29 protein-coding genes and 2 pseudogenes (1 of these 31 running past the window's edge) are annotated in these 57,671 nt (G+C 70.1%); 14 read left to right on the forward strand and 17 right to left on the reverse strand.

The window, feature by feature from the left end; all coding sequences use genetic code 11:
• A pseudogene (locus ACFYNU_RS29785) lies at positions 1–10,023 on the reverse strand (SDR family NAD(P)-dependent oxidoreductase); the annotation flags it as partial.
• Between the two features lie 247 nt (positions 10,024–10,270).
• Between ACFYNU_RS29785 and ACFYNU_RS29790 the strand changes: the two are divergent.
• From ACFYNU_RS29790 to ACFYNU_RS29810, 5 genes are all read left to right on the forward strand, one after another.
• Entirely contained in the window at positions 10,271–11,818 is a 1,548-nt protein-coding gene (locus tag ACFYNU_RS29790; protein WP_356597037.1) for an aldehyde dehydrogenase family protein, read from the forward strand.
• A 184-nt stretch (positions 11,819–12,002) separates the two neighbouring features.
• Positions 12,003–13,034, forward strand: a complete 1,032-nt coding sequence (locus ACFYNU_RS29795) for a 3-oxoacyl-ACP synthase III family protein (protein ID WP_356597039.1) — start codon at positions 12,003–12,005, stop codon at positions 13,032–13,034.
• A 6-nt stretch (positions 13,035–13,040) separates the two neighbouring features.
• Positions 13,041–14,966: an HAD-IIIC family phosphatase gene (locus tag ACFYNU_RS29800; protein WP_356597041.1), complete on the forward strand. Its 1,926-nt coding sequence runs from the start codon at positions 13,041–13,043 to the stop codon at positions 14,964–14,966.
• Positions 14,950–15,177 (forward strand): acyl carrier protein, encoded by a 228-nt coding sequence (locus ACFYNU_RS29805; RefSeq protein WP_356597043.1) that lies wholly within the window; start codon positions 14,950–14,952, stop codon positions 15,175–15,177. The genes ACFYNU_RS29800 and ACFYNU_RS29805 overlap by 17 nt, the downstream gene beginning before the upstream one ends.
• Complete coding sequence (locus ACFYNU_RS29810) at positions 15,174–15,962, forward strand: alpha/beta fold hydrolase (RefSeq protein ID WP_356597045.1); 789 nt, start codon at positions 15,174–15,176, stop codon at positions 15,960–15,962. Before ACFYNU_RS29805 ends, ACFYNU_RS29810 begins: the two co-directional genes overlap by 4 nt.
• 69 nt (positions 15,963–16,031) lie before the next feature.
• Here the strand turns inward: ACFYNU_RS29810 and ACFYNU_RS29815 are convergent, their stop codons facing one another.
• The 5 genes and pseudogenes from ACFYNU_RS29815 to ACFYNU_RS29835 all read right to left on the reverse strand — a co-directional run bounded on the left by ACFYNU_RS29815 (position 16,032) and on the right by ACFYNU_RS29835 (position 21,970).
• A complete protein-coding gene (locus tag ACFYNU_RS29815; protein WP_356597047.1) occupies positions 16,032–16,781 on the reverse strand; it encodes an AfsR/SARP family transcriptional regulator in 750 nt (249 codons plus the stop codon).
• 214 nt (positions 16,782–16,995) lie between these two features.
• A complete protein-coding gene (locus ACFYNU_RS29820; protein ID WP_356597055.1) occupies positions 16,996–19,260 on the reverse strand; it encodes a LuxR C-terminal-related transcriptional regulator in 2,265 nt (754 codons plus the stop codon).
• 123 nt (positions 19,261–19,383) lie between these two features.
• Positions 19,384–19,764: pseudogene (locus ACFYNU_RS29825) on the reverse strand (ATP-binding protein); the annotation flags it as partial.
• Between the two features lie 306 nt (positions 19,765–20,070).
• Positions 20,071–21,150 carry an ABC transporter permease gene (locus ACFYNU_RS29830; protein ID WP_356597049.1) on the reverse strand — a complete coding sequence of 360 codons (1,080 nt, stop codon included), beginning with the start codon at positions 21,148–21,150 and terminating at the stop codon, positions 20,071–20,073.
• Positions 21,151–21,310: 160 nt separating this feature from the next.
• On the reverse strand, positions 21,311–21,970 hold the full coding sequence (locus tag ACFYNU_RS29835) for a TetR family transcriptional regulator (protein WP_356597051.1): 660 nt from the start codon (positions 21,968–21,970) through the stop codon (positions 21,311–21,313).
• A gap of 353 nt (positions 21,971–22,323) precedes the next feature.
• On the opposite strand from ACFYNU_RS29835, the gene ACFYNU_RS29840 reads away from it, so the two are divergent.
• From ACFYNU_RS29840 to ACFYNU_RS29855, 4 genes are all read left to right on the forward strand, one after another.
• Positions 22,324–36,030: an SDR family NAD(P)-dependent oxidoreductase gene (locus ACFYNU_RS29840; protein ID WP_388767691.1), complete on the forward strand. Its 13,707-nt coding sequence runs from the start codon at positions 22,324–22,326 to the stop codon at positions 36,028–36,030.
• Between the two features lie 49 nt (positions 36,031–36,079).
• Positions 36,080–36,994: an NmrA/HSCARG family protein gene (locus tag ACFYNU_RS29845; protein WP_356594407.1), complete on the forward strand. Its 915-nt coding sequence runs from the start codon at positions 36,080–36,082 to the stop codon at positions 36,992–36,994.
• A 127-nt stretch (positions 36,995–37,121) separates the two neighbouring features.
• A complete protein-coding gene (locus tag ACFYNU_RS29850; protein WP_356594405.1) occupies positions 37,122–38,348 on the forward strand; it encodes a cytochrome P450 in 1,227 nt (408 codons plus the stop codon).
• A gap of 77 nt (positions 38,349–38,425) precedes the next feature.
• On the forward strand, positions 38,426–38,644 hold the full coding sequence (locus ACFYNU_RS29855; RefSeq protein WP_356594422.1) for a ferredoxin: 219 nt from the start codon (positions 38,426–38,428) through the stop codon (positions 38,642–38,644).
• A 128-nt stretch (positions 38,645–38,772) separates the two neighbouring features.
• On the opposite strand, the gene ACFYNU_RS29860 is transcribed toward ACFYNU_RS29855, so the two are convergent.
• The 5 genes from ACFYNU_RS29860 to ACFYNU_RS29880 all read right to left on the reverse strand — a co-directional run bounded on the left by ACFYNU_RS29860 (position 38,773) and on the right by ACFYNU_RS29880 (position 43,104).
• Positions 38,773–39,855, reverse strand: a complete 1,083-nt coding sequence (locus tag ACFYNU_RS29860) for an NADP-dependent oxidoreductase (protein WP_388767742.1) — start codon at positions 39,853–39,855, stop codon at positions 38,773–38,775.
• A gap of 196 nt (positions 39,856–40,051) precedes the next feature.
• Complete coding sequence (locus ACFYNU_RS29865; RefSeq protein ID WP_388767745.1) at positions 40,052–40,990, reverse strand: NADP-dependent oxidoreductase; 939 nt, start codon at positions 40,988–40,990, stop codon at positions 40,052–40,054.
• 36 nt (positions 40,991–41,026) lie between these two features.
• Positions 41,027–41,587: a TetR family transcriptional regulator gene (locus tag ACFYNU_RS29870; protein WP_356594401.1), complete on the reverse strand. Its 561-nt coding sequence runs from the start codon at positions 41,585–41,587 to the stop codon at positions 41,027–41,029.
• A 156-nt stretch (positions 41,588–41,743) separates the two neighbouring features.
• Positions 41,744–42,757 carry a hypothetical protein gene (locus ACFYNU_RS29875; RefSeq protein ID WP_356594399.1) on the reverse strand — a complete coding sequence of 338 codons (1,014 nt, stop codon included), beginning with the start codon at positions 42,755–42,757 and terminating at the stop codon, positions 41,744–41,746.
• The gene (locus tag ACFYNU_RS29880; RefSeq protein WP_356594397.1) at positions 42,754–43,104 is read right to left on the reverse strand and encodes a hypothetical protein; all 351 of its coding nucleotides are present in this window, start codon (positions 43,102–43,104) and stop codon (positions 42,754–42,756) included. Before ACFYNU_RS29880 ends, ACFYNU_RS29875 begins: the two co-directional genes overlap by 4 nt.
• 158 nt (positions 43,105–43,262) lie before the next feature.
• Between ACFYNU_RS29880 and ACFYNU_RS29885 the strand changes: the two genes are divergently transcribed.
• Together ACFYNU_RS29885 and ACFYNU_RS29890 are read left to right on the forward strand one after the other, a co-directional pair.
• Positions 43,263–46,214, forward strand: a complete 2,952-nt coding sequence (locus ACFYNU_RS29885; protein ID WP_356594395.1) for a CHAT domain-containing protein — start codon at positions 43,263–43,265, stop codon at positions 46,212–46,214.
• A 45-nt stretch (positions 46,215–46,259) separates the two neighbouring features.
• Entirely contained in the window at positions 46,260–47,789 is a 1,530-nt protein-coding gene (locus ACFYNU_RS29890; RefSeq protein WP_356594393.1) for a tetratricopeptide repeat protein, read from the forward strand.
• 45 nt (positions 47,790–47,834) lie between these two features.
• Here the strand turns inward: ACFYNU_RS29890 and ACFYNU_RS29895 are convergent, their stop codons facing one another.
• From ACFYNU_RS29895 to ACFYNU_RS29910, 4 genes are all read right to left on the reverse strand, one after another.
• The gene (locus tag ACFYNU_RS29895) at positions 47,835–48,638 is read right to left on the reverse strand and encodes a MerR family transcriptional regulator (protein WP_356594391.1); all 804 of its coding nucleotides are present in this window, start codon (positions 48,636–48,638) and stop codon (positions 47,835–47,837) included.
• Positions 48,639–48,650: 12 nt separating this feature from the next.
• On the reverse strand, positions 48,651–49,457 hold the full coding sequence (locus tag ACFYNU_RS29900) for an ABC transporter permease (protein WP_356594389.1): 807 nt from the start codon (positions 49,455–49,457) through the stop codon (positions 48,651–48,653).
• Positions 49,454–50,413 carry an ATP-binding cassette domain-containing protein gene (locus tag ACFYNU_RS29905; RefSeq protein ID WP_356594387.1) on the reverse strand — a complete coding sequence of 320 codons (960 nt, stop codon included), beginning with the start codon at positions 50,411–50,413 and terminating at the stop codon, positions 49,454–49,456. Before ACFYNU_RS29905 ends, ACFYNU_RS29900 begins: the two co-directional genes overlap by 4 nt.
• Before the next feature lie 78 nt (positions 50,414–50,491).
• The gene (locus tag ACFYNU_RS29910) at positions 50,492–50,962 is read right to left on the reverse strand and encodes a hypothetical protein (protein ID WP_356594385.1); all 471 of its coding nucleotides are present in this window, start codon (positions 50,960–50,962) and stop codon (positions 50,492–50,494) included.
• A gap of 254 nt (positions 50,963–51,216) precedes the next feature.
• On the opposite strand from ACFYNU_RS29910, the gene ACFYNU_RS29915 reads away from it, so the two are divergent.
• Positions 51,217–52,914: a translation initiation factor 2 gene (locus ACFYNU_RS29915; protein WP_356594383.1), complete on the forward strand. Its 1,698-nt coding sequence runs from the start codon at positions 51,217–51,219 to the stop codon at positions 52,912–52,914.
• A 96-nt stretch (positions 52,915–53,010) separates the two neighbouring features.
• Here the strand turns inward: ACFYNU_RS29915 and ACFYNU_RS29920 are convergent, their stop codons facing one another.
• Together ACFYNU_RS29920 and ACFYNU_RS29925 are read right to left on the reverse strand one after the other, a co-directional pair.
• Positions 53,011–55,023, reverse strand: a complete 2,013-nt coding sequence (locus ACFYNU_RS29920) for a hypothetical protein (protein WP_356594381.1) — start codon at positions 55,021–55,023, stop codon at positions 53,011–53,013.
• Between the two features lie 85 nt (positions 55,024–55,108).
• Positions 55,109–55,885, reverse strand: a complete 777-nt coding sequence (locus tag ACFYNU_RS29925) for an SDR family oxidoreductase (RefSeq protein ID WP_356594379.1) — start codon at positions 55,883–55,885, stop codon at positions 55,109–55,111.
• A gap of 60 nt (positions 55,886–55,945) precedes the next feature.
• Here ACFYNU_RS29925 and ACFYNU_RS29930 point away from each other — a divergent pair, with 60 nt between their 5' ends.
• Positions 55,946–56,845, forward strand: a complete 900-nt coding sequence (locus ACFYNU_RS29930) for a LysR family transcriptional regulator (protein ID WP_356594377.1) — start codon at positions 55,946–55,948, stop codon at positions 56,843–56,845.
• Between the two features lie 333 nt (positions 56,846–57,178).
• Positions 57,179–57,671, forward strand: partial view of a hypothetical protein gene (locus tag ACFYNU_RS29935; protein WP_356594375.1) — the 5' portion only. 476 nt of this gene lie beyond the right edge of the window; 493 of the gene's 969 nt are visible here — the first part of the coding sequence; it begins with the start codon at positions 57,179–57,181; the stop codon falls past the right edge of the window.

Raw genomic sequence — 57,671 nt, forward strand, 5'->3', positions numbered from 1 at the left:
GAGTTCGGTGGTGTCGGTGGTGGTGAGGAGTGCGGTGTGGAGGGCTGCGTCGAGGAGGGCGGGGTGGATGGTGTGGCCGGTGGTGTCGGTGTTCTCGGGGAGCACGATCTCGGCGTAGAGGTCGTTGCCGTGTTTCCAGGCGGTGGTCAGGCCCTGGAAGAGGGGGCCGTAGTGGTAGCCGCGGGCGTGCAGGTCCTCGTAGAGAGAGGTGACGTCGATGGGGTCGGCCCCCGGGGGCGGCCAGGTCGTGGACGGCTGGGCCGGGACCGGTTGAGTCTGCGTCAGGAGGCCGTCGGCGTGCTGAACCCACTCGGCACCGGTGTCGTCGTCGGGGCGGGAGTGGATGATGAGAGCGCGTGTTCCGTCGCGGGCGGGTTCAAGGTTGACATGCAGTTGGCGCGGCGTGGCGGGGTCGAGGATGAGGGGTGCGTGGAGGGTGAGTTCGGCGAGGTGGGGGTGGCCGGTGTGGAGTCCGGCGTGGAGGGCGAGGTCGACCAGGGCTGCCCCGGGCAGGAGGACGGTGCCGGCCACCGCGTGGTCGGCGAGCCAGGGATGGGTGTTGAGGGAGAGCCGGCCGGTGAAGAGGGTGGTGGTGTCGGCGAGGTCGATCCGCGCCCCGAGCAGGGCGTGCTCACTGCCCGACAGGCCCAGCGACGTCGCGTCCTGCGGACGGGAGGAGGACTTCAGCCAGTACGACTCACGCTGGAACGGATAGGTCGGCAGGTCGACCGTCTCGGATGTTTCAGGCAGGAGACGGGTCCAGTTGATGGGGGTGCCGGTGGTGTGGGCCTGGGCGGCGGAGGTCAGGAGCTGCGCGAGCGTGCCCTGCTGTCGCCGCAGAGTGCCGAGAACCGTGACGCCAGGGTCGCTGTCGGTGGTGTCCTGGATGCCGATGGTGAGGACGGGGTGGGGGCTCGCCTCGATGAACAGGTGGTAGCCGTCGGCCAGGAGAGTGCGGGTGGTGGTCTCGAACCGGACGGTCTGTCGCAGGTTCTGGTACCAGTACCCGGCATCCAGGGTGGTGGTGTCGGTGACGCGTTCGCCGGTGACGGTGGAGTAGAACGCAATGTCCGTCACCGCCCGGGGGGTGACCGGGGCCAGCAGGCCGTTGAGGGTGTTCTGGAGTTGGTCGATGTGGGGGGTGTGGGAGGCGTAGTCGACATCGATACGCCGTGCCCTGACGTCCTGGGACTCGTACCAGTCCAGGATGGTTTCCAACGCGGTGACGTCACCGGCGATCACCGTGGACGCCGGACCGTTGATCGTGGCAATCGTCAGCGTGGGTGCGTGGGCGTCGAGATGGGCCTGGACCTCATCTGCCGGTAGCGGGACGGAGACCATGCCGCCGGTGCCGGCGAGCGCGGTGAGGGCCTGGGACCGCAGGGCGGTGATGCGGGCGCCGTCCTGGAGCGTCAGAATCCCCGCGACCGTCGCCGCCGCGATCTCACCCTGCGAATGACCCACCACCGCATCCGGCACCACCCCCAGGTCGGCCCACGCGGCGGCCAGTGACACCATCACCGCCCACAACACCGGCTGGACCACATCCACCCGCTCCAGTGAGGAGGCACCCTCAGCTTCGTTCAGGACGTCCCACAAGTTCCAGTCGGTGAACTCCGCCAGCGCCGCCGCGCATTCGTCCAGGCGGTCCCGGAACGCAGGCAGCGCCTCGGCCAGCTCCACGGCCATACCCGCCCACTGCGAGCCCTGCCCGGGGAACACCAGCACCGTCCGCCCAGCACCCGACCCGACCTGACCCGTCACCACATACGGCGACGGCTCACCCGAGGCCAACGCCCCGGCTGCGGCCAGCAACTCCTCCACCGACTCACCGAGCAGCACCGCCCGATGATCAAACCCGGCCCGCGAGGTGACCAACGCCCGTGCCACCGCCACCGGATCAGCACCCGCAACCGCCGACAGACGACCCGCCTGCTCCCGCAACGCCACCGCCGACCTCGCCGACAACACCCACGGCACCGGCCCCAACTCCCCTGGCTCCGCCACATCCACTACCGTCGTCGGCGCCTCCTCCACAATCACATGCGCATTCGTGCCGCTCATGCCGAAGGAGGAGACGCCGGCCCGGCGCGGGCGTTCCACGTCAGGCCAGGGGCGTGCCTCCGCGAGCAGTTCAACCGCCCCCGCTGTCCAGTCGACATGCTCCGACGGCTTGTCGACGTGCAGTGACTGCGGCAGTACGCCCGCCCGCATCGCCATGACCATCTTGATCACACCCGCCACACCCGCGGCAGCCTGGGTATGACCGATGTTCGACTTCACCGACCCCAGATACAGCGGCCGGTCCTCCGGACGCCCCTGCCCGTACGTCGCGAGCAGCGCCTGCGCCTCGATCGGGTCACCCAGCCGCGTACCCGTACCATGCGCCTCCACCGCGTCCACCTCGGCCGCAGCCAGCCCCGCACCCGCCAGCGCCTGCCGGATCACCCGCTCCTGCGACGGACCGTTCGGCGCCGTCAGACCATTGCTCGCACCATCCTGATTCACCGCCGAACCCCGCAACACCGCCAGCACCCGATGCCCATGACGCTCCGCATCCGACAACCGCTCCAACACCAGCAGACCGACACCCTCACCCCACCCCGTACCATCCGCCGCATCCGCAAACGGCTTGCAACGACCGTCGACGGAGAGGCCCCGCTGGCGGCTGAACGCGATGAAGGGTGCTGGTGCGGCCATGACGGTCACTCCGCCCGCCAGCGCCAGCGTGCTCTCGCCCTGGCGCAACGACTGCGCCGCCATGTGCAGCGCCACCAACGACGACGAACACGCCGTATCCACCGACACCGCCGGACCCTCGAGACCCAGCGAGTACGAAATACGGCCCGACGCGATGCTGACCGAGGTGCTGGTCGCGAAGTAGCCCTCAAGTTCTGGTGCCGCCTGTGATCCGGGCTCGGCCAGGCCCGCTCCGTAGTCCTCGTGCATGACTCCGGCGAAGACGCCGGTCCGGCTGCCGCGCAGCGAGTCGGGCGCGATGCCGGAGCGCTCAAGCGCCTCCCAGGCCGTCTCCAGCAGCAACCGCTGCTGCGGATCCATCGCCATGGCCTCACGCGGACTGATCCCGAAGAAGGCGGCGTCGAACTCCCCCGCGTCGTGGAGGAATCCGCCGTCTCGTACGTAGGACGTGCCGGAGTTCTCCGGGTCGGGGTGGAAGAGGCCGTCCAGGTCCCAGCCTCGGTCGGTGGGGAAGCCGGACATCGCGTCCGTGCCTTCCGCGACCAGCCGCCACAGGTCCTCCGGCGACGACACACCGCCCGGGAAGCGGCACGCCATGCCCACGATCGCCACCGGCTCATCGGCGACGAAGGCGGTCTGCGCGGCTGATGTGGCTGCGGTGTCCGGTGTGTCGGCGCCCAGTACGCCGAGGCCGGACGCGATGTGGTCGGTCAGTGCCCGCGGTGTGGGGTGGTCGAAGATGAGGGTGCTGGACAGGGTGAGGCCGGTGGCGGCGTTGAGGCGGTTACGGAGTTCGACTGCGGTCAGGGAGTCGAAGCCCAGCTCCTTGAAGGCCCGTCCGGTGTCCACCGTGTCCGGCGACGCGTGGCCGAGGACCGCCGCGATCTCGCCGCGTACGACGTCGAGCAGGAACCGTTCCCGCTCCGTGGCCGGCATCACGGCCAGCCGTCCCGCCAGGCCCTTCGCACCGGTCGACCCGGTGCCGGCGCGTGCCATTGTCCGACCGGTCGACGGCGCCAGGGCTCGCAGTGCCGCCGGCACCGCATCGCCGCGCTGGAGCCGCGCCCGTAGCGCGGGGACATCGAACCCGGCCGGTACGAGTACCGCCGCCTCGGCGCTCAACGCCGTGTCGAACAAGGCGAGTCCCTGTTCCCGGGACAGTGCCCGGATGCCGCCTCGGGCCAGCCGCTCGTGGTCCGCAGCGCCGAGTGCGCCCGTCATACCTCCTGCGTCGGCCCACATGCCCCATGCCAGGGACTGACCGGTCATCCCCAGCGAGCGGCGGTGGCTCGCCAGCCCGTCCAAATACGCGTTCGCCGCGCCGTAGTTCGCCTGTCCGGGATTGCCCAGTACGCCTGCCACCGACGAGAAGAGGACGAACGCCGACAGAGCCGAGTCCCGCGTGAGTTCGTGCAGATTCCAGGCGGCGTCGGCCTTCGCCCTCAGGACGGCGTCGAGGCGTTCGGGGGTCTGCGCTTCCAGCAGCCCGTCGTCGAGGATGCCCGCGGCGTGGATCACGGCGGTCAGGGGGTGCTCGTCGGGGATGGTGTCCAGCAGCTGGGTCAGGGCCTGGCGGTCGGCGACGTCGCAGGCCGCGACCGTGACAGTCGCGCCCAATTCGCCTAGTTCGGCGGCCAGTTCGCGGGCTCCGGCCGTGTCCGGGCCGCGCCGGCTGACCAGCAGCAGGTGCCGCGCGCCGTGTTCCGTCACCAGGTGCCGCGCCACCACCGCGCCCAGCCCTCCGGTGCCACCGGTGATGAGAGTGGTCCCCTCGGTGATCCCGTCCGTGCTCCCCTCGACGGTCCCTTCGATGCCGGGGGCGGGGGCGAGGGCGGGGGGCAGCGTCAGCACGATCTTGCCGGTGTGGCGTGCCTGGCTCATGAAGCGGAATGCCTCGGGTGCGCGGCGTACGTCCCAGGTGGCGACCGGCAGGCCGTTGATGAGCCCGGCGTCCAGGAGCGTGACGACGTCCGTGAGCATGGAGTGGATGCGCTGGGGGTCGTCGTTCGCCAGGTCCAGTAGGTCGAATGCCTGATAGAGCGTCAATTGTGGGTGTTCGGCGAGGACTTCACCGGCATCACGGATGTCGGTCTTGCCCATCTCGGCGAAGCGGCCACCTTCCGCGAGCAGGCGCAGCGAGGCGTCGACGAACTCTCCGGCCAGCGAGTCCAGTACGACGTCCATTCCGCGTCCGTCCGTGGCGGCGCGGAAGCGCTCCTCGAAGTCGAGGGTGCGGGACGACGCGATGTGGTCGTCGTCGAGGCCGAGGGCGCGCAGGGTGTCCCACTTGCCCTCGGACGCGGTGGCGAAGACCTCGGCGCCCCAGTGCTTGGCCAGTTGGATGGCGGCCATGCCGACGCCGCCGGCGCCCGCGTGCACCAGGACCCGTTCGCCGGGGGCGAGTCGGGCGATGTCCGCGAGACCGAGGTAGGCGGTGAGGAAGGCGATCGGTACGGACGCGGCGTCCTCGAAGCTCCAGCCGTGGGGCAGCTGGGTGATCATGCGCTGGTCGGTCACGGCGTACGGTCCGAACGAGCCGGGGAACATGCCCACGACGTGGTCGCCGGTCTCGATCCCGGTGACTCCCTCGCCGGTCTCGATGACGATTCCGGCGCCTTCACCGCCCATGGCGGCGTCACCGGGGTAGACGCCCAACGCGATCAGTACGTCACGGAAGTTGAGGCCCGCGGCACGCATGGCAACCCTCACCTGCCCGGGGCCGGCGGGGGATCCGGCTTCCGGGGCGGGGATGAGGGCGAGGTTCTCAAGCGTGCCGCGGGAGCTGGTGTCGAGCCGCCAGGCGGCGGCGCCGGCCGGTGGGACCATGGCGGCCTGCTCGCCGCTGATCCGGGTCAGTCTGAGGATCCGCGCGGTGTCGCCCCGAAGGGCGAACTGGGGCTCGTCGGCGGCGAGGACGGCCGCGACGGCGGCGGTGAACGTCGTGCGGAAGTCTTCGGGCAGGTCGCTCTCGGATGCCGACAGGTCGGCGAGCAGCAGTCGGCCGGGGTGCTCCAGCTCCGCCGTACGGACCAGGCCCCATACCGCGGCGTGCACCGGGTCGGCGTGCTCCCGCCCGTCGGTGGCCACGGCGCCCCGGGTGATGACGGCCAGCCGGGCGCCGGTGAGCCGCTCGTCGGACAGGTAGCGCTGGAGGGTGCCGAGAAGGTGCGTGGTGATGTCCCGTACGGCGTCGGGGTCGGCGGCGCCGGTGGTCGCCGCGTACGGCAGCAGCACCAGTTCCGGTGCCCGCTCACCGTCCTCGACGGCAGAGGCGAGTGCGTCCACGTCGGCGTACGTACGGGCGCGGGCGCCCAGGTCAGGCAATGACGAAGCGTCGCCGAGAACCGCCCAACTCCCCCTGTCGGCACCGGTGTCGGCGCTTCCGGCGGTCGGCAGGACGGCGAGCGGGGTCCACGTCGGGTGGTACAGGTCCTCGAAGCGGCGCGGCCCGGTTGCGGCGCCGGTCAGCTGCTCCATGGTGACGGGGCGCAGGGCAAGGGTGTCGACGGTGGCCACGGGGGCTCCGGCCGGGTCGGCGACCCGTACGGTGATCTTCTCGGGGCTCTGGCGGGTGAGCCGTACCCGCAGCGCGGTCGCGCCCGCCGCGTGCAGGGTCACTCCGCTCCAGGCGAATGGCAGCACCTGCGGATCGTCGTCGCCCTCACGCCACAGTCCGATGCCGTGCAGCGAGGCGTCGAGCAGGGCGGGGTGCAGACCGAAGCGGGCCGCGTCGTCACCGCCGGACGGGGACCGGCCGTCGTCCCCGGGGCCGGTCGGCAGCTCGACCTCGGTATAGATGTCCTCGCCGGCGCGCCATGCGGCGCGTACGCCGCGGAACGCCGGGCCGTAGTGGTAGCCGGCAGCCGCGAGGTCGTCGTAGAAGTCCTCGACGGCGAGGGCTTCGGCGGCGGGCGGCGGCCATGCGGTCAGGTCCCATCCGGCGCCGGCGCCGGGACCGGCCGCGGGAGTGAGCAGGCTGTTGGCGAGCAGGCCGGTGGCGTGCTGGACCCAGGTGTCGTCGGCCGCCGTATCGTCGTCGCGGGAGTGCACGGTTACGCCGCGCCGGCCGGTCTCGTCGGCGGCGCCGATCAGGACCTGTATCTGGACGCCGCCGCGTTCGGGCAGCAACAGGGGTGCTTCCAGGGCCAGTTCGGCGACCTGGTCGCAGCCCACCTCGTGGCCCGCCCGTATCGCGAGTTCCACGAACGCGGCGCCGGGCAGGATGACGGTGCCGCCGACCGCGTGGTCCGTGAGCCAGGGGTGGGTGTCGCGGGCGAGCCTGCCGGTGAGGACGACCCCGTCGCTGTCGGCGAGGGAGATCGCCGAGCCGAGCAGCGGATGGTCGGCGGCCGTCAGACCGAGGCTGGTGGCGTCGGACGCTCCCGGGGGGACGTTCAGCCAGTAGCGGTTGCGTTCGAAGGCGTAGGTGGGGAGTGCGACGCGGCGGGGGTGGGCGGACGCGAAGACGGCGTCCCAGTCGGCGGTGGCGCCGTTGATGTGGATCCGGCCGAGTGCGGTGAGGAGGGAGCGGACTTCGCCGGTGTCCTTGCGCAGGGCGGGCGCGAGTGCCGTCACCGGCCCGTCGTCGCGCCGGGCGCCCACACTGTCGGCGTCGGCGTCGGCGTCGAGGCAGTCCTGTGCCGCCGCTGTCAGGACGCCGCCGGGACCGAGTTCGAGGTAGCGGGTGACGCCGTCGTCCGCGAGATGGCGGATGCCGTCGTGGAAGCGCACCGCTCCCCTCACGTGGCGTACCCAGTGCTCGGGTGAGGTCAGTTCGTCGGCGGTGGCCCGCCGTCCGGTCACATTGGTGACGAGGGGGATCTCGGGGCGGTGGTAGGTCAGTCCTTCGGCGACGCGGCGGAATTCGTCCAGCATCGGGTCCATGAGCGGTGAGTGGAAGGCGTGGCTGACCCGCAGGTGCTTGGTCTTGCGGCCGAGTGCGGTGAAGTGTGCGGCGATCTCCGTCACCGCCTCCTCGTCGCCGGAGACGACGACGGCGCGCGGGCCGTTGAGCGCGGCGACGGACACCTTGTCGCGCCGCGCCGCGTCGTCGACGAGCGGAAGCACCTCGTCCTCGGTGGCCTGGAGCGAGACCATGGCGCCGCCCTTGGGCAGGGCCTGCATGAGCCGGCCGCGGGCTGCCACGAGGGCGCAGGCGTCGGCCAGTGACAGCACACCGGAGACATGGGCGGCGGCCAGCTCGCCGATGGAGTGGCCGATCAGGACGTCGGGGCGCACGCCGAGGGACGTGACGAGCCGGAAGAGGGACGTCTCCACGGCGAAGAGCGCTGCCTGGGTGCACACGGTCTCGTCGAGCAGGGCGGACTCGGGCGTTCCGGCGGCGGCGAAGACGATGTCGCGCAGCGAGTGGCGGAGTTGCGGCGCCAGGTGGACATCGAGTTGTGCGCACGCGGCGTCGAAGGCTTCCGCGTACACGGGGAAGGCGGCGTGGAGTTCGCCGCCCATGCCGGGCCGCTGACTGCCCTGTCCGGTGAACAGGAAGGCGGTACGGGCGAGTCCGCCCGCGGCGGTGCCGGTCAGCAGGTGCGGGGCGGACATACCGGCGGCCAGGGCGGTGAGGCCGCGTACGAACTCCGCACGGTCCTCGCCGACGATGACAGCGCGGTGGCTGAGGCGGGCGCGGGTGGTGGCGAGCGCCTGGCCGATGTCGGCGGGGCGCGCGGTGGGCTCGTCGTCCAGGTGCTTCAGCAGCCGTTCGGCCTGGCCGGCGAGGGCCTTGGCGCTGCGAGCGGAGAGCACCCAGGGCAGGGGGCCGGGACCGGCCGCCGGGGAAACGCTGCCGTCGGTGCTACCGGAAACGCTGTCGGAAGCCTCGGCGGTCTCCGCCCCGTCACCGGAGCCGCCAACCCTCGCACCGCCAGCCCTCGCACCGCCGACCGGCACACCGCCTGCCGCAGCCGCGTCGGCGTCATCGGCGGCCGGTTCCTCCAGGAGCACGTGGGCGTTCGTACCGCTGATGCCGAAGGAGGAGACGCCGGCCCGAAGTGGTCCCGTCTCCTTCTCCCACGGGCGTGCCTCGGCGAGCACGGACACCGCGCCCTCGGTCCAGTCCACATGGGACGTGGGCGCGCCCACGTTGAGCGTGGCGGGCAGGACGCGATGGCGCATCGCCATCACCATCTTGATCACACCCGCGACTCCGGCAGCGGACTGCGCGTGCCCGATGTTGGACTTGACCGAGCCGAGCCACAGGGGCTGGTCGTCGCGGCGCCCCTGTCCGTAGGTGGCGAGCAGGGCGCGGGCCTCGATGGGGTCGCCGAGGGAGGTGCCGGTGCCGTGGGCCTCGACCGCGTCGATGTCGGCGGGGGTGAGCCGGGCGTCGGCGAGTGCCTGGCGGATCACCCGCTCCTGGGAGGGGCCGTTGGGGGCGGTCAGCTGGCTGCTGCGGCCGTCCTGGTTGACGGCGGAGCCGCGTACCACGGCGAGCACGGTGTGTCCGAGCCGGCGGGCGTCGGAGAGCCGTTCCACCAGGAGCAGCCCGGCGCCTTCTCCCAGGCTGGTGCCGTCGGCGCCGTCCGCGAAGGCCTTGACGCGGCCGTCCTCGGCCAGTCCGCGCTGGCGGCTGAAGTCGATGAGCGACGCGGGGGTCGACATGACGCAGACGCCGCCCGCGAGGGCCTGGTCGCACTCGCCGCGGCGCAGTGCCTGTACGGCCAGGTGCAGGGCGACGAGGGAGGAGGAGCACGCCGTGTCGACGGAGACGGCCGGGCCTTCGAAGCCGAAGGTGTACGAGATACGGCCGGAGGCGACGCTGCCCGCGCTGCCGTTGACGATGTATCCGTCGAGGCCCTCGGGGATTCGGCCGGCGTCGCCGAAGCGGGAGCCATAGTCGTTGTACATGACGCCGGTGAACACCCCGGTCCGGCTGCCGCGTTGGGCGAGCGGGTCGATGCCCGCCCGTTCGAAGACCTCCCAGCTGGTCTCCAGCAGCAGCCGCTGCTGGGGGTCCATGGCGAGGGCTTCGCGCGGGTTGATGCCGAAGAACTCCGGGTCGTGCTCGTCCGCGTCGTGGAGGAATCCGCCGTGCCGCGTGTAGCAGGTGCCGGAGCGCCGCGGGTCCGGGTCGTACAGCGCGTCGAGGTCCCAGCCCCGGCCGGCGGGGAGTTCGGTGATGGCGTCGGTGCCGTCGGCGACGAGCCGCCACAGGTCCTCGGGGGACCGGGCGCCGCCGGGGTAGCGGCATGCCATGCCGACGATGGCGATCGGCTCGTGATTCCGGGACTCGGCCTGGTGCAGACGGTCGCGCGTCTGCTGGAGGTCTGTGGTGACCCGCTTCAGATAAGCGCGGAGCTTGTCTTCATTCGCCATGTGCAGCAGTCCCCTTGGCGGCCGGAGTAACCAGGAAGTGTGTGGCCGTACGGGCGGAGCCGAGCGGGTACGGCCGGTCGCCAGAAAGGTCGCCGAAGGGACTTGCGCATCCCTAACCGCGCTCTAAAGAGCACCCGGGCGGGTCACGGCGGCCTTGGCCTTTAGGAGCGCTGAAGGCGTCTCCTTACCGTCAGCCGGACCGCGACGCACGAGGCACACACCGACGAGAGGACCCCCAACGATGCAGCCTCCCCAGCTGACCCTGAAGGCCGGCACCTCCTGGGCCGCGACGTACGAGCGCTGTGTGCAGGTGGCGCCCGAGGCGTTCGGCCCCGACCACGTACGCAACCGCTGGGCGGACGCCTGGCAGCACGACGGAGAGGCCGCCCCGGCCCTCTCCCCCGTCGACGGCACACCGATTCCCGGTCCGCCCCTGCTGAGTGGCGCGGAGGCCGCCGAGGCGGTGCGCGCGGCGCACCAGTTGCATCAGCAGTGGCGGCGGACTCCGCTGCGGGAGCGTCAGGCGCGGGTATCGGCGGCGCTGGACGCGCTGGAGTCGCACCGTGAGCTGCTGGCGCGGCTGCTGGTGTGGGAGATCGGCAAGCCGTGGAAGCAGGCGTGTGCCGATGTGGACCGGTGTGTCGACGGGGTGCGGTGGTACGTGGTGCAGAGCGAGCGGCAGCTCGCGGGCCGTGCCCCGCTGGACGGCCCGGTGAGCAACATCGCCAGTTGGAACTACCCGATGAGCGTGCTCATGCACGCGATGCTGGTCCAGACGCTGGCGGGCAACGCGGTCATCGCGAAGGTGCCCACCAACGGCGGGTTGTCCTGTCTGACGCTGGCCGGTGCGCTGGCCGTACGGGAGGGGCTGCCGCTCTCCCTCATCAGCGGGCGCGGCTCGGCGCTGTCGCCGGCGCTCGTGCGGTCGCCGGAGATCGGATGTGTGGCGTTCGTCGGCGGGCGGGCCGCCGGGGCGCGGGTGGCGGCCGGTCTCGCGGGCCTGGGCCGCCGGCACTTCCTGGAGCAGGAGGGCCTCAACTCCTGGGGTGTGTGGGAGTACAGCGACTGGGGGCTGCTGTCCGAGCAGATCCGGAAGAGCTTCGACTACGCGAAGCAGCGGTGCACGGCGTATCCCCGTTTCGTGGTGCAGCGTTCGCTGCTCGACCGGTTCCTCGCGGCGTATCTGCCGGCGGTCCGGGGCGTACGGTTCGGGCATCCGCTGGCCGTGGAGCTGCCCGATGACCCGTATCCGGAGCTGGACTTCGGTCCGCTCATCAACGACGCCAAGGCGAAGGAGCTGGCGGATCTGACGGACGGTGCGGTCGCGGGCGGTGGTCTGCCGCTGTATCGCGGGTCGATGGCCGACGGGCTGTTCCTGCCGGGGCAGCAGACGTCCGCGTATCTGCCGCCGGCGGCGATCCTGTCACCGCCGAACTCGTCGCCGCTGTTCCACGCGGAGCCGTTCGGTCCGGTGGACACGATCGTCGTCGTGGACACGGAGGCGGAGCTGCTGTCGGCGATGAACGTCTCGAACGGTTCGCTGGTGGCGACGGTCTCCTGCGACGACGAGACGACGGCGCTGCGTATCGGCGCGGAGGTCAGGTCGTTCAAGCTGGGCGTCAACAGGCCTCGTTCGCGTGGTGACCGTGAGGAGCACTTCGGCGGTCAGGGCAATTCCTGGCGTGGCGCCTTCGTCGGCGGTGACCTGCTGATGCACGCGGTGTCCCGCGGCCCGGCGGGTGAGCGTCTGCCGGGCAACTACCCCGACTACACGCTGCTGCCCGGCTGACCGCGCCCGGCCGGCGCACGCGCGACCGGTGTCCGGCCCTCGCGACAAGCACTCGCGACACGCCCTTGCGACACGCCCTCGCGACACGCCCTTGCCAGGGACAGGGAAAGGCCCGGGCAAGGGCGGCTTTAGCACGCACGACCAGCATGTCAAGCCGTACGGCACCTGTGAGAAAGGACCGCCAATGGACGCCTCAGACATCCGAATCCTGTCGGCCGCCTCCGCACTTCCCGGGCCGCCGGTGGACAATGCCGCGCTGGCCAGGAGGTTCGGCCTGGACAGGCTCTGGGAGCAGTGGGTGGACACGTTCATCGGTACGGGCACCCGGCATCTGGCGGTCGACCTGGACAGCGGTGAGATCACGTCCTCGCTGGTCGATCTGGGTGCGGAAGCGGGCCGGCTGGCCCTGGAGCGGGCCGATCTGCGGCCGTCCGACATCGATGTGATCGTGTTCGCCTCCGCCACGCCCGACGCGCTGCTGCCCACCACCGTCAATCTGGTCGCCGAGCGGCTGGGTATCAATGACATACCGAGCTATCAGCTCCAGTCGGGGTGTTCGGGGGCGTATCAGGCACTGGCGCTGGCCCGGCAGCTGCTTCTCGCCCGCGACTGCCGCAACGCGCTCGTGCTGGGCGGCGATGTGCTGGTGAAGCACTTCGATCTGACGATCGACATGCGCAAGCTGGCCCCGGCGGAGCTGGTCAACATGCTGCTGTTCGGGGACGGGGCGGGTGCCGCGGTCCTGACCCGGGACAAGCTGCCCGGCACGACCGCGCTGCGCCGTGTCGTGCACCGGGTGACCGGTGAGGGGCGGGCGCCGGGGCAGTCCGTGGAGTGGTTCGGTCTGGCGGACCGGCATCTCGACAAGCCGGCCGCCAAGGAGGACTACAAGGCGATCGAGGAGTCGGTGCCGCTGATGTCGGCGGAGATCGTCAAAGAGATCCTGGACGATCTCCACTGGACCGAGCACGAGGTCGACTATCTGCTGCCGCCCCAGCTGTCGGGGAAGATGGCCGAGCGTGTGACGGAGACGCTGAAGATGAACGGCGCGGAGGAGATCACTTGTGTGCGGGAGACCGCGAACACCGGGAACGCCGTGCCGTTCATCCAGTTGGAGCGGGTGCTGCCGCAGATGGTCGGCGGTGACCGGGCGCTGGGCATCACGGTGGAGTCCAGTAAGTGGATCAAGGCGGGCTTCGCCCTGGAGAGGGTCTGATCGCCGATGTCCTCCTCCGGTTCTTACACCGCCACGGCTGACGACGCCCTCGACGAACTGCGCGCCCTGCACAAGGACGGACGTCTCGCGGAGCAATATCCGCGGGTGCGCGGGCTGCTGACCAACCTGACGGAGAATCAGCTCGGCGCCGCGGGACGGCTGCTGGCACGGGTCGACATCGACGAGGTACGGCGCCTGCACCCGTCGGTGCCGGTGGTCAAGGCCGCGGTCACGGGGCACGGGACGATCGGTGACCTGGTGCCTGCCCTCACCGCTCAACTGGCCCGGGCGGGACTGCTGTTGCGGGTCCGGGTCAGTGAGTTCGACTCCTACGTCTTCGATCTGTCCGATCCGGACAGCGGACTGTACGCCTACGCACCCGATCTGACGCTGTGTCTGCTCGATCAGCGCGTCGTGCTGGACGAGCTGCCCGTACCGTGGCGCCCGGCGGATCTGGAGCGGGTGCTGGCCGAGAAGGTCGCGCTGCTGGAGCGGCTGGTGGTGCGGTACGGCGCCGTCGCGTCGGGCCCGCTGGTGCTGAACACGCTGCCGCTGCTGGGTTCGGTGACCGCGCAGTTGGTGGATCACACGTCGCGGGCCGAGGTGTCCGCGCTGTGGCACGAGGCGAACGCGCGGCTGCTGCGGCTCACCGCGGAGCATCCGCATCTGACGGTCCTCGACGTGGCACCGTGGCTGGCCGCCGGGGTGCCCGCCGCCGACGCGCGCCTCAGTGTGTACGCGAAGGCGCATCTGTCGTCCGGTCTGCTCGCGGCGTACGCGAAGGAGGCCGGGCATCTCGTACGGCATCTCACCGGCCGGGCCAAGAAGGTGCTGGCGGTCGATCTCGACGAGACGGTGTGGGGCGGCATCCTGGGTGACGCCAGCATCGACGGCATCGAGGTCGCCGACACCTACCGGGGTGAGGCGTTCAACGGTTTCCAGCGGGTGCTGAAGCAACTCTCCTCCCAGGGCGTGCTGCTGACCGCGGTGAGCAAGAACGACCAGGACGCGGTGCGCGAGGTGCTGTCGACGCATCCCCGGATGGCGCTGCGCGAGGACGACTTCGTGCGGGTGGTGGCCAACTGGGATCCCAAGCACGGGAACATCGAGCAGCTGGCGGCCGATCTCAATCTGGGTGTCGACTCGTTCGTGTTCGTCGACGACAGTCCTTTCGAGTGCGGTCTGGTGCGGCACGAGCTGCCCGAGGTGGCGGTGGTGCAGCTGGACTCCGAACCGGCCCTGCATGTCGAGAAGTTGCTGCGGGACGGCTGGTTCGACGTACGGAATCTGACCGCCGAGGACCGGGTACGTCCCAGCCGCTACCGAGACGAGCTGGTCCGCAACGACTTCCTGGGCAGCTTCGACTCGCTCGACGAGTATCTGGCCAACCTCGGTGTCACCGTCCAACTGCGCGAGACCGAACCGCGCGACGTGCCACGTGTCTCGCAGATGACGTTGCGTACCAATCAGTTCAACCTCACCACGGTACGGCTCCAGGAGCAGCAGGTCCGCGAGCTGGCCGCCGATCCGGCGTCACGCGTGCTGGCCATCGCCTCGGCGGACCGGTTCGGCGACAACGGGCTGGTGGGCGCGGTCTTCACCCGCCAGGAGGGCACGACCACGTACATCGACAACTTCCTCCTCAGCTGCCGGGTGTTCTCCCGGGGTATCGAGCGGAGCTGTCTGGCCGTCGTGCTCGAACAGGCGAAGGCGGACGGCGCGACCGAGGTGATCGCGTCGTACCGGCGGTCCGCCAAGAACGGCAAGGTCGCGGCCTTCTACCCGCAGGCGGGATTCGCCGAAGTGGCCGACGACGGCGAGACGGTGACGTTCCGTCACACTCTCGACGCACTGCCCGGCCCGGCGCCCCATGTGCGGCTCAGTTTCCACTTCAACGGCTCGAAGGGAATCCCGAGTGAACAGCCTGGCTGAATTCGTCACTCTGATCCATGAGGAACTGGGCATCGAGGTGACCGTGGAGACGGTCGGCAAGAGCTGGGACAGCGTGCCCGGCTGGGACTCGGTGCATCTGATCACCCTCCTCTCCCTGCTGGAGCGGGAGACGCGGCGCCCCGTCTCGCTGCCCGACATGCTGGAGGCCGGGAGCCTCAAGGAGGTCTACGACCTGGCGGGCGGCCGATGACCGCGCCGTGCCTGGTACGCCCGCCCGTGGCGGACGCCGCGCTGCGGCTCGTCTGCTTCCATCACGCGGGCGGCGCCGCGTCGGCGTACCGGGGTCTCCAGGAGAAGCTGGGGCCGGACATCGATGTGATGCCCGTACAACTGCCGGGCCGGGAGAAGCGTGTCAGGACGCCGGCGGTCCGGTCCATGGATGTGCTGGTCGACGAACTCGACGCGCAGCTCGGCCCGTTCCTGGACGGTCCGTATGTGCTGTACGGGCACAGCATGGGCGCACTGATCGCGCACGATCTGACGCTGCTGCGCCAGGAGCGTGGCTCCCGGCCGCCGGAGCGGCTGATCGCGGGCGCGTGTGCGGCGCCGGGGCGCGCCGGTGTGGCGGGGCTCGGGGCGCTGGCCGAGCTGGCCGACCGGGAGCTGCTTGAGCTGATGCTGGCCGGCGGCGGGACGTCCGCCGCGCTGCTGAACCACCCCGAGTGGATGAAGTGGGCGCTGGGGCTGCTCCGTAACGACCTGCGGCTGTGCGGCAGTCGGCCGGAGCGCCCCGGCGGCGCGCTGCTGAGCTGCCCGGTCGATGTGTTCGCGGGGCTCGACGACTCGCTGGTCCCCGTGGAGGAGGCGGAACAGTGGGCCGACCGCACGACGGGCGCGTTCCGTGCCCATTGGTTCCCCGGTGGTCACTTCTTCACCCGCGAGTCGGAGGCCGCGTTCCTGGGCCGGCTGCGGGACGTACTCGACACGGTGCGGGTGCCCGTGTCCATGGGCGCCTTCGTGGGAGGCCGCGTCTGATCCGGTACGCACGCGACTGCGGCCCCCGCCCTTCCGGGCAGGGGCCGCTCTTGTGGGGGGCTCTCTTGGTCAACGGGCGTTGAGCAGCGGACTGCGCGGCCCGTCCAGGAGCATGTCTGGCGCGTCCTCGCCGTTGAGGATTGCCTGTTGCAGCTCCCGCAGAGAGCGGCACGGCTCCAGTCCGAGTTCTTCGTTGAGAGCGCGCCTCACCAACTGGTAGACGTGGAGGGCCTCCGCCCGTCGCTCCGCGCGGTGCAGAGCGATCATGAGATAGCGGTAGAAGACCTCGCGGAGTGGATACTCGACGATGAGCATCTGTAGCCGGCCCACCACCTCCCGGTGGCGTCCGAGCCTGAGGTAGTTCTCGATGAGCATCTCGTGGCACTCGACCCTGGTCTCTTCGAGCCAGGTCACATAGGTGTTGACGAGCGGGCCGTCGCGCAGGTCGTGCAGGGCCGGGCCTCGCCAGAGTGCCAGCGCCGCCTCAAGAGAGGCCACCGCTTCTTCGTGGCGGCCGAAGGCGGCGTGGGTACGCCCCTCCTCGACTTTGCTTGCGAAGTCCAGGGCGTCGACGTCGTCGGCGCCGACCTGGATCAGATAGCCGGGTGACCGGGTGACGATGGAGCTCTGTGACTGACCGGGACGGCTGAGGAACGCGCGGAGCTGCGAGATGTAGACGTGCAGCGAAGCGCTCGCCCGACGGGGCGGGTTCTCCCCCCACAGCTCGGTGAATAGCTGTCCGGTAGTGACGACCTGACCTGACCGCGAAAGCAGCGCGGCCAGCAGAACTTCCATCTTGCGTGCACTGATAAATCTCATGCCGTGCACGTCAACCACCCGTAATGGGCCAAGAATGTCGTAACGCAATTATCCCCCAGTTGTCGAATTCGATGAAATCGACCAGGAGCAACGCTCCCATGGCTGCACCCGCCACTCAACCCCTATATCGACCCCTAACCGGCCCCCACGAGGGGTTCTTCCACAAAGTCAACCGACCTGCCATGAGCAGTTAACAACGGCATGGTGTGAGCCATCACACAGCTTCATCCATATCGACGGTCACGCGCTGCAACTCGCGCCGACCGGCGATTTCCAGCTTTCGATAAATCCGCGTCAAATGTTGCTCGACCGTGCTTACGGTCACATAGAGACGGCTCGCTATTTCCCGATTGGTATACCCACGGGTGGCGAGAATGGCGACCTTCCGCTCGGATTCGCTGAGGCGTTCCAGGGTCGCTTCTTCCTCGGCGGCGAGTTCATCACTGCCGAGTTCGAAACCGGGCAGGATCTGTGCGCACAGCGGCTCGGCCGAGCGCTCCTTCGCCAGCCGCCAGGCGCGGCGCTTGGTCATCCGGCCCTTCACGTCGTCGCCGGCTTCCTCGTACGCCCTGGCCAGGTCCGCGAGCGCCCGCGCCAGCTCGTATCCGTCCCTGGACCAGTGCAGTTCACCGACGGCCTGGCGCAGCAGCCGGATCCGGTTGCTCTGCGGGGACACCGCCGCTCGCAGCCGCAGCGACATCCCGCGCACCCGGTGGGTACTCGTGTCGTACGACTCCAGCTGGCCGGTGATCAGTTCGGCGGCCCGCTCCGTCTCGCCGAGTGCGAGCCGGGCCTCGGCGGCGTCGAGGCGCCACGGCACCAGGGCGGGCCGGTCCATGCCCCATTCCCCGGCCAGTTCACCGATCCGGCCGAGGTCGTTCATCGCCGCGGCGGCGTTGTCGGTGGCCAGGTGGTAGCGACCGCGGGCGCGCAGATACGCGAACACGTCGGCGTTCGCGAACAGCTGTTCCGGCACGGCCTGTTCCAGCAGTACGCCGGCAGCGGCGTACTGGCCCATGGCCGTGTGGGCGACGATCCGGCTGACCTTGACCCCGACGGCGAACACGCTGTGGCTGCGCAGCGGCACCAGTTCCGTGGCCCGGAGCGCGTGCGCCAGGGCCTCGGGGAACGCGCCCCGGAGAAGGGCGATCTCGGCGAGGGCCGAGGCGAACAGGGTCTGCCAGCCAGGGGCGTTGCGCCGGCCCGCCTCCTTGTCGAAGCGCAGGGCGAACTCCTCGGCGGAGCCGGAGCGGCCCGTGAAGGCGAGCACCTTGAGGTGGTTGATCAGCGCCGGAAGCGTGGAGTCGACGAGCGGGGAGATGTGCAGACTCCGCTCGGCGGCGGCAGCGGCCGTCTCCTCCAGGTCCGCGTCCGCCGCCAGCCACAGTGAACTCGCGGCGGACTGGGCCGGGATCAGCATGCCCGCCCGAGGCCGCGGCGGCGTCGGTACGGGAGCGGCCGACGCCGTGTCAGGCACGGCCGGAGCCGGGGGCGTCCCGCCCTGGTGCACCATGAGCAGCGTGCTCCACAGTTCCCTGACGTAGGGCTGGACCTTGCCGCGCCCGGTTGTCGAGGGGGCCTGCGGGGCGGGTGGCCCCGGGGGTCCGGGTGGGGAGGCGGGCTGTCGGGCGGGCGGTGCGGATGTGGAGGGGAGCGGTCCGGGCGGGGGCTGCTCCTCGCCCGCGCTGCGCAAGGTCATCCGGCTGAGCAGGCTGCCCGCCATCGGGGTCAGCAGTTCCGTGCGGTGGGCCCGTACCGTATCGGTCAACTGCTGTTCGCCGACCGAGGGGTTGAGCCGACAGGTGATGATGGCGGCGCTGAGACGGATCACCGCCCGCTGCTTCTCGTCCCCGCACGCGTGCTCGGCGAGATTCAGCAGCCGCAGGGCCTCCTCCGCGTCGTCGCCGGCGATCACGTGGGTGGCCGCGTCCTGGAGAACCGCGACTCCCCAGGGTTCCTCGGCCCGCCCGGCCGCCGTGAGATGGCGCGCGATCTCCGTGGAGTCGGCGGCGCGCGCGTACAGCAGGGCGGCGGCTCTGCTGTGGAGCGCGGCACGGCGCTGCGCGGGCAGCGATTCCAGTACGGCGGCCTCGGCGATCGGGTGGCGGAACCGGTAGCCGTCCGCGATGCCGGTGGCATTGAGTATCTGCGTGCCCTGGTGCGCGGACGCGGGCGTGACGTCGAGCAGGGCGCTGAGCAGATCGAGACCGCTGCGCTCGCCGAGGACGGCCATGGCGACGGCGACGTCATGCGTCACGGCGCCGCCGCGGGCCAGGCAGGTGAGCACCGACCGGGCGAACGGACCGCGCAGGCCGGGCTCCAGGCGTACTTCGCCCGCCCGGCCGGCCGGCGGCGCGCACTCGGCGAGCAGCGCGCGCAACAACAGGGGATTCCCGCCGCTCACCGCGGAAATCTCTCCGGCGAACTTCGCGCCGGCCGTTCCCGCCGGTGGACCGCCGTCGCCATGCTGAGCGATCATGCGGGCGGCGCCGCCACAACTGAGCCTGCTGACATGAATTCTGCGAAAATGCTGCTGCCGCCAGATCTCGGTGTGAAATGACGCCCCCTGAAGATCAGGCTCCAGGGTCTGCGCCATCAGCAACGTAATACCGTGTGGCCGAAACGCCTCGATCATTTGCAGTACGGCATCGAGGCGTTCCGGGGCCGCCTTGTGTGCATCGTCCATGCGTATAACCAAGGAGCGATCACCGAGTAGATCTTCTACGTCCAGAGAAGAGCGCGGCATTTCGGCCAACTCGCGCCACGCGTTTCCGGCGGACAGTCTGACGAAGCCCGAACCGGACACCGTAAGAACTGCCGCCCCGGCGGCCGACACCTCCGCCACAATCGCGTCCAGCAACGCGGACTTCCCACATCCGGCAGCTCCCTCGACGAGAGCCACGCTCACGGCCCCCGGTGCGCCACGGGCAATTGCCAGCCGCAACGCCCCGAGTTCCACCTCCCTCTCCACCAGCATTGCCATTCCCCCGTATCCACGTTGCCCGCATCTCTCGAACCGGACAACTGGTCCGTAATTGGGCGCCGTTCAGCACATGGAAACAAAACAGACGAAAGCCCTGTCGCGTGTGCGGCTTCGTCGCTGGACGTCCGACGTGAAGGCAGGCTCCACCATCGCACGGCGGGGCCCGCCTTCACTGACGACGATGGTCGTGCCGCACGATCGTCCCGCCCGAGGTCCCGCCCGCGGTTCCGCCCGCGGTTCCGCCCGTCGGGACGTCGGGCGGGATGTCCGTCGGGACATCGGGCGGGACGTCGATCAGACGGCCCGTCAGGAAGCGGGCGCCGCGGCATTCTGCGGGCCGCCGGTCGATGCGGCTTGAGAAGAGGCCATGGCCTTCTTACGGGCCCGCGCCATCCCGAACAGGAACAGGACCACTCCCCCGGCCATCCAGGAGGTGAGTACCAGGACGGGTACGAGAGCGCCGTTGCCCTCGAAGTACGCGACGGACCGCAGCAGCGTGCCGCCCGCGCCCGGCGGCAGCAGTTGGCCGAGCGTGCTCCAGCCGTCGGGAAGCATCTCCGGCGCACTGCTCAGCCCGGACAGGGGATTACCGATGAGGATGACGAGGAGACCGCCGACACCGAGTCCCGGATTACCGAAGGCCGCCCGCAGCCCGAGGATCATCCAGGCGGTCGCCGCGAGACTCAGCGCGGCGGCGGCCGTCATCAGGAAGAGGTTGCCGTCGTCCACGGAGCCGAACACGTACTTGATCATCGCGCTGAGGACGAAGCCACCGATCACGGAGAACAGGAAGACACCGCTCACCTGCCGCCCCAGCCCACGGACCTGCATCAGGATCAGGACCGCGGCCAGCCAGCCGCCGAGAACCATCGGCAGCGAGCCGGAACTCAGACCGGCGCCGGTGGGATCGTCCGCGGGCAGCGGCTTCACGTCCTCCACCGCGCCGGGCGGGGTCCCGCCGCGCAGTTGTGAGCCCAGTTCCTTCAGCACATTGGCCACCGGCAGGCCGGCCTGGCTGGCGATAATCATCGAGGGATCCTCGGCACCGTGGGTGACCACGGCTCCGTACACCTCGTGATCGTCGATGAGACGGCGCGCCTCCTGCGTGTCGGACACCTGGGTGATGTCGAACGCTCCTGGCCGCTCCTTCTCCAGTCGCGTGCCGAGCGCGTCGGCGGCAGCCTGCTCGCCCACGACCGCGATCGGGATGTCACGCGGCCCGAGATGGATCTGAGGCAGGGCGAAGGCGACGAGGATGCCGGCCAGGAAGAGGGTGACGATGACGACCGCACGAAGGGTGACCGCCCAGGACGACGTGGGCGGCGGAGTCGCCGCACCTCCTGCCGCTGCTCCCGGGGTCGCAGCGGTGGCTGACGAAGTGGACACGTAAAGCTCCTTAGTTCACGTACGGGAGGTGCACGTACCGGAGTTCCGAGTTCCTGGACTTCCGGTACCGGGTCGAGGTACGAGGAGTTGGGCGACGTACGAGGAGTTGGGCGACGTACGAGGAGTTGGGCGAGGTAGGAGGAGTTGAGGGGCCGGAAGTTCACGTACCGGACGGCGGCGGCCGGTCGATCCGGACTTTGACGGCCTCGGGCTCCGGCAGCCCCATACCGACCTGCTGGATCACACAACGGAGCAGCTCGGAGTAGGGGATGCCGTCATCCGCGGTGTCGAGCCAGTGCCGCAGCGAAGCCCTTATGGCGCAGACCGCGACGCCTGCGGCCAGCGCGGGGAAGAGATCGTCCTGCGGATGGGTGCCGGTGCGTACCGCTATCTCCTGCGTCAGCGCCCGCTCTATCTGCGCGTACGCCTTGAACTGTTCCGTCTCCAGCGCCGGTGAACTCCGGATCAGGCGTGCGCTCATCCGCCACTCCTCCGACATCGCGTCGCGCTCCGGGATGTACAGGGCGGCGGCGTGCGCGATGGAGTCCCAGAGAGGTTCGTCGTCGGGCCGGCCGGCGACGGCGTGGCGAAGGCCGGCGGCCCGTGCCAGGACGAGGCTGACGATCGCCTCGTGCTTGTTGGAGAAGTAGTTGCTGAAGGTCCGGGGGGACACTCCCACCGCTGCGGCGATGTCCTCGATCAGAACGCCGTCCAGGCCCCGCTCGGCCGCGAGGTGCAGAGCGGCTTCGCCCAACGCTTTTCGCGTGGCGATCTTCTTGCGCTCCCGCAACCCCAGGCCCTCGGTGTGGTCTTCAGCCATGCGGCAACCGTAGCTATGATTGTGCGCGCTACGCAAGTTTTCCCAACTAGCAATATTTCTTACCGCGCACCCAAGGCGCTTTAGATCACGGAAAGGTCCTCCTTAGCAACCCGACCGACTGTGGTCGCGACCCGGACCACTGGAGCTTCCCGTGGGCGCGCCCCGGAGGGCCTGGCCCGCCAAGCAGTCGATTCCAAGGGGCAGTTGACGCGATGACGACTGAGCAGACGAACCTTCACGCCACTGGCGAGCAGGCGGCACAGGCCACGCAGGAGATGCGGGCGCAGGGCGTGGAGCCTGCGGAGTCCGTGGGGGCTTCGGGGTCCGTGCGGTCTACGGGGTCTGTGGGGTCCGTGAAGCCTGCGGAGTCCGCGGCGAACGACCCGATCGCCATCGTCGGTCTGTCCTGCCGTCTTCCCGGAGCCCCCGACGCCGACAGCTACTGGGACCTGCTCAAGGAGGGCCGGAGCGCCATCACGAAGACCCCGGCCGACCGATGGGACGCCGACGCTCTGTACGACAGCGACATCACCGTGCCCGGCAAGATCAACTCCCGCTACGGCGGCTTCCTCGACCGCGACAGCATCGTCGGCTTCGATGCCCGTTTCTTCGGCATCGGACCGCGCGAAGCGCTCGCCATGGACCCGCAGCAGCGGCTGCTGCTGGAACTGAGCTGGGAGGCGTTCGAGAACGCCCGCATCGTCCCCGACCAGCTGTCAGGCAGCCGCACCAGCGTGTTCGTCGGGTCCATCTGGAACGACTTCGCGACCCTGCTGAACCGCGGCGGACTCGACGCGATCACCCGGCACTCCCTGACGGGTGTCCACCGCAGCATCATCGCCAACCGCATCTCGTACACGTACGGGCTGCGAGGCCCCAGTCTCGCCGTCGACTCGGGACAGTCCTCCTCCCTGGTGGCGGTACACCTCGCCTGCGAGAGCCTGCGCAACGGAGAGAACACCCTCGCCATCGCCGGCGGCGTCAATCTGAGCCTCGCCCCGGAGAGCCAGATCGCCTCGGGCAAGCTCGGCGGCTACTCCCCCGACGGCCGGTGCTTCACGTTCGACGCGCGTGCGAACGGCTACGTACGGGGCGAAGGCGGCGCCCTCGTCGTCCTCAAGCCTCTGTCCCGGGCGCTCGCGGACGGCGACCGTGTGCACGCGGTGATCCGCGGCAGCGCGGTGAACAATGACGGCGGCGGCCACAGCCTCAGCTCCCCCAGCCGTCAGGGCCAGGAAGAGCTGCTGCGCCAGGTCTACGAGCGGTCGGGGGTCTCCCCGTCCGAGGTCAGGTACGTGGAACTCCACGGCACAGGTACGCCGGTCGGCGACCCGATCGAGGCGGCGGCACTCGGCTCCGCGCTGGGGGTCGAACGCGCGGCGGACGCGGCACCCCTGCACGTCGGCTCGGTCAAGACGAACATCGGCCACCTGGAGGGCGCCGCGGGCATCGCGGGCCTCCTGAAGACCGTACTCAGCCTCACCCATCGGGAACTCCCCGCGAGCCTGAACTTCGAGTCGCCGAATCCACAGATCCCCCTGGAGGAGCTGAACCTCCAGGTCCACGCGGAGCACGGCGCCTGGCCCGGTGGGGAAGGGCGCTTGGTCGCGGGGGTCTCTTCGTTCGGGATGGGTGGCACGAATGCGCATGTGATTGTGGAGGAGGCGCCGGCGGTTGAGCCGGTCGCGGAGCCGGTCGGTGCGATTCCGGGTGTGGGTGTGGTGCCGTGGGTGTTGTCGGCGAGGTCGGCGGTGGCGTTGCGGGAGCAGGCGGGTCGTCTGTCGGCGGTTGCGGGTGCTGATCCGGTGGCGGTGGCACGGGCGTTGATCACCTCGCGGGCGCGGTTCGATCACCGCGCTGTGCTGATCGGTGGGTCGGCGGAGGAGTTGCTGGCCGCAGCTGGGGCGTTGGCGGTGGGTGAGCCGTCACCGCATGTGGTGACGGGTCAGGTCGGGTCGGGTGCCGGGCGGACGGTGCTGGTGTTCCCCGGGCAGGGCTCGCAGTGGGCGGGCATGGCGATCGAACTCGCCGCCGAGCTGCCCGCGTTCCGGGAACGGCTGGACGAATGCGCGGCGGCGCTCGCGGAGTTCACCGACTGGAACTTGTGGGACGTCCTGAACGAAGGCGAGGGTGCCCCCTCACTGGACCGGGTGGATGTGGTCCAGCCCGTGTTGTGGGCGGTGATGGTGTCACTCGCCACCGCGTGGGCCGACCTCGGGGTGGTGCCGGATGCGGTGGTGGGTCACTCCCAAGGTGAGATCGCGGCGGCGACGGTCGCCGGGATCCTGACCCTCCAGGACGGCGCACGCATCACCGCCCTGCGCTCGAAGGCACTGACCGCACTCGCCGGCACCGGCGGCATGGTCTCCGTCCCCCTGCCGGCCGAGGAAGTCCAGAGCCATCTGGACACCCACGCACCCACGTTGACGATTGCCACGATCAACGGTCCGGCGTCCACCGTCATAGCCGGAGACGTCACCGCGCTGGAGGAAGTACTCGCGCACTACCAGGACATAGATGTACGGGCACGGCGTATCGACGTCGACTACGCCTCCCACACCCCCCACATCGACCAACTCGCCGACCAGCTAGCCGACCTCCTGGCCCCCGTCACCCCACAAGCGGTCACGGACGTCGCGTTCTACTCCACCGTCACCGGCGAACGCATCACCGACACCACCACCCTGGACGCCGCCTACTGGTACCAGAACCTCCGCCGCACCGTCCGGTTCGAGACCACCACCCGCACTCTCCTGGCCGACGGCTACGGCCTCTTCATCGAAGCGAGCCCGCACCCCGTCCTGACCATCGGCATCCAGGACACCACCGACACCACCGAGAGCAACGCCGGCGTCACGGTCATCGGCACACTGCGGCGACAGCACGGAACCCTCACACAACTCCTCACCTCCGCCGCCCAGGCCCACACCACCGGCACCCCCATCAACTGGACGCACCTCCTGCCTGAAACATCTCAGACGGTCGACCTCCCCACCTACCCCTTCCAGCATCAGGAGTTCCCGCTCCCCTCAGGCGGGCCCGTTGTCGTCGCAGCCGGCGAGGCGGCGCCTGCGGTCGAGCTTCCTGATCTCACCGAGGACGCCCCGGACGGTGCCCCCGCTCTGGTCGCCCGTCTGGTCGGGATTCCGCGTCCCGAGCAGGAGAAGATCCTGCTGGACATGGTCCGTTCGAACTCGGCCATTGTGCTCGGCCATGCATCTTCGACCTCGGTGGACGACGACCGAAGCTTCAAGGAGCAGGGGTTCGACTCTCTCGGAGCCGTCGAACTGCGTAACCGGATCGGGGAAGCGACAGGTCTGCGGCTGCCGCCCACCGGCATCTTCAACTACCCGACTCCGAACGAACTCGCACGTCACTTGCTGAGCCGCCTCGTCGGCGGCGACACCAGCCACCTCGATCCACTGATCCAGCCGTCGGCCGTCACCGATGAGCCGGTGGCGATCGTAGGCATGGCGTGCCGCTACCCGGGCGGTGTGTCGTCGCCGGAGGACCTGTGGCGCCTGGTAGCGGAAGGCACGGACGTCATCTCCGAGTTCCCCACCAACCGAGGCTGGGACCTTGACGGTCTCTACGACCCTGACTCGCAGAAGGACGGCAGTACCTATACCCGGCAGGGCGGATTCCTTTACGACGCCGACGAGTTCGACCCTGAGTTCTTCGGGATCAGTCCGCGAGAGGCGCTGGCGATGGATCCGCAGCAGCGGTTGCTGCTGGAGACGGCCTGGGAGGCACTTGAGCGCTCCGGCATCGCACCCGACTCGCTGGTGGGCGAGCCCACCGGAGTCTTCATCGGAACGATGGCACAGGAGTACGGCCCCCGGCTCGCCGAACCCGTCGACAACGTCGGCGGATACCTGCTGACCGGTAACAGCATCAGTGCGGCGTCGGGTCGCATCGCCTATTCGCTCGGTCTCAAGGGCCCGGCGGTGTCGGTGGATACGGCGTGTTCGTCGTCGTTGGTGGCGTTGCACATGGCGGCGCAGTCGTTGCGCCAGGGCGAGAGTTCTCTCGCGTTGGCGGGTGGGGTGACGGTCATGTCGTCGCCGGGTCTGTTTGTGGAGTTCAGCCGCCAGCGGGGCCTGTCCGTCGACGGTCGTTGCAAGCCGTTTGCGGATGCGGCGGATGGTACGGGGTGGGGTGAGGGTGTCGGTCTGCTGGTGTTGGAGCGGTTGTCGGATGCGGAGCGTCATGGGCATCGGGTGCTGGCGGTGTTGCGGGGTTCGGCGGTGAATCAGGATGGTGCGAGCAATGGTCTGACGGCGCCGAACGGTCCGTCGCAGGAGCGGGTGATCCGGCAGGCGCTGGCGGGTGCGGGGCTGGCCGCGGCCGAGGTGGACGCGGTGGAGGCGCACGGCACGGGTACGCGGCTGGGCGACCCGATCGAGGCGCAGGCGCTGCTCGCGACGTACGGGCAGGGGCGTCCGGAGGACCGGCCGCTGTATCTGGGGTCGGTGAAGTCGAACATCGGCCATACCCAGGCTGCCGCGGGTGTGGCGGGTGTGATCAAGATGGTGATGGCGATGCGGGCGGGTGTGCTGCCGCAGTCGCTGCACGTCGACAAGCCGTCGGAGCATGTCGACTGGACAGCGGGAGCCGTCGAGCTGCTTGCCGAGGCACGCCCCTGGTTGAACGACCAGCATCCACGCCGGGCGGCCATCTCTTCCTTCGGCGTCAGCGGCACCAACGCCCACGTCATCATCGAGCAAATACCGACGGCAGAACCGGCTTCCGATACGGCCACTCCAGTACTGAGCCCCACTGTTGTCCCGTGGGTGGTGTCGGCGAAGTCGGGGGTGGCGTTGAGGGAGCAGGCGGGTCGTCTGTCGGCGGTTGCGGGTGCTGATCCGGTGGCGGTGGGGCGGGCGTTGGTCACCTCGCGGGCCGGGTTCGATCACCGCGCGGTCCTCATCGGTGAAACGGCGGAGGAACTGCTGGCCGCAGCTGGGGCGTTGGCCTCGGGTGAGCCGTCGCCGTATGTGGTGACGGGCCAGGTCCCGTCAGGTACGGGCCGAACGGTACTGGTGTTCCCCGGCCAGGGATCGCAGTGGGCGGGCATGGCGGTGGAACTCGCCGCAGAGCTGCCCGCCTTCCGGAACCGCCTGGACGAATGCGCAGCAGCGCTCGCGGAGTTCACGGACTGGGATCTCTGGGACGTTCTCAACGAAGTCGAGGGTGCGGCTTCGCTGGAGCGGGTCGACGTCGTGCAGCCCGTTCTCTGGGCGGTGATGGTGTCACTCGCCGCAGCGTGGGCCGACCTCGGAGTCGTCCCCGACGCGGTCGTCGGTCACTCCCAAGGTGAGATCGCGGCGGCGACGGTCGCCGGGATCCTGACCCTCCAGGACGGCGCCCGCATCACCGCCCTGCGCTCGAAGGCACTCACCGCACTCGCCGGCACCGGCGGCATGGTCTCCGTCCCACTCCCCGCAGACCAGGTCCAGGCCCACCTCGACGCCCACGCCCCCACGCTGAGCATCGCCACGGTCAACGGTCCCGCGTCCACGGTCATCGCCGGAGACGTCACCGCGCTGGAGGACGTGCTCGCCCACTACCAGGCCATAGATGTACGGGCACGGCGTATCGACGTCGACTACGCCTCCCACACCCCCCACATCGACCAACTCGCCGACCAGCTCGCCGATCTCCTGGCCCCGGTCACCCCACAAGCCGTGACCGAGGTCGCGTTCTACTCCACGGTGACGGGTGAACGCGTCACTGACACCACCACCCTGGATGCCGGGTACTGGTACCAGAATCTGCGCAGGACGGTCCGGTTCGAGACCACCACCCGCACTCTCCTGGCCGACGGCTACGGCCTCTTCATCGAGGCGAGCCCCCACCCCGTCCTGACCATCGGCATCCAGGACACCACCGACAGCGACCCTGGCGTCACGGTTATCGGCACTCTGCGGCGCCAGCAGGGCACGCTCGCGCAGCTCCTGACCTCCGCCGCCCAGGCCCACACCACCGGCACCCCCATCAACTGGACCCGTCTCCTGCCTGAAACATCCCAGACGGTCGACCTGCCGACCTATCCGTTCCAGCGTGAGTCGTACTGGCTGAGGTCTTCCTCCCGTCCGCAGGACGCGACGTCGCTGGGTCAGTCGGGCAGTGAGCACGCCCTGCTCGGAGCACGGATCGACCTCGCCGACACCACCACCCTCTTCACCGGCCGGCTCTCCCTCAGTACTCATCCCTGGCTCGCCGACCACGCCGTCGCCGGCACCGTCCTCCTCCCCGGCGCAGCCCTCGTCGACCTCGCCCTCCACGCCGGACTCCACACCAACCACCCCCACCTCGCCGAACTCACCCTCCACGCACCCCTCACCCTCGACCAGGCCACACCCCGCCAACTCCACCTCACCCTCCACCCCGCCCACAACGGCACCCGCACCCTCACCATCCACACCCGCCCCGACAACGACACCGGGGCCGAATGGACCCAGCACGCTGACGGCCTCCTCACCCAGCACCAGCCCACACCACCCCAGCCTTCAACCACCTGGCCACCCCCCGGCGCTGATCCCGTCGACGTCACCGGTCTCTACGAGGACCTGCACACCCGCGGCTACCACTACGGCCCCCTCTTCCAAGGCCTCACCACCGCCTGGAGACACGGCAACGACCTCTACGCCGAGATCGCCCTCCCCGAGAACACCGACACCACCGGCCACACCATCCACCCCGCCCTCCTCGACGCAGCCCTCCACACCGCACTCCTCACCACCACCACCGACGAACTCCACCTCCCCTTCACCTTCACGAACACCCACCCCCACGCAACCCACGCCACCCACACCCGCGCCCACCTCACCACCCACAACAACACCCACACACTCCACCTCACCACCAACAACAACCAACCCCTCCTCACCACCACCCTCACCACCCGACCCACCACCCCCCACCAACTCACCACCCGACTCCCCCTCTACGACCTCCAGTGGTCGCCCATCCCACAGACACAGACATCTGAAGCAACAACCCCGCCGCACAGCATCTACGACATCACAACTCCCCACACCGATGATCACCTCACCGCGCTCCGCGCCACACTCAACACCACCCTCACCCACGTCCAGAACTGGCTCACCAACCCCGACCACACCGACGAACACCTCGTCATCCTCACCCACCACGCCACCCCCACCCCCGACAACAACGACACCGTCAACCTCACAACAGCCCCCATCTGGGGACTCATCCGCACCACCCAAACCGAACACCCCAACCGCATCACCCTCATCGACACCGACGACCACCCCACCTCCCACCACAACCTCACCACCACCATCACCACCGCCCTCACCCACAACCACCCCCAAATCACCCTCCGCAACGGCACACCCCACACCCCCCACCTCACCCACACCACCACCACCGAAGACGTAAGGAACTCCCTCGACATCGAGGGAACCACCCTGATCACCGGTGGCACAGGTGGCCTGGGCGGTCTGGTCGCGCGGCATCTGGTGACAGAGCACGGTGCGCGGCATCTGCTGTTGGTGAGCCGACGAGGTTCGGACGCCGACGGGGCCGGAGAGCTGGCTGCGGAGCTGCGTGAACTCGGTGCGACCGTCACGGTGGAGGCGTGTGATGTGGCCGACCGCCAGTCCCTGGCGGACCTCCTGGACACCGTGTCCACCGACCACCCCCTCACGACCGTGATCCACGCGGCAGGCGTCCTCGACGACGCGACGGTCGAGGCGTTGACGCCCGAGCACATCGAACGCGTCCTCGTCCCCAAGACCGACGCCGCCTGGAACCTGCACGAACTCACCCAGGAACGCGGCATCGAGCTCAGCGCGTTTGTGATGTTCTCGTCGGTGGCCGGTGTACTGGGCAATGCCGGACAGGCCAACTACGCGGCGGCGAACGCGTACCTGGACGGGCTCGCACATCACCGACGCTCGCTGGGGCTGGCCGCCCAGTCCCTGGCGTGGGGCCTGTGGGCCGAGGCCAGCGGCATGACCGGAGCACTCGACGCGACGGACCACGAGCGGCTCGCCCGAGGAGGCATCCGGGCGCTGCCCGGGGAGCAGGGACTCGCGCTGCTGGACGCGGCGTGGAGTATGGACTCGGCAGTGCTCGTCCCGGCTGCGTTCGACATACGTGGGCTGCGTACACGCGCGCAGCAGGGCGGCACGGTGCCGCTGATGCTGCGAAAGCTGGTGCCGTCGGCAGGGGTCCGGGCGCTGGCGCGTGCCGGTTCGGCTCCTGCGGCGGCGGACGGTCTGGCCGGTCGGCTGGTTGCGATGCCGGACGTGGAGCGGGAGCCGTTCCTGCTCAACGTCGTACGCGGCGAGATCGCCGCTGTACTCGGGCACTCCTCGCCGGGGACGATCGATGAGGAGCGGGCTTTCAAGGAGCTGGGCTTCGACTCGCTGACCGCCGTCGAACTCCGTAACCGCCTCAACGCGGCCACCGGGCTCACCCTGTCCAGCACCCTCATCTTCGACCACCCGACACCCATCAGGCTCACCGGCCACCTGCTCTCGCGCATCCTGGGCACGAGCAGCACGCCGGTCTCCGGAACGGTTCCTCCGGTCGCTGCCACGAACCCGGACGAGCCGGTGGCGATCGTGGGCATGGCGTGCCGCTACCCCGGTGGTGTGTCGTCGCCGGAGGATCTGTGGCGGCTGGTCGCGGAGGGCACGGACGCCATCTCGGGGTTCCCCACCAACCGAGGCTGGGACGTGGAAAGCCTCTATCACCCCGACCCCGAACACCTCGGAACGTCCTACTCCCGTGAGGGCGGATTCCTTTACGAGGCCGACGAGTTCGACCCGGTCTTCTTCGGGATCAGCCCGCGTGAGGCCATGGCGATGGATCCGCAGCAGCGGTTGCTGCTGGAGACGGCCTGGGAGGCACTTGAGCGGTCCGGCATCGCGCCCGACTCGCTGCGCGGCAGCCGGACCGGCGTCTTCGCCGGAGTCATGTACGACGACTACGCGAGCCGGCTGAACGGCGCACCGGAGGGGTTCGAGGGCCAGCTACTGACCGGAAGCGCGGGCAGTGTCGCCTCGGGTCGTATCTCGTACTCGCTGGGCCTTGAAGGCCCGGCGGTGTCCGTGAACACAGCATGCTCGTCGTCGTTGGTGGCGTTGCACATGGCCGCGCAGTCGTTGCGCCAGGGCGAGAGCACACTGGCGCTGGCGGGCGGGGTGACGGTCATGGCGTCACCGGAACTCTTCGTGGAGTTCAGCCGCCAGCGAGGCCTCTCCGCCGACGGACGGTGCAGGCCGTTCGCCGACGCCGCCGACGGCACGGGCTGGGGGGAAGGCGCCGGACTCCTCGTGCTGGAGCGGCTCTCCGATGCCGAACGCAACGGACACCCGGTGCTGGCCGTGATACGCGGCTCTGCCGTCAATCAGGATGGTGCGAGCAACGGTCTGACCGCGCCGAACGGTCCCTCGCAGGAGCGCGTCATCCGCCAGGCGCTGGCCGGTGCCGGACTCACTCCGGCCGAGGTGGACGCGGTCGAGGCCCATGGCACCGGCACCACCCTCGGCGACCCCATCGAGGCCCAGGCACTGCTCGCCACGTACGGACAGAACCGCCCCGACAACCGGCCGCTGTATCTCGGATCCATCAAGTCGAACATCGGCCACACCCAGGCCGCCGCCGGCGTCGCCGGCGTCATCAAAATGGTGATGGCCATGAGGGCGGGCGTACTGCCGCAGTCGCTGCACGTCGACACACCATCGACGCACGTCGACTGGACAGCGGGAGCCGTCGAGATCCTGACCGACGCCCGCCCCTGGCCCAACGTGGAACGCCCGCGCCGCGCCGGCATCTCCTCCTTCGGCATCAGCGGCACCAACGCCCACGTCGTCGTCGAGCACTCCCCCAAGGACGCTCCCGCAGACGCACCCGATTCCCTCAACGGGCCGGTGCCATGGGTGTTGTCGGCGAGGTCGGCGGTGGCGTTGCGGGAACAGGCAGCGCGGTTGGGGTCGTTGGCGGGTGCTGATCCGGTGGCGGTGGGGCGGGCGTTGGTCACCTCGCGGGCGCGGTTTGATCACCGTGCGGTGCTGCTCGGTGAGTCGGTGGAGGAGTTGCTGGCCGCGGCCGACGCTCTGGCTTCGGGTGAGCCGTCGCCGTATGTGGTGACGGGCCAGGCCGGGTCGGATGCCGGGCGGACGGTACTGGTGTTCCCCGGCCAGGGCTCGCAGTGGGCGGGCATGGCGGTCGAACTCGCCGCCGAGCTGCCCGCCTTCCGGGAACGACTCGATGAATGCGCGGCGGCGCTGGCGGAGTTCACGGACTGGAACCTGTGGGACGTTCTCAACGAAGGCGAGGGTGCGGCTTCGCTGGACCGGGTCGACGTCGTCCAGCCCGTGTTGTGGGCGGTAATGGTGTCACTCGCCGCAGCGTGGGCCGACCTCGGAGTCGTCCCCGACGCGGTGGTGGGTCACTCCCAAGGTGAGATCGCGGCGGCGACCGTCGCCGGGATCCTGACCCTCCAGGACGGCGCCCGCATCACCGCCCTGCGCTCGAAGGCACTGACCGCACTCGCCGGCACCGGCGGCATGGTCTCCGTCCCCTTGCCGGCCGACCAGGTCCAGGCTCACCTCGACACCCACGCACCCACGTTGACGATTGCCACGATCAACGGTCCGGCGTCCACCGTCATAGCCGGAGACGTCACCGCGCTGGAGGACGTGCTCGCCCACTACCAGGCCGCAGACGTACGGGCACGGCGTATCGACGTCGACTACGCCTCCCACACCCCCCACATCGACCAACTCGCCGACCAGCTTGCCGAACTCCTGGCCCCGGTCACCCCACAAGCGGTCACGGACGTCGCGTTCTACTCCACCGTCACCGGCGAACGCATCACCGACACCACCACCCTGGATGCCGCCTACTGGTACCAGAACCTGCGACAGACCGTCCGGTTCGAGACCACCACCCGCACTCTCCTGGCCGACGGCTACGGCCTCTTCATCGAAGCGAGCCCGCACCCCGTCCTGACCATCGGCATCCAGGACACCACCGACACCACCGAGAGCAACCCCGGCGTCACGGTCATCGGCACACTGCGGCGACAGCACGGCACCCTCACGCAACTCCTCACCTCCGCCGCCCAGGCCCACACCACCGGCACCCCCATCAACTGGACGCGTCTCCTGCCTGAGACAGCCGGGACGGTCGACCTGCCGACCTATCCGTTCCAGCGTGAGTCGTACTGGCTCAAGGCCCCGACGCACCTCCAAGACGCGACGTCGCTGGGCCTGTCGGGGAGTGAGCACGCCCTGCTCGGGGCGCGGATCGATCTCGCCGACACCACCACCCTCTTCACCGGCCGACTCTCCCTCAGCACCCATCCCTGGCTCGCCGACCACGCCGTCGCCGGCACCGTCCTCCTCCCCGGGGCAGCCCTGGTCGACCTCGCCCTCCACGCCGGACTCCACACCAACCACCCCCACCTCGCCGAACTCACCCTCCACGCACCCCTCATCCTCGACCCCGCCACACCCCGCCAACTGCATGTCAACCTTGAACCCGCCCGCGACGGAACACGCGCTCTCATCATCCACTCCCGCCCCGACGACGACACCGACACCGGTACCGAGTGGGTTCAGCACGCTGACGGCCTCCTCACCCAGCACCAGCCGGTCCCGGCCCAGCCGTCCACGGCCTGGCCGCCCCCGGGGGCCGAGCCCGTCGATGTCACCTCTCTCTACGAGGATCTGCACGCCCGCGGTTACCACTACGGCCCGCTCTTCCAGGGCCTGACCACCGCCTGGAAACACGGCAACGACCTCTACGCCGAGATCGTGCTCCCCCAGAACACCGACACCACCGGCCACACCATCCACCCCGCCCTCCTCGACGCAGCCCTCCACACCGCACTCCTCACCACCACCGACACCACCGAACTCCACCTCCCCTTCACCTTCACCCACACCCGCCCCCACGCAACCCACGCCACCCACACCCGCGCCCACCTCACCACCCACAACAACACCCACACACTCCACCTCACCACCACCGACTACCAACCCCTCCTCACCACCACCCTCACCACCCGACCCACCACCCCCCACCAACTCACCACCCGACTCCCCCTCTACGACCTCCAATGGTCGCCCCTCACCATCGACACCGCAGGCGAAGCCCCGGCCCACACCGTGTACGAGGTCACCGGCGACGTAACGGCCGACGACCACCTCACCGCACTCCGTACCACGCTCAACACCACGCTCACCCACGTCCAGAACTGGCTCACCAACCCAGACCACACCGACGAACACCTCGTCATCCTCACCCACCACGCCACCCCCACCCCCGACAACAACAACGACAACGACAACAGCACCGTCAACCTCACAGCAGCCCCCATCTGGGGACTCATCCGCACCACCCAGACCGAACACCCCAACCGCATCACCCTCATCGACACCGACGACCACCCCACCTCCCAACACAACCTCACCACCACCATCACCACCGCCCTCACCCACCACCACCCCCAAATCACCCTCCGCAACGGCACACCCCACACCCCCCACCTCACGCAGCGTTCCACTCGGCCCACCAACTCCATCTCCTCACCGTTCAGTTCAGCGGGGACGACGCTCATCACCGGCGGCACCGGCACGCTCGGTCGGCTGATCGCCCGGCATCTGGTCACCGAGCACAAGGTCCGACGACTTCTGCTGGTCAGTCGGCAAGGTCCGGACGCCAACGGGATCGATGAGCTCATCGATGAGCTGACCGCGCTCGGCACGGACGATGTCGCCGTCACCGCGTGCGATGTGGCCGACCGTCGGGCTCTGGCAGAGCTGCTGGACACCGTTTCCACCGACCACCCCCTCACCGCCGTGGTCCACGCGGCCGGCGTCCTCGATGACGCGACGGTCGAGGCGATGAAGCCCGAGCACGTGGAACGTGTTCTCCTCCCCAAGGCCGACGCCGCCTGGAATCTCCACGAACTCACCCAGGAACGCGGCATCGAGCTCAGCGCCTTTGTCCTCTTCTCCTCGCTCGCCGGAGTCGTCGGCGCCGCCGGACAGGCCAACTACGCCGCGGCCAACACCTACCTCGACGCGCTCTCCCATCTGCGTCGCGCCCAGGGGCTTCCCGCCCAGTCGCTCGCATGGGGCTTGTGGGCCGAGGCCAGCGGTATGACCGGGCATCTGAACTCGACCGACCAACAGCGCCTGTCGCGTGCCGGCATCGCGCCGGTCACCGCCGAGGAGGCTCTGGGGCTCCTCGATCAGGCCCTGGCCGCAGGTGACCCCTTCTTCGTCACCGCCCGTCTCCAGCACAGTGCTCTCCGGGACGAAGCGGCGGCCGGCACCCTGTCGCCGATTCTCGGGGAACTCGTCCGCAGCGGCCCGGCGCTCCGCTCGGTCTCCCGGCCCGGCCCGGCGGGCTCCGAGGGCGCGGCGCAGGCCAAGGAAGGGTTCGCCGCGAAACTGGCCGAGGCGACGGAGAGTGAGCGGGACCGGGTGATCCTCGATCTGGTCGTCGGTTCCGTCGTCGGGGTGCTGAGGCACAGTTCGTCGGCGTCCATCGACCCGGACCAGGGCTTTCTCGACCTCGGGTTCGACTCCCTGACGGCGGTCGAACTCCGTAACCGCCTCAACGTCAGCACGGGCCTGCGGCTGCCGACCACCACGGTCTTCGACCATCCGACGTCGTCCGCGCTCGCGGCGTACCTCGGCAACCAACTGGCCGCGTCCCCGGCCCCGTCAGGCGCCAACGCGTCGAACGCGACCGGCAACGGGACGGGCACCGGGAACGGCAACGGCAACGGCAACGGCAACGGGACGAACGGTGCCGGTTCACCCGATCCGCTCTCCGTCATCGCTCAGTTGGAAAAGGCCCTTGCCGGACGGCTTCCTTCCGACAGCGGCGATCGTACGCAGCTCGCCGGTCGGCTCCAGACGTTGATCTCGCAGCTCACCGCAGGTCACGCCGACGGCGACCACAGCGGCGACGGCCTGCGTGGAGCGGACCTCGACACGGCTTCCGATGAGGAGATCTTCAGCCTCATCGACCACGACTTGGGGATCTCTTCCGATTCCTGAGCTCAACCGCACGACCGATACGAATTCGATCCGAACGAGGAGAGTCACCATGGACAGGGCATCGAAAACCATCCTGGTCACCGGCGCCACCGGCGTGCAGGGCGGTTCCGCGACCCGGAAGCTGCTCGCCGACGGCTGGCGGGTGCGGGCCATCACCCGTAACACCGGCCGGCCCGCCGCCCAGGCGCTCGCCGAGCTGGGCGTGGACGTGGTGAAGGCGGATCTCGACGACACGGCGGCTCTGGCCGAGGCGGTACGCGGCGCGTACGGCGTCTTCAGCGTGCAGGCCGCGGCCGGCTCCGACGTCCCGGCCGACTTCGAGTGGCAGACCGAGGCGCGCTGGGGGAAGAACCTGGCCGACGCAGCGGCAGCCGCAGGTGTGGAGGCGTTCGTCTACTCCTCGGCGAACGGCGCCGACACCCCGATGGACCTGCCCATCCTGGAGGCCAAGTGGGCCATCGAGGAGCACATCCGTTCCCTCGGTCTGCCGGCCACCGTCATCCGGCCGACATCCTTCATGGAGAACAACTTCCACCCGCTGGTGGGCCTGCGCAACGGCAAGCTGATGACGGCGCTTCGGCCGGAGGTCGGCCAGCAGTTGATCGCCGCCGAGGACATCGGCGCGTTCATCGCGCTGGCCTTCGCGAAGCCGGAGATCTTCCGTGGCAAGAGCCTGGACATCGCGGGCGACGATCTGACGTCCCCGCAGATCGCCGAGGCCATCAGCAGGTCCACCGGCCGCAGCGTCGAGTACGTCCAGATCCCCATCGAGTCGCTGCGCGAGCGCAGCGAAGAGGCCGCCAAGGGCTACGAGTGGCTGAACGAGCGCAAGATGACGCTCGCCGACATTCCCGCTCTGCGTGAGCTGCACCCGGGGCTGCTGGACTTCGAGACGTGGCTGGAACAGCGCGGTGGCAAGGAAAAGATCACGGCGTATCTGGACAGCCAGACCTCCTCGGCCTGATCCGTCCCGACAGGGGCGCGTACCACCGTTGCGCGCTGCCTTGATGAATTCCTCAAGGCACCACGACACATCGATCCACTTGATCCCTTTGATCCACTTGATCCACTTGACAGGAAAGCGAGGAATCATGGCCGAGAGCTCCACCGTAGACGCTCCCGATTCACTGCCGGGATATCCGATCGAGCGGCAGTGCCCCTACCGCCCGCCGGCCGAGTACAGCGAACTGCGCGCCGGCGGCCCGGTGACGCAGGTCCGGCTTTTCGACGGACGTACCATGTGGGCGGTCACGGGTTACGAAGAGGCGCGTACGCTCCTGGCGGATACGCGCCTCTCGTCGAGCCGGAAGTACGCGAATCTCACGTTCCCGGTTCCGATCCCTTCTCTGCCGTCGCTGGACCAGGAACGGCCCGTACGCAGCCCGCTCATCGCCACCGATCCGCCGGAACACGGCACTCGGAGACGAATATTCATACCCCACTTCACGGTGAAGCGTATGAACACCCTGCGGCCTGGAATTCAGGCGATCGTCGATTCCCGTGTCGACGAGATCCTGGCCGACGGTGCGACGTCCGCGGATCTGGTCGCGCAGTTCGCGCTGCCGATTCCGTCCATCGTGATCTGCGAATTGCTCGGCGTGCCCTACGAGGACCACGAGTTCTTCGAGGAGCAGTCGCTCCGTCGCTTCGACCCCGTGCAGGGCGACGCGATGATCAAGCTGTACGACTACCTGGACGCGCTGATCCTCCGTAAAACGGCCAACCCCGGGGAGGGCCGGCCGGGCCTGCTGGACGAGTTGCTCGCCAATCAGGTCAAGGAGGGTCTGCTCGACCACGCCGGTCTGGTGATGTTCGCTCTGGAGCTGCTGATCGGCGGACACGACACCACGGCAAACATGATCGCGCTCGGCGTGCTCACGCTGCTGGAGCACCCCGAGCAACTCGCCGCCGTCAAGGAGAGCGACGAGGCGCTGTCCGGCGCCGTGGAGGAGTTGCTGCGGTCGCTCGCCATCGTCAACTCACTGTCGCGTGTGGCGACGGAGGACATCGAGATCGCCGGCCGGACCATCCGCGCCGGTGACGGTATTCTCGTCTCACCGCCTGCCGTGAACCACGACGCGACGGTGATGGAGCACCCGGAGGAGTTCCGGGTCGATCGGACGGACCGCCGTCATATCGGCTTCGGCTACGGCAATCACCAGTGTCTCGGGCAGAACCTCGCCCGGCTGGAGATGGAGGTGGCCTACCGGACCCTGTTCAAGCGCGTCCCGGATCTGCGGCTCGCGATTCCGCTGGACGAGGTCAAGCCGCGCGAGGGCATGCTCGCCGGTGTCCTGTCCCTCCCGGTGGCCTGGTAGAGGCAGGGACGACGATGGGCGACGGTGAGACAGCGGACACGACGGAGACACCGGTGCATGTCACGGCGGAAACGCCCGTGCGTGTCACGGCGGAGACACCGGTACGTGTCACGGCGGATCGTGATCTGTGTATCGGGGCAGGGCAGTGTGTGCTGGCCGCGCCCGAGATCTTCGACCAGGACGACGACGGCCTGGTCGTCGTCGTGGACGGTACGCCCCCCGAGAGCCGGCTGGACGAGGCGGACGAGGCGGCGCTGATGTGCCCCGCGCGCGCCATCAGCGTCACCGACAGCTGAGCACCCGGGACAAGGTTCCAGCACTGGGTCCAGCACTGGGCACCGACACTGGGTCCAGCACAACGCAGGACTGGCCGTGCACCACCCTCCCTCCGGTGGTACGCGGCCAGTCCTGCGTTGTGCGGTCGTCAAGCGGGCAGCACGACGAGCTTGCCGCAGGTGTGCACGCCCACCAGATCGGTGAACGCCTTGGCCCCCTCGCCCAGCGGGTAGCGGCGGATACCCGGCAGCGGCACCGATCCGTCGACGGCCTGCCGAATCAGCTCCGTCATGTCGCCGGGTTGGGTCGCCGCGTAGATGATCTTGACTGTGAGGTCTTCGCGGAAGGTCGCGCCCTGCGGGCTCGTGTACGAGACCGTCATGACCCGCCCGCCCGGACGTACGGCCCGTCCGACCACGTTTATGAGAGTGTCGCCGAGGGCGAGGTTGATCACGCCGTCGACGCCGTCCGGGCTGTACTTCAGCGCCTCGTCGGCGATGTCGTCGGCCCGGTAGTCGATCACCTCGTGGGCGCCCCGGTCCCGTATGTATCCCTGGTCCTCGGCGATGGCCGTGGCGATCACCTTGACACCGGCGGAGACCAGCAGCGGCACCACCACGTTGCCGACGCCGCCGGTGGCGCCGATGACCAGCACGGTGTCACCGGCCTTGAACTCCCCCGCCCGGACGGCGGAGATGGCTGTCAGCCCGACCATCGGCAGACCCGCGGCCTGTTCGGCTTCCAGTTCGGCGGGGCGCGGGGCGATCACGGGTGAGTCCGCTTCGAAAACCGCGTACTCGGCGAGTGTGCCCGTCGTCAGCGAAGGCGGTTCGGAGAAAATCCGTACGCGCTCGACGGTGCAGCGCGGAAATGCCACGCCGAAGATCTCGTCCCCCACCGCGTACCTCATGACGCCCTCGCCCACGCCACTCACCGTGCCGGAGAAGTCATTTCCCAGGATCTGCGGAAATTCCATGGGGATCGACTCGCGGAGATCACCGCTCACCAAGTGTGTATCGAGCGGGTTCACGGCTGCGGCCCGAATGCGGACCTGAATCTGTCCAGGTCCTGCCAGCGGAATATCGATCTGTCGGACGGAGAACTTTTCAGGTCGACAGTAGTCCTCGGCGACAACCGCCTCCATGGTTCCCGTCACGCCTTCTGAACCGGTCACAACTACCCCCTCGTCCTGGGAATTTCCCACTGTCACGAGTCTAGTGTGATTCCGCATGGAGCAACAGAACCTATTTCTCTGCCAGAACTTTCTCCGCCAGAACGTCAGGAAACCCACAACAACGAAGCGCACCAGAACACAAGAACACGGGAACGTAACTGGCGGAAAATCCCTGGGGCAGAACCCGAAGCCCCTTGCGAGAAATCCGCAAGGGGCTTCGGCCGAACAGCGCGTCGGGGGGATTCCGCGCTGGTCAGGCTCTGGCGATCCGCACGACGCGCTTGCCGCGGCTATGGCCGGATTCCACCGATCGGTGGGCTTCGGCGATGGCGTCCATCGGATAGATCCGCTCGACCTGGGGGTGCAGTTCGCCGCTCTCGACAAGCCGGGTGAGTTCTTCGAGGTCGGCACGGCGTGGCTTCAACTGGGCGACGCCCACCCGCGCTCCGGGCTTGACGATCGACGCCATCGCGCCGGCCATGCCCTTCATCGCGAAGGTCACGATCCGTCCGCCGGAGCGGACGCGCCTTCGATACGTGTCCAGTTCGGTGCCGTGCAGATCGACGACCGCATCGAACTCCGGTGCTGAGGCCAGGTCTTCGAGCTTCGCGTAGTCGTACGTCTCCTTGGCGCCCAGTCCGGTGAGGAAGTCGGCGTTGCCCCCGCTGGACACGGTGGCGACGACAGCGCCCTTGGCGGCGGCGATCTGCACGATGCTGCTGCCGATGCCGCCGCTCGCGCCCACCACGAGCAGCCGCTCGCCCGCCGCGAGGCGTACGGCGCGAAGTGCCGTGAGCGCGGTGGATCCGACGGTGGGCAGGGCAGCCGCCGTCACCAGGTCGATCGTGGTGGGTGCGAGGGCGAACTGCGATTCCTTCACCGTGATGTACTCGGCGGCGGTGGCGGCGTTCAGACCGTAGACGAGGCCCCAGACCTGTTCGCCGATGAGATTCTCGTCGGCGTCGGGGCCCCCGGCAACGATGGTGCCGGCGAAGTCCTCACCCGTTCCCTTGGGGAAGCGGAACCCGCTCATGACCTTCATCCTGCCTGAACGCACCATCGCTTCGGCGGGGTTGACGCTGGTCGCGTGGACCTTGAGGAGAAACTGTCCGGGTCCCGGCGCGGGTACCGGAACCTCCTGCACCGTCAGCACCTCGGGCGGCCCATAACGCTCGTACCGCACCGCACGCATCGTCGTAGCCCGCACTTCGATCACCCATCCCAGTCGTCAGGGCGCCGGCAGTCCGGCACCGACTTCCCTGATCGCGCGCTGGAGCAGCGAGCGGTACGACGTGCTCTCGTAGTTGTCCAGCCAGAACTGGAGCGCGGCTCGTATCGCTCCGACGGCGGCGCAGGCCGCCAGCCGGGGGAAGAGTTCGCTCTGCGGATCCGTACCGGTGCGGTCGGCGATCTCCGTCAGCAGGTCGCCCTCCAGCGCGGCGTTGGCCCGGAGATACTCGGCTTCCAGCGAGGGGGTGCCCTTGATGAGCTGCACCCACCGGCGCCACTGGTCGAGTTCGTCCTCCGGCGGTACGAGGGCGACGACCGACTCGCTGATGACGTCCCACAGGGGCTCGTCGGCGGGGTGGGCGGCGATCGCCTGACGGAACCCCCGCACACGCGCGGTGATCAAGGAGACGATCGCCTCCTCCTTGCTGGAGAAGTAGTTGTTGAAGGTCCGTGGCGACACCCCGGCCTCCGCCGCGATCTCCTCGACCCGCACCTGACTGAAGCCACGTTCGACGGCGAGTCTGAGAGCCACTTCGCTCAACGCCGCCCTTGTGGCCATCTTTTTTCTCTCCCTCAGGGCGATGGGAGTCTCCGATCCGCTTGCCATGACTCCAAGTTACAGCAATATTGCGGGCCACGCAAATTTACGAGCCGCGCAACTTATTCTTGATGGACCGGGGGTGGTCCGTCCGCTCCGCGACGGACCTGCCGCGCCTCACTCCCCCTTGCGTGTGATCCGCGTGATGCGAACCCCTGTCTCCCGTGAGAGTCCCTCGTCGCCGGACAGCCCGAGGGCGCGCGCCAGTTCAGGGCCGTACACGTCCACACACGATTCGACGAGCGCGGCGAACGCGTCCACCGCCTGGCGTCCTCGCCGCCAACCGGACCCCATCGCCACCACGGCCCCGGCCGCCGCCGGCCACCACCACACCGCGAGGACCAGACACAGCACCCCCCAGCCGGCGCAGCGGGCCGCCGATGTGAGTTCGGCGCGGGCCGAGCGGAGATCGTCGCGCGGCGCGTCCGGCAGCAGCAGCCACAGCCGGGGCCAGGCGGTGGGCAGATCCACGGCGTACGCCTTACGGAGCCGGGACTCCGCCGCGGCCATGCGGTCTCCCATCCAGGTCGGAAGCACGGGGCGGGTCGGAGCGATGCGGTTGCGGGCCTCGTACAGCTCGGCGAGCGGCAGGAGGTCGGCGGCGGCCGAGGCAGTCCCGGCAGGCCCGTCGGGAGCATCACCGCCGGCCGCCGGGCCCGGACCCAGCATCCCGAGGGCGTCCCGTGACCGCGCCTCGCCCGTCACGGCGGCCTCGGTGGCCTCGGTGTCCACGACGAGACGTCGCCGTTCCTCCACGCACAGCCGGTCGGCCCGCTCCCATCTCGCGCGCCGCCTGGCACTCAGCCGCCGCCCCAGCAGGCGCGCGAACGGCCAGTCCCCCACCCACCAGCGTTCCACCCATCCCCCGACCGCCGCGGCGAGCAGTCCCGCGCCGGCGGACGCCGCGAGGACCAGTGCCAGTACGAGGGCGACCGTGCCGGGTGTACGCGCGGCGGGCTCGGCGGCCAGCGTGTTCAGGCGGCGCACCAGACGCGCCGCGTCCACCGCGTGCGTATGGCCCAGTTGGACGGCGACGGCGACCAGCGTCGTGAACAGGAACCCGGGCAGCACCAGCAGCGACACCCACTTGTCGGCGAGCTTGCCACCGAGCGCGGCGAGAAACGCCGTCACGACGAACCGACCCCGTACCCGTGCCCGTGTCCGTGGCCGTGTCCGGGCCTGTCCGCGTCGCCGTATCCCCCGTACCGCTTCAGTACGAGCGCCCCGCCCGTGAAGGAGCACACCGGTGGGCGGGGAGGGAACGCGATACGCGTGCATCGCGCCGCCGGGCACACATACGCCTCCACCAACGGCTCGCCCTGGGGCGACCCCGGCCAGGGCACCACGCCCGTGTCCCCGCGCAGGCTGCCGCCCCAGCCGCAGTGGCGCAGCAACTCCTCGACGCGGTCGAGCAGGGCCGGCAGATCGGCGTCCGGCCGGGCCAGTGCCGCGAGTGCGCCGTCCAGCGCGCCGCTCACCCCTCCCGCCCTACCCAACTGCCGTATCTGCTCATAGCGTTGGCATATCCACGCCAGAGCTGCCTCATCCGGTGCACTGGCCACAGTCACGTCACCCTCGCCGCAGTCGGAAGCATCCGCCTCACGATAACGACGGGGCGACGGGCGGAGGAGGGGCGATGGCGACACCCGGGGAACCGGCACACCCACGCGACGCGCTGGTTCGCGCGCTCCAGGCGCGGCTGGGCCTCTTCCTGACGAGCCAGGACGTGGGGGCCGTGCTGGACGCGGACGCGACACGGCAGGCCGCCCAGCTTCAGCGGGCGCTGCCGCGACCGGACCGCGACCAGGAGGCGGTCCGGCTTCTTCTCGACCTGTACCGGGCCCGCGTGCTCGCCTGCCAGATCCGGAACGACACCGCCGCGGCACAGCGTGAACAGCTGATCGTCGACGCACTGGTCCGGTTCACGGAACGAGCCGGATGGGCCGATGGACCCGCTACGGAGAGCGGGCCGGACACCGAGCGGTTGACCGCCGCCGCGCGCCGGGCGGTGAAGCTCACCGACACGGCCGCGCGAGCCGTCGCGGAAGCCGTGGACGACAGTGCGGCCACCTCCCGGGCACGCGTCGCCTGCGAGACGGCCCTCGACGCCGTCCCCGACGCTCTGCCCCATCTGCGGGCGCTGCCACTACAGTTGTGGGCCCTGACTCTGCGTCTGCGCTACGAGCGCGCCGGGGACCCCGCCGACCTGCACACCTGCATCGCGAAGCTGCGCGAGGCGCTGGCACTCGCCGGCCCCGGACATCCGCACCGCAGGGCGGTCGTCAGCACGCTCGGAGTCTCTCTGCGCGTGCGCTACGAGCACGCCGGCGAACTCTCCGACCTGGAGGCGGCGATTCGCCACTGCCGCACGGCTGCGGAGCTGGCTTCGACCGCGGAGAATACGGAGGGCACGGAGAGCACGGAAGGCACGGAGAGCCTGGTCGCCGAGGCGGAGACGACCGCCGGACACCACCACAATCTGGGGCTGGCGTTGCGGCTGCGCTACGAGCGGCTGCGTGCGAGCGACGACCTGACGCAGGCGCTGCACCATCACCGTACGGCGGTGGCCCGCAGCACCGCGGCCGTCACACCCGGTCTCGCCGTGTTCCAGCTGGGGTTGGGGAACGCTCTGAGGCTTGCCCTGGCCGACACGCGGACATTCTTCGGCTCGCCGCAGGACATCGCGCACGCCCGAGCCGAGCAGGTCGCTGCCTACGCCTCGGCCGCCGCCCACGGCAGCTCCCCCGAGACGGTGGCCGCCGCACTGGCCGCCCGCGCGGGCGCCCTGGCGAACGCGAACGCACACGGGCACGGGCGCGGGCGCGGGGACGGACAAGGGCACGGAGACCGTACGGAATACGCCACGGCCACGGGCGAGTTACGCCGCGCTCTCGCCGCCCTGCCCGAAGGGCACCCGCTACTCGCCAAGTGCCGCCACCAGTTGGGCAGGCTGCTGATCGAGCAGTCCGTCGACGAACGCGAGTACCGGCAGCTGCCCGAAGCGCTCGAACTGCACCGCGCCGCCGCCCGGCAGAGCACCGCCGACACCTGGCTACGGATCGTCGCCGCCGTGTTCTGGGGCGCCGCGGCCACGGTCCTGGAATCACCGCACGAGGCGTCCGACGCTTACACACTCGCCGTGGAGCTGCTGCCCCGGCTCGCCCGCCCCCATCTCGCCCTGTCCGACTCCGAGTTCGGCCTCGCGAGCGTGCCCTCGCTCGCCGGCGACGCCGCCGCCTGCGCCCTGCGCGCCGGGGACGCGGCGAAGGCGCTGCGCCTGCTCGAAATGGGGCGGGGAGTACTCCTCGCCCAGGGCATCCGCAACCGCGATGATCTGGCCGAACTGCGCTCCCTGGACAGCGAATCGGCCCGCCGCCTCACCGGCCTGCAAACCTTCTTCGACCGAGGCGAACCGGCCCCGCACGGCGATCTGCGGCACATCCGCGCCCGCGAGTGGGACGAACTGCTCGCCGAGATACGCGTCCTGCTCCCCGACTTCTGGCGACCGCCGTCGCTCGACGCACTCCTCGGGCAGGCGGCACACGGACCTGTCGTCGTGGTCAATGTCAGCCAGTACGGTTCTGCGGCGTTCCTGCTCTCCCCCGCGCGTACGGACGGCGGACTGCGCGTACTCCCGCTGCCCCTCCTCACCCCGGAAGCGGCCGAGACCCACTCCGCCGCTCTACGGCTGGCGCTCTCCCGCCTGGCCGACCCCGACACCGATCTGCTGGAGCACCCGGCCCAGCAGGCACGTATCCACGACGTGCTGGCGTGGTTGTGGGACGCCGTCGCCTCCCCCGTACTCGACGCCCTGGGGCCGGTCGAACGCCTCTGGTGGGTACCGACCGGCCCCCTGGCCACGCTGCCGCTGCACGCCGCGCAGCCCCACGGCGGACCCGGCGTACTGGACGCCGTCACCAGTTCGTACGCCCCCACCGTCACCGTCCTGGCACACACCCGCCGCCCCGCTCGGACCCGTCGGGCCGGTCTGTCGCGTCAGCGGGCGGCGGGCTCCTCGGCGCTGATCGCCGCCGTGCCGATGGCGCCCGGCCACCGCCGTCTCCAACGCGCCGCCGAGGAGGCCCGGCACGTCGCCCAGTTCTTGCCCGACTGCCGTCTGCTGCTCGACGAGACCGCACATCGCGACGCTCTCCAGAAGGGCCTTCGCGCGCACCCCGCCACGTTCCACTTCAGCGGGCACGGCGTCGCCGACCCCGTCGCGCCCTCGGCGGGGCGTCTGCTCGCCGCCGACGGGCCCCTCACCGTCGCCGACCTGGCCGCTCTCGATCTGCCCGACGCGCGCCTCGCGTACCTGTCCGCCTGCGCGACCGCGCACGCCGGACTGCGGCTGCCCGACGAGGCTCTCCACCTGTCCAGCGCGGTGCAGATGGCCGGATTCCGCCATGTGGTGGGCACGCTGTGGCCCGTCGACGACACCGAATCGCTGCTACGCGTCCGGGACTTCTACGGGCACCGTCTGTGGTCCACCGATCCGGCACTGGCCCTGCACGACACGATCGTCGCCGCCCGGGACGCCCATCCGCTCGCTCCGTCCCACTGGGCGGGCCATGTCCACAGCGGCGGCTGAGCACTACCCTGAGGCTCAACCCGCCGACGGACAACGGGGGTTCAGATGTCCGGCCGCACACCCCGTATCGGCTTCCGGCTGCGGATGGCCGTCGAGATGGCGCACAGGGGCGACGAACGCGTCAGCGAGCACCGCGCCCGCAAGGCGGCCGAAGCCGGCCACGCCAAGGGCATGACCGTGTACGGGCTCGGGATCGCGCTCAGTGGCAGGCACGAGGAAGCACGCACCTGGCTGGCGCAGGCCGCGGCGGCGGGCGATCCCGTCGGCCTCGCGGCGCTGGCGACTCTTGAGTTCGACCACGGGCAGGAGCAGCACGCGCTGTCCCTGCTCCGCTCGGGTGGAGCGACGTTCGGGGCGCTCAGCATGCGCATCGCGCTGCTCCAGGTGTGGACACGCCGCACCGTTCCCTTCGACGCGGCGGCGCTTCCGGAGGGCGTACCCGATCCGGCGCTTCCTCCGTCGCCGACCGCCCACGTGCGCCAGGTGGCCCGCGCGGGGAACTCGCCGTTCGCCTGGGCGCAATTGCGGGACGAGCTGGACCCGCACCCGGCCACGGACTCCTCGCAGACCATCCCGGCGCTGCTGGTGATGCGGATCGCCGAGGGGGACGTCGCGCTGGCGCACGCGTGGTGCGTGGCGGCCGAAGAGGGCCGCAGCCGGGGCATGTCCGGAACCGGAGGCCAAGTCCGTACGGAGGCGGCCAAGTTACTGGGTTCGCGCGCCGCCCACGAGGGCGATCTCGCCGCCGCCCAGGCGTGGTTCGAGCGTGCCGCAGACGAGGGCGATCCGGCGGCGATGCTGTATGTCGCCGAGGTCGTCGAGGAGCGCTTCGGCAGGGCGCGGGCCGAACCGCTCTTCCGGAAGGCGGCCGACGCGGGCAGCGCACCCGCGATGCACCGGTACGCCGAGAGCCGACGCCGGGAGGGCCGACTGGCCGACGCGGAGAGCTACTTCCGGCGCGCTGTCGCCGCCGGACACGACGAATCGCTGCTGAATCTGGGTGTCCTCCTGCGTCAGAAGGGTGACCAGTCCGGCGCCGAGACGTACTACCGCAGGGCGCTGGACGTCGCGGACCCCGCCACCCGGGCGCACGCCCACAACAACCTGGCGAACGTGCTGCACGACCGTGGCGACGACGCGGCGGCCGAACCGCACTGGCGCAGCGCCGCCGAAGCGGGCGAGACCATGGCGATGGCGAGTCTGGGCGCGCTGACCGCCGAGCGCGGCGACCTCGCGGGAGCCGAACGCTGGTTCCGGGCGGCGGCGGAAGCGGGCAACACCACCGGCATGCTCAACCTCGCGCAGGTCCTCAAGATGCGGGGTGCGATGGAAGAGGCCGTGGTGTGGTTGCGGCGAGCGTCCGGCACCGCCGATACGGAGCCGGGGCCCGAGCCGGAGTCGGGGCCGGGGCCTGAGTCGGGGCCAGGGCCGGACGGCCGGTCTCCTGGCGCCGAGGCCGTGGACTCCGACTCCGACTCCGAGGGCATCGAGGCCGGGGACATCGACGGGTGGACGATCGGACCCGACGGACCCGATGGGCCCGAACGATCAGGCGGCTCCCGTGGGCCCAGCTGACCTGGCCGACCGCGCAGTTGTGTGCGGCGACGCGACATCGCCCTGTCAGGCTCCGGTCGCGTCCCCCGGCGCGCCCCCGGGAGGATCCACTCGCTCGACCTTCGTCCAGCCCGTCCAGCCCCGTGTCCTCAGCAGCTCGATCAGCCGACGGGCGGGCGGTGCGGTGTCGAAGGCCAGCGTGTCGAGCAGCTTGGCGATCGGCGGTTCGATGTCGGCATCGTCGACGTAGTCCTCGCCCCGCTCGTCGGCCACCTCCGTGATGTAGGCCGCCATCTTGTCGGCCAGCTCGACCAGTTGGGGATCGTCGTCGGTCCGGTCCAGTGCCTGGCCGAGGGTGAGATAGAAGTCGATGAGCCTCGGGTCGGCGATCTGCCGCCGTTTGCGGGCCGTCCACTCCGGGATGCGCCCGGGTGAGTGTGCGGCCAGCGGAATCCAGCCGTCGCGTTCGACCTGGACGATGCGCTCGTCGACCCCGAGCGCCCGCAGTTGGTCGAGAAAGGCGACAACCTCCGGCGGGAGCACCAGGCTGTCCCCGGCCGTGAGACGGGCGATCCGTTCGCGGTGCCGCCGCCGTTCCCGGATCTCCGCCCGTAGCCGTCTGTCGATGTCCGCGACCGCCGTGGCGAACTCGTCCTCGTCGGCCTGGAGCAGTTCCCGTACCCGCCCCAGGGGGACACCCGCGTCGGCGAGGGTGCGGATCTTGATCAGCTCGACCACGGCGGCGGCGTCGTACCTCCGGTAGCCGGAGTGGTCCCGCTCCGGTTCCGGCAGCAGGCCCTTGGCGTGGTAGTGCCGCACCGCGCGCACGGTCACTCCGGCGTACGAGGCCAGCTCGCCGATGGTCAGCATCGGATCAGTCTCCTAGGTGGCGGCGCGGGTGCGGTAGAGGTGCCGTGACCAGAGATAGCCGGTCAGTCCGATCACCGCGCACCAGCCGACGGCCAGGAGAGTGTCCGGACCGGCCGGCGCGCCGGCCAGCAGGCCGCGGAAGGCGTCCATGATCGGTGTGAACGGCTGGTGTTCGGCGAACCAGCGCAGTCCGGCCGGCATTGACTCGACCGGCACGAAGCCGCTGCCCACGAACGGCAGGAGTACGAAGATCATGGGCAGGTTGCTCGCCGTCTCCGGGTCCGGGCTGGCCAGTCCCAGCGCCACGGTGAACCAGGTCATCGCCAGGGAGAGCAGCACGAGCAGCCCCGTCAGCCCCAGCCACTGCGTCGCCGACGCGCCGGTCCGCAGGCCGATCAGGAACGCAACCCCGAGGAGGGCGGCGAGTGCGAGGGCGGTCTGGATCATGGCGCCGAGCACATGGCCGGTCAGTACGGCGGACCTGGCGATGGGCATGGTCCGGAACCGGTCGATGATCCCGTTCTTCATGTCGGTGGCGACCAGCACCGCGGTGCCGATGGAGACGCTGGCGACCGTCATCATCAGAATCCCGGGAGTGATGTACGCCAGGTAGTCACCGCGGTCCCCTGCCGGGGCTCCCGACGGGGCGCCGGGCAGACTGGCGCCCATGGCCGCGCCGAAGACGTAGACGAACAGCAGCAGGAACAGCAGTGGCTGCCCGACCAGCATCACCGTCATCGACGGGTAGCGGGCCATGTGTGTCAGATTGCGGCGCAGCATGGTCGCCGAGTCGCGGACGGTGTATGTCGCGGCGCTCATGCCGGCACCTCCTGGGACGGTTCGTGGGTGGTGGAGCGCCCGGTGATGGCCAGGAACACGTCGTCGAGATCCGGGGTGTGTACGGCGAGTCCGGTGACCGCCCCGTCGTCCTCGATCCTGTCCAGGAGCCTTCGCAGTGCGGTGAGGCTCCCGTCGTGCGGCAGGGTCACGGTGAGCGTCTCGGCGTTCGCGCTCGCGTCCGGCAACTGCCGCAGAAGTTCCGCCAGTTGCTCGGCGCCGGCGGCCTGGAGCTGGATATGGCCGCCGGGGATCAGCCGTTTCAGCTCGGCGGCGGTGCCCTCGGCGACGAGCCTGCCCCCGTCGAGCACGCCGATCCGGTCGGCGAGCTGGTCGGCCTCTTCGAGGTACTGGGTGGTGAGGAAGACGGTGACCTCGTCGGCCACCAGCTCGCGCACGATCCCCCACAGGTCGCGGCGGCTGCGCGGGTCGAGGCCGGTGGTCGGCTCGTCGAGGAAGATCAGCCGGGGGCCGGGCACCAGGGTCATCGCCAGGTCCAGCCGCCGCTTCATGCCGCCGGAGTACGTCGCCGCGCGCCGGTCTGCGGCGCCGGCCAGGTCGAACCGCTCCAGCAGCCGCCCGACGACGGGCCGGGCACGGTCCCGGTCGAGGTGGCCGAGGTCCGCCATCAGCAGCAGGTTCTCCCGCCCGGTCAGCAATTCGTCCACGGCGGAGAACTGCCCGGTGACGCCGATCGACGCGCGTACCCGGTCGGCCTCGCCGCGTACGTCGTATCCGGCGACCCGCGCCTGACCGCCCTCCGCCGGGAGCAGGGTGGACAGGATCCGTACGGCGGTGGTCTTACCGGCCCCGTTGGGTCCCAGCAGTGCGTAGACGCTACCTGCGGGGACGGTGAGGTCGACTCCGGCGAGCACCTGGTGGTCGCCGTACGACGCGCGGAGTCCGGTGACCTCGATCGCATTCGTTGTTGTCGTCATGCGGACCATGCTGCGAGGTTGCCCCTGCGTCAGGGTCAACCGCCGGGGCTGCGGGGCACGGCGCGGTCCCGTACGCGATCACTCCGGTACGGGGACGGCCGGGTCCAGCGCGGCTCGCGCGGCCGAGACGAAGGCCTGCTTGGCGCGCTCGACGTCGTCCGGGGAGTCGCCGCGCCGGAGGCTGTCGACAACCTCGCCCGCCGGCCGGGCCACATCGGCGGGTCCTTCCAACGTCACGGCACCAAACGCCCGTTGGAGGGCCGCGCCGTCGCCGCCGGATCCGATACCCGTGCGGCTGGTGAGCGTCGCGGCTTCCGCGGCCTCCAGAAACGCCACATAGGTCTGGCGCCGTAGATCGAGCAGTCGGACCGCGCGCTGCTCCTGAAGCGTCAGCCGGACCGTGTGCAGCAGGGCATCCGCCTGCCGGTCACCGGCGTGCTGCGCCGCCTCGGCCTGTTTCATCCCCGCGCTGCGCGCGAACCAGCCGGTGACGAGGCTGCCCGCGAGGGCTGAACCTGCCGCGATCAGTGCGATCCCCCACTCGTCCATGGCGGCCATTGTTCCCGACCGGGGCGGCGCCCGGAGCACGAACAGCGTCGTCTCCCTGCGTACGAGTCACGACGGTACGATCAGGATCATGCCGCCGAACGAGCCCGAGGAACCTGGCCTGATCAGCGGTGATTTCATGCCCGACAGGTCGCCCGAAGCCAGAATGGAACCTCTAGAATGGACACTTCGGGCGACGGGCGACGGGCGACGGGCGACGGGCGACGGGCGACGGGCGACGGGCGACGGGCGGGGCGGTGCTGTTCGCCGCGCGCTCGGCGATCGCCCTCTACAGGTTGCTCGACGTGCTCCCGGTGTTCGCCGGTGACGCGCGCGTCAGCCGGGTCTTCACTCTCGTCCCCGGTTCCGACTTCGGGCTCGACGCGCTCGCGGCCGTCGAACGGGTCGGCGCACGCTCCGTCTCCTGGGACGAGGCCTGCCGCGATGCGTACGACCTGATCGTCACCGCAAGTCCGAAGGGCGAGCTGCATCTCCTCGAAGGCCCCCGGGTGTTGTTGCCGCACGGAGCCGGCTTCAGCAAGACGTTCCATGGGGAGGGGTCGGCGGACGCGGCCTCGGGGCTGGACCCCGCGTATCTGATGCCCAACGGCGATCTCCCGCCCGCCCTCCACGCGTTGGCCCATCCCGGCCAGATCGACCGACTGGCGGCCCTCAGTCCGCGCGCGGCGGCACACGCCGCCGTGGTCGGCGATCCGACCCTGGAGCGGATCCTCGCCTCTCTCCCCCGGCGCGAGAGCTTCCGGGCCGCGCTGGGGACGGGCGCGCGGCGGCTCGTCGTACTGACGTCGACCTGGGGCGGGGAGTCACTGCTCCGGCGCCGGCCCGACCTCCCCTTCGAGCTGGCGGCCCGCCTGCCCCAGGACGCGTACCAGCTCGGACTGGTCGTGCACCCGAACGAGTGGAGCCGGACCGGTGAGTTCGAGCTGGCGGAGCGGCTGGCGCCCGCTCTCGACGCCGGAATGGTCCTCGCCAGGCCGTACGAGGACTGGGCCTCGGTCCTGCTGGCTGCCGACGCCCTGATCACCGATCACGGTTCCACCGCGCTGTACTACGCTGCCGCCCTGGACGGTCCGGTGCTCGCCGCTTACGACGGGGGCGACGAGCTGATCCCCGGCAGCCCCATGGCTCAACTCCTGGCCCGCGCACCGCACTTGGACCGCGCGGCCGATCTGGAAGAGGCTCTGGGGGGCTACCGGGCGGGGACCGGACGGGCCGCCGCCACATCCGCGTTCGTACTCGCCGGCGCTATCGCCACTTCCACCGCCGATCTCACTGCCGCTCCCACCGCCAGTACCGCTGCCGAGCAGGGGAGCGCGCTGGAGCGGCTCCGGCTGGAGCTGTACCGGCTGCTGGGCCTCTCCCCGCCCGCCGCACCCGTCACCGCCCGCCTGCTGCCGGTCCCGGCCGCGCCCTCCCGTGCACCGTCCGCCTTCGCCGTACGCGTATGCCTCGACGGAGACGAGACGCATGTCGAGCGGTTCCCCGGCCACGTCGACGCGCCCGCGCACCATCTGGCCGTCGAGTACGGCGCGGCAGGGGAACGGCAGTCGCAGAGCGCGGCGTTGCTGTTCCGGCGTACGGAACGGACGAGTCCCGCTCCGTACCGCGTCGAGTGGACCGTGGCCGGCTGGACCGCGCACATCCTCGACAGCTATCCGGGCTGCCGCACCGCCGGGGCCGTGCTGTCCCCGGTGCACTGCGTCGTGCGGGTCCGGGGCGGGGCGCTGCTGTCCGTCCGGATCGAACCACCGACGGAGCACGGCCGGATCGTCCACAGCGATCCGGCCGCCGTACTCTCCGCGGTCCACGCACGACTGGCCGCTCCGGGTGCGAAGGTGGCGGCGGTGAGCCGTGTGACCTGTGTGCTCGGCGGCCGACGGTACGAGGCACGCCTCTCCCCCGCCACGGCCGACGAGGCGGGGCGGATCCTCTAGGTCCGCTCCGGTGCGGTCCGATTCGGTCCGGCCCGATCCGGCCCGATCCGATGGGTCCGGTGGGTCCGTGGGTCCGGCCGTTCCGGTTCGGCGGGGCTAGGCGAGACCGTTCCGCACCCGGATGGCATGCGCCGCCGCCCGGTGGGACTCGGCCTCGTCGGGGTGTCCCTCCTCCTCGGCCAGTTCGGCGAAGGCGACGAGGATCCGTTGCTCGTCGGCGTCGGATTGCCGGCCGCGCGCGCTGGCCAGCGCGTCGTCGTACAACACCCGAGCCTCACCTGTGCGTCCGAGGCCGCGCAGCACACCGCCCAGCGCGAACCCGATGCGTGCGGCCAGCCGCTCGCGTCCCAGTTCGACCGCCGACCGGTGGGCCCGCGCCAGCAGTTGGCCCGCTTCGTCGGCGTCGCCGAGTTCGGCTGTCGCCCGGCCGAGCCGGTAGGTCTGGAGCGTGACGCCGTATGTGTTGGAGATCGTGTGGTGCAGGTCGCCGGAGCGTCGGAAGTCCGCCGCGGCTGCGGCCCAGTCGCCCTGGACCGAGTGCAGCGTGCCCCGGAACTCGATGGTGGACGCGCGCAGTTTGGTCGTCAGCGTGGAGTCCCCGAGCGTGTCGAGCGTCGTGAGCGCGCGCGCCAGTTCCTGCGCGGCCTCGTCCGTTCTCCCCTGCTCCCACAGGGGACGAGCCAACTGGCAGCGCATTCGGACCAGCGCGGCCAGATTCCCGGCGCGCGCGGCTGCCGCCACGCCGAGGCTGAACACCTCGATGTCGTCGGCGGGGTGGGGATGGTCGAGGAAGTGCGTCCACAGCGGCTCGCAGAGGGCCCATGCCTCGGTGTCGAGGCCCAGTGCGTGGGCGACACGTACGGACGCGTACAGCGCGTGCCGTTCGGTGTTGAGCAGGCGCGCCGCGCTCCGTGCCCTCTCCCGCCGCTCGTCGCGCTCGCCGTCCGCGCAGTCCGCCGGGTCGGCGAGCGGGAAGTCGGGGGCTCCTTCGACGGGCGGTACGGCGTCGGCCACGACGAGTCTGCGGCCGGCGGCGAAGAGGTCCGCGCGCTGGGCCTGACGCAGGAACCAGGTCACGATACGCCGCTGGGCTTCGGCCCGCTCCCGCTCCGCCCCGTCGTTCCTGGCCCGGCGACGGGCGTGCGCGCGCATCAGGTCGGGCAGCCGCAGCCTGCCGCCGGCGCCCGGCGCCTCGCGGGTGTCGAGCAGTCCGGCGGTCTCCAGCTCTTCGAGCGCCCCGTCCGCCGCGTCCCGGCCCAGCCCGAGAAGCGCGGTGGCGGATTTCGGGGTGAACGACGGTCCTGGGTGGTCGGCGAGCAGCCGGTACAGCAGGGCGGCCTCGGGGGTGAGGCTGAGATACGCCGCGTCCCACACCTTCTCGACCACCGGCACGCCCTTCTCGTCGAGCTCGCGCGACAGTTCGGCGAGCAGGCGCGACAGCGGCCGACGGTGGTACTTGCGCATCCAGCGGGCGGCGACATGTAAGGCAGCGGGCAGACCGGCGCAGAGCCGGACGAGCCCCCGGGCCGCCTCGGGCTCGTCCGTGAGCCGCTGATCCCGGACGACGCGCCGTAGCAGTTCGGCGGAGTCCGCGTCGTCCAGCGGATGCAGCTCAAGGCCGACCGCGGCGCCGTCCTCGATGTCGTACAGCGGTCCGTGGCTCGCGACGATCGCCACGCTGGCGCCGGACGCCGGGAGCAGCGGTACGACCTCCGCTCCGTAGCGGGCGTTGTCGATGACCACGACGAGCCGTTGGCCGTCGGTCCGTGTCCAGTACTGCTTGCAGCGACCCTTGAAGGAGTTCGCCAGCATGTCGGGGGCGACGCCCAGCGAGACGAGCAACTGGCCCAGCGCGTCGGCGACCACGACCGCCCCGTCCCGCCGGAACTCGTCGAGGTCCACGTACAGGACGCTGTCCGGGTACCGGTCCCGCAGCGCGCGGGCGATCCGGAAGGCCAGCTCCGTCTTGCCCGACCCACCGGGCCCGCTCAGCGCCAGGCACAGGGGCCGGGACCGCGCGGTCCACTCGGCGACGGCGGTGAAGGCCCGGTTCTGCTCGTCCTCCCGGTTGACGAAGTGCACGATCTCCGGAGGCAGTTCGTACGCCATGCGGTCTGCGGTCCCCTGTCCTGACGTGGCCTCATGTTTGTCGTCACTCTAGGCGGTCGGGGCCGTCGGGATCAGTGAACTCGGTCTATGGCCGCGCGGGGGCCGGGGACGCGTCGGGTCCCAGATGGAGGCCGCCCGTGGCGTCGAGCCAGTGGCCCGTGATCCAGCGGGCGTCGTGGGAGACGAGGAACGCGACGGCGTCGGCGACGTCCTCGGGCTGGCCGACCCGGCCCAGCGCGGTGATCGCGGTGCTCCGTTCGACCAGGTGCGGGGCGTCCCGTATCCAGGTGTTCATATCGGTCTCGGTGACGCCGGGGGCAAGGGTGTTGACGGTGATGCCCCGGGGGCCGAGCTGGTTGGCGAGATTCCGGCCGAGCACGTCCAGCGCGCCTTTGGACATCGCGTACGCCGTCTCGGGCAGGGCGATCCGGGTGGCGGCGGATGAGATGTTGACGATGCGGCCACCGTCGCGCAGCAGCGGCAGCGCTCGCTTGGCGATGAAGTACGGGGCCTTCACGTTGACCGCGAAGAGGCGGTCGAACTCCTGTGGTGTCACCTGGTCGAGCGGGCCGGCGAACACGGCCGCGTTGTTGACCAGGATGTCCAACGGCTGCCCGGCCAGCCCTTGTTCCAGCCTGGCGAAGAGGGTGTCGACGGCACCGTCCGGACCCAGTTCCGCGCGTACGGCGAAGGCGCTGCCGCCGGCGCGCTCGATGGCGGCGACGGTTTCCGCCGCCGCCGTGTCGTTGCTCGCGTAGTGCACGGCGACGTGTGCGCCGTCGGCGGCGAGCCGGGTGGCGATGGCCCGTCCGATTCCTCGGGATGCGCCGGTCACGAGCGCCGTCTTTCCGGTGAGTTCCATGCGTCGATCCTGTGGTTGATCGGCGCGCGCGTCCAAGACCTGTTGCTATAACCTGAGGTTATGGATGTTCGGGTCCAGGATCTGCGGTATTTCATCGCGGTGGCCGAGGAGTTGAGCTTCACCCGTGCGGCGAGCGACCGGCTGTTCGTCTCGCAACCGGCGCTGAGCAAACAGATCCGCCAGCTGGAGACCTGTCTGCGGGTGTCGCTGTTCGACCGGGGTCACCGTACGGTCGTGCTGACCGCAGCGGGTGAGGCGCTGCTGCCTCGCGCCCGGCGGATCGTCGACCTGTGGGAGGAGGCGCGCCGGGAGACGGTCGAGGCGTCGGCCGCTCAGCGGGCGACATTGACGGTCGGCTTCCAGACTCGGATCGGCCGGGGCCTCATTCCCGCCGTCACCGAGAGGATGGGCGAGTCGCTGCCGGACTCGCGGCTGCTGTTCCGGCAGGTGCCCTGGGGGAACCCGTCGGCGGGGCTGGCCAACGGCGATGTGGACGTGGCGATCGTCTGGCTGCCCGTCGCGCACGGGGCCGGGCTCTCCTGGCGTGTGGTCGCCACCGAGGAGCGGTGGGTGGCGATGCCACCCGGCCATCGTCTGGCCCGGCGGGAGATGGTCCCGTTCACCGAGCTGCTCGACGAGCCGTTCATCGCGATGCCTCAAGCGGCGGGGGCGCTGCGCGAGTTCTGGCTGGCGAGCGCCGAGCGTCCGTACCCTGCCCGGGTCGCCGCCGAGACGGAGACCGCGGAGGAGACCTTCGAGGCGGTGGCCTCCGGGCTCGGGGTGGTGCTGCTCTCCGCCGGCAATGTGGAGATCTACCAACGCCCGGACGTGGTCTTCCGACCGGTGGGCGGTCTGCCGCCGAGCGAACTCGCGGTCGCCTGGCGCAGCCCGGACCGCCGGGACGCGGTGCGCGTCTTCGTGAACGCGTGCGTCGGCTGCTTCTGCGACGGGAGTTCGTGACGGCGCGGTCGGAGCGGACGGCGCGACCGGCGCCGCGCCGACGCCCTGGAGCGGCCGACCGGTCAGCTCCGCCCGGCCCTCGCCCGCCGAATAGGCGGTAGAGAGCCGCTTGGCCCCGCAGAGAAAGCTTTCGGGAGCGACGGGCGTGGGCGCGAGTCGCCGCCCTGCGCACCACGAGCCACCGCTCAGAGGTCTACGGCACCAATATCCAGGCATACCTCCCCCAGGTATTCGATGCAAGGCGACACCCGACTTGACTACATACCCCTGGAGGGTATGTTGGAGGTGTTCGGCCGCCCCTGCGAGAGTGGCCCCCTCACGAAGGAGACCCCCATGAACACGGGACTCAGGATCACCGCCTTCGCAGCCGCGATCGCCGCTACCTTCGGCACCGCGTACGGCATCGGCACGAGCATCGACCCCGTCGTCGCCAAGAAGCCGCCGGCCGCCCACGACGAGCACGCGGAGACGGAGGGGGCGGCCGGCGACAAGACAGCGGGCCGACACGAGACCGCGCCGGCCGGCGGTCTACAGATCTCGGAGGGTGGGTACACGCTCGCCCTCGACACACCACGCGTCGCGGCGGGGACGTCGACCACCCTGAGCTTCTCCGTCAAGGACGAGCGCGGGCGCAACGTCACCGCGTACCAGCGAGAGCACGGCAAGGAGTTGCACTTCATCGTCGCCTCACGCGACCTGACGGTCTATCGGCACCTCCACCCGACACGCGCCGCCGACGGTACCTGGAGCGTGCGGGCCGAGCTGCCCGCGGCAGGCGGCTATCGGGCCTTCGCCGACTTCATGCCCGCGAAGAAGGGCGCCTCCG

Origin of the sequence: Streptomyces sp. NPDC006643 (assembly GCF_042870175.1) — a bacterium.
Lineage (GTDB): Bacteria > Actinomycetota > Actinomycetes > Streptomycetales > Streptomycetaceae > Streptomyces.

Coding starts and splice junctions, on each gene's coding strand:
- ACFYNU_RS29890 (WP_356594393.1), top strand. CDS start 46,260: ATGTCCGGCCGCACACCCCGTATCGGCTTCCGGCTGCGGATGGCCGTC.
- ACFYNU_RS29865 (WP_388767745.1), bottom strand. CDS start 40,990: ATGCGTGCGGTGCGGTACGAGCGTTATGGGCCGCCCGAGGTGCTGACG.
- ACFYNU_RS29845 (WP_356594407.1), top strand. CDS start 36,080: ATGGACAGGGCATCGAAAACCATCCTGGTCACCGGCGCCACCGGCGTG.
- ACFYNU_RS29895 (WP_356594391.1), bottom strand. CDS start 48,638: ATGCTGACCATCGGCGAGCTGGCCTCGTACGCCGGAGTGACCGTGCGC.
- ACFYNU_RS29930 (WP_356594377.1), top strand. CDS start 55,946: ATGGATGTTCGGGTCCAGGATCTGCGGTATTTCATCGCGGTGGCCGAG.
- ACFYNU_RS29905 (WP_356594387.1), bottom strand. CDS start 50,413: ATGACGACAACAACGAATGCGATCGAGGTCACCGGACTCCGCGCGTCG.
- ACFYNU_RS29815 (WP_356597047.1), bottom strand. CDS start 16,781: ATGAGATTTATCAGTGCACGCAAGATGGAAGTTCTGCTGGCCGCGCTG.
- ACFYNU_RS29910 (WP_356594385.1), bottom strand. CDS start 50,962: ATGGACGAGTGGGGGATCGCACTGATCGCGGCAGGTTCAGCCCTCGCG.
- ACFYNU_RS29900 (WP_356594389.1), bottom strand. CDS start 49,457: ATGAGCGCCGCGACATACACCGTCCGCGACTCGGCGACCATGCTGCGC.
- ACFYNU_RS29925 (WP_356594379.1), bottom strand. CDS start 55,885: ATGGAACTCACCGGAAAGACGGCGCTCGTGACCGGCGCATCCCGAGGA.
- ACFYNU_RS29835 (WP_356597051.1), bottom strand. CDS start 21,970: ATGGCTGAAGACCACACCGAGGGCCTGGGGTTGCGGGAGCGCAAGAAG.
- ACFYNU_RS29795 (WP_356597039.1), top strand. CDS start 12,003: ATGGACGCCTCAGACATCCGAATCCTGTCGGCCGCCTCCGCACTTCCC.
- ACFYNU_RS29850 (WP_356594405.1), top strand. CDS start 37,122: ATGGCCGAGAGCTCCACCGTAGACGCTCCCGATTCACTGCCGGGATAT.
- ACFYNU_RS29790 (WP_356597037.1), top strand. CDS start 10,271: ATGCAGCCTCCCCAGCTGACCCTGAAGGCCGGCACCTCCTGGGCCGCG.
- ACFYNU_RS29810 (WP_356597045.1), top strand. CDS start 15,174: ATGACCGCGCCGTGCCTGGTACGCCCGCCCGTGGCGGACGCCGCGCTG.
- ACFYNU_RS29870 (WP_356594401.1), bottom strand. CDS start 41,587: ATGGCCACAAGGGCGGCGTTGAGCGAAGTGGCTCTCAGACTCGCCGTC.
- ACFYNU_RS29920 (WP_356594381.1), bottom strand. CDS start 55,023: ATGGCGTACGAACTGCCTCCGGAGATCGTGCACTTCGTCAACCGGGAG.
- ACFYNU_RS29800 (WP_356597041.1), top strand. CDS start 13,041: ATGTCCTCCTCCGGTTCTTACACCGCCACGGCTGACGACGCCCTCGAC.
- ACFYNU_RS29860 (WP_388767742.1), bottom strand. CDS start 39,855: ATGCGGAATCACACTAGACTCGTGACAGTGGGAAATTCCCAGGACGAG.
- ACFYNU_RS29885 (WP_356594395.1), top strand. CDS start 43,263: ATGGCGACACCCGGGGAACCGGCACACCCACGCGACGCGCTGGTTCGC.
- ACFYNU_RS29820 (WP_356597055.1), bottom strand. CDS start 19,260: ATGATCGCTCAGCATGGCGACGGCGGTCCACCGGCGGGAACGGCCGGC.